Genomic DNA, 40,857 nt, shown 5'->3' on the forward strand with positions numbered 1-40,857 from the left:
CTCTGCCTGGCCTCACACGTTTTGTCAGCGTTGTGTCGGTCAGTGGTGGCGCATTATAGGGAGTTCTTCGGCGCTGGCAAGCGTTTAATTACAAAAAGAATCCGATCGCTCACCAATTAAGCTAAAACAGTGCTGAATTGCGATTCCTTGCACAAAATGGCAAAAAAAGAGGCAGTTTCCTACCTCTTTATTATCTTCAGTTAATATCAAAGTTATTGTTTTGCCACTATATGGCTATTTTCCACATCCAGAGTAACTGGTTTTCCTGGTAATAACTGACCAGAAAGTATCTTTTGAGCTAATGGGTTTTCGATTTCCTGCTGGATAGCGCGTTTCAATGGTCGTGCGCCATACACAGGATCGAACCCAGCCTCTCCTAGCATTTCCAACGCCTGCTGAGTAATAGTAACCTGATAGCCACGCTCTTCCAGACGTTTGTACAAACGTTGCAATTGAATATCTGCAATTGCTGACAAATGCCGACGTCCTAATGGATGGAACACAACAACCTCATCAATACGGTTAATAAACTCTGGTCTGAAATGATAGCTAACAGTTTCCATCACCATATCTTTCATTTCGCCATAATTTAGGTTACCAAAACGCTCTTGAATCATGTCTGAACCCAGGTTAGAAGTCATTATCACAACCGTGTTACGGAAATCGACAGTACGACCTTGCCCATCAGTCAATCGACCATCATCCAGCACCTGTAACAAAATGTTAAAAACATCCGAATGCGCTTTTTCCACCTCATCAAGCAAAATAACAGAGTAAGGCCGACGACGAACAGCCTCTGTCAAATAACCGCCTTCTTCGTAACCGACATATCCTGGAGGCGCTCCCACCAGCCGTGATACTGCATGCTTTTCCATAAATTCAGACATATCGATACGCACCATTGCATCATCCCTGTCAAACAGGAAATTAGCCAAAGCTTTGCATAACTCAGTTTTACCCACTCCGGTTGGGCCAAGGAACAAGAATGAACCAATCGGACGATTTGGATCAGATAATCCAGCCCGATTGCGGCGAATCGCATTGGATACCGCATCTACCGCTTCATCCTGACCAATAACTCGTTTGTGCAATTCTTGTTCCATACGCAGCAGCTTGTCTTTTTCACTCTCAAGCATTCTGGAAACCGGAATACCTGTCCAACGAGCAAGAATTTCAGCAATTTCCGCATCGGTCACTTTGTTACGGAGCAGTTTCATAGGCTTACCTTCAGCTTGTGTGGCTGCGGCAAGCTGTTTCTCCAGCCCAGGTATTTTCCCATACTGAATTTCAGACATCTTCGCTAAATCACCACTACGGCGAGCTTGTTCCAGACTGATACGGGCATTTTCCAGTTCTGCTTTTATATTCTGAGTACCAGTAAGTTCAGCTTTCTCAGCTTTCCATTCTTCTTCTAGTTCAGAATATTCACGTTCTTTCTCAATCAGCTCTTCATTGAGCATTTCAAGCCGTTTTTTACTGGCATCATCAGATTCTTTTCTCAGTGCCTGCTGTTCCAGCTTTAATTGAATAACCCGACGTTCCAAACGGTCCAGCGTTTCAGGTTTTGAGTCCATTTGCATACGTAGACTGGCACCAGCTTCATCAATCAGGTCGATAGCTTTGTCCGGCAACATACGATCTGAGATATAACGATGAGATAAAGTTGCTGCCGCGACAATCGCAGGGTCTGTAATCTGTACATGATGATGTAGTTCATAACGTTCTTTCAGACCACGCAAAATAGCGATGGTATCTTCTACTGAAGGTTCTGCAACGTAGACTTTTTGGAAACGACGTTCCAGTGCCGCATCTTTTTCAATATATTGGCGATATTCATCCAATGTAGTTGCGCCTACACAATGAAGTTCACCGCGGGCCAGAGCAGGTTTCAGCATGTTACCGGCATCCATTGCCCCCTCAGCTTTACCTGCACCAACCATAGTGTGCAATTCGTCAATAAACAGAATGATACTGCCTTCCTGTTTAGAAAGATCATTCAGCACACCTTTCAATCGCTCTTCGAATTCACCACGATATTTAGCTCCTGCTAGCAATGCCCCCATATCCAGAGAAAGAACCCGCTTATTTTTCAGTCCTTCAGGAACTTCTCCATTAATAATTCGTTGAGCAAGCCCTTCGACAATGGCCGTTTTACCGACCCCAGGTTCACCAATCAAGACAGGATTATTTTTGGTACGGCGTTGCAATACTTGAATAGTGCGGCGAATTTCTTCATCACGGCCAATCACCGGATCAAGTTTGCCTTGTTCAGCACGTTCAGTCAGATCAATGGTATATTTCTTAAGAGCTTGACGTTGATCTTCCGCGCCCTGGTCATTAATTTTCTCACCACCACGCATTTGTTCTATTGCCTTAGTGACTTTTTCTTTTGTTGCTCCGACAGTTTTCAATATGTCACTCAATGTGCCACGCTCTTCCAGCGCTGCCAGAACAAATAATTCTGAGGAAATAAAATTATCCCCCGCTTTTTGTGCTAGTTTGTCGCACAAATTTAAATGACGAATTAAGTCATTAGATGGTTGCACATCACCACCAACACCCTGTACCCGCGGCAAACGTTCTAAAGCCTGCTCAATCTGGTTACTGAAACGACCGGCATCGATTCCAACTAATGTTAATAACGGACGAACAGAGCCACCTTCTTGTTTTAACAGTGAGCTCATCAAATGAATTGGTTCGATGAATTGATTATCATGTCCCAGCGCAAAGGACTGGGCATCAGCGAGAGCAAGCTGGAATTTATTAGTAAGACGATCCAGACGCATAACACCTCCAATACTGATTTCAGAATTTTGCTACTGGAGATTAAATGAGGCCATTCCTCAAATATTCAAGGTGATTCTGAAAAGCAAATTGTGAGGCATTCTCTTATGCGCCAGTGGATCGCCCTATGGGATAGGTTATATCAGCCAGATTAAAGTTGCCATACGTCCAGTGATCCCATCACGACGATAAGAGAAAAATTTCTCTTTATTACTGACAGTACACTCAATCCCGCCAAAAATCGCTTTTACACCAACAGATTGCAATTTTAATTTTGCCAGCAAATATATATCTGCTAAATATTTCTCACCAAAAGGCATAAAAGCTTTATTTAGATCAGAATCCTGTGCAATGAACGCTTCCATAACTTCACTGCCAACTTCAAATGCTTTCGCGCCAATTGCCGGTCCTAACCAAGCTTGAATCTGATCAGGCTTAGTTTTAAATTGAGCAACCGTATTCTCTAATACTCCAGCGCATAGACCACGCCAACCAGCATGAGCGGCTGCAACCTCATCACCAGCAGAACTACAAAACAGTACAGGCAGGCAATCTGCTGTCATCACAGCGCAAACCTGCTCGGGAATGTTGGTGTAAACAGCATCAGCTTTATTATCTTCCATTGGCTGACCATCAAGCCTTACAACACGAGTGCCATGAACCTGTTCTAACCAGGCCGGTTGTTGAGGCAATTCTGCCACTTTAGCCAGAATATGCCTGTTTTTTTCAACCACATCAGGCTCATCGCCAACATGCTTACCAAGATTCAGACTATCATAAGGTGACAAACTGATTCCCCCCAAACGGGTGGAACTACAGGCTTTTACTGTCGGCGGTTGTAGCCAGTTTGGAAAAATAAGCGGCGTCATTTACCAATCCATTTCGTCTTTAAATGCTTCTGCATCTGCTTTTAATGCATTAATCAGAATAACCATATCTTCAGGTAAGTTAGCATGCCATTCCATTTCAATTCCGGTAATCGGATGATAAAGACGTAGCATTGTGGCGTGCAATGCCTGACGATCAAAGTTACGCATCACATCGCGGAATTCATCGGAAGCGCCTTTCAAAGGACGAGGACGACCACCATACAGCGGATCTCCCACCAACGAGTGACTAATATGGGCCATGTGGACACGTATCTGATGCGTTCTACCTGTTTCCAACCGCAAACGCAAACGGGTATGCGCCCTGAAATGCTCCATCACCCGATAGCGGGTAATCGCAGGTTTTCCCATCGGATGTACTGCCATATGTGTGCGTTTTGTCGGGTGACGCGAAATAGGCTCTTCAACTATTCCACCAGCAGTCATACGGCCTGTCGCTACAGCTTCATACTCGCGGGTAATTTCGCGCAGTTGGAGTGATTCCACTAAACGGGTTTGAGCAGGAACAGTTTTAGCAATGACCATAAGCCCTGTCGTATCTTTATCAAGGCGGTGAACAATGCCCGCCCGGGGAACATCGGCTATTTCAGGGTAACGATATAACAGAGCATTTAATACCGTACCGTCTGGATTTCCCGCACCTGGATGAACAACCAAATTACGTGGCTTATTTATTACCAGAATATCATCATCTTCATAGACAATATCTAACGGAATATTCTGAGGTTCCCAACGTGCATCTTCCTCAATGATGGCATCAATTGAGATTTCTTCACCTCCAAGCATTTTTTCTTTTGGCTTATTGATTAATTTGCCATTAACCTGAACTCTGTCATCCAAGATCCAATCTTTTATGCGTGATCTTGAATAATCAGGGAACAATTCGGCCAAAGCCTGATCTAAACGTTGACCGAGCTGAGAATCGGCGACTGTTGTATTAAGTCGTATTTGTTGTGCCATATATTGTTTCTACACTTACGTTGAGTTTTGACGGCAGAGCCGTTTAATTTAATATAGTGTGCTATTGTAACTCGATCTTTTGCCGGGAGCTTCATGGATAGTCTCCCAGAAAAACACTCAGAGGATAATCAACACGTGATGATACGCATAAAACATCTGGTGGCAGCAGCCACATTGAGCCTGGTACTTGCCGGGTGCTCTGGTAGTAAAAATGCTGTCCCAGACAGCCCACCTTCAGAAATTTACTCCGCTAGTCAGAAAAAGCTGCAAAACGGTGACTATAAACCTGCGATCTCGCAATTGGAAACCCTCGATAACCGCTATCCATTTGGCCCTTATTCACAGCAAGTACAACTTGATCTGATTTATGCTTATTATAAATCCTCTGACTTGGCAATGGCATTAGCTTCCATTGACCGCTTCATGCGCCTAAACCCAACTCACCCCAACATCGATTATGTTCTGTATATGCGTGGATTAACCTCACAAACATTGGATAACAGCGCACTGCAAAGTTTCTTCGGCATTGACCGCTCAGATCGTGACCCTGAACATGCCAGGGCATCATTCAGGGATTTTAGCCAATTAGTACGTTATTATCCTAACAGCCTATATGCTGCCGATGCCAGTAAACGTTTAGTGTCCATCAAAGAGCGCCTAGCGAAATATGAACTTTCTGTTGTGGAATATTATAACAAACGCGGCGCTTATGTTGCGGTGGTAAATCGAACGGAACAAATGCTGCAAGATTATCCTGACACACAGTCAACCCTGAAAGCACTACCTTATATGGAAAAGGCTTATGCTCGTTTGGGTGTAACGGCACAGGCAGATAAAGTAGCAAAACTTATTGCTGCTAATCCAGCATAAAGAAACAGACAAAATAAAGCAGCAGTTCCGGCTGCTGTTTTATTTTTTACTTAAGAGAACACAAAAAAGGGCTGTTTATCAAGAGGGTTAATAAAGACTCAACTTATCAATAATGTCTCATAAACTTTCATTCCGCAATAGATATTCTTCGTATTTTTATCGCTAATCACAATTACTTCAACTACTTGCCACACATCCGACTAAAGGTGATTTAGATCACGTTTTCTATGAAAAAGAAATGTATGCTGAAATTATTGAAGGTGGATAATCAATAATGAGAGGTAACTATATGATAGTGAACATTACCAGCAAACAAATGGAGATTACCCCGGCAATTCGCAACCACGTAGAAAACCGTCTGAGTAAACTGAATAAATGGCAAGTAAACCTGATAAATCCTCATATTATTCTATCAAAAGGCCCTCAGGTTTTTATGGCTGATGCAACCATCAGTATACCAAATGGTACGCTAGTTGCGGGTGCAAAGCATGAAGATATGTATGTTGCCATCAATGAATTGTTAGCAAAATTGGAACGTCAGTTGAATAAAGTACAACATAAAGGAGAAGCACGCCGTACTTATAACAGTGTTAAAGAATCAAACCTTGATCCAGAAACACAACAATAAAATAACTATGGCTTGTCTCTAACGCGTCCGATTTGGGCGCGTTTTTTTATTGACAGAAACAACAACATAAGGTTAATTAGGGTACATTGTCTATACGGGCTGTGAATATGATGAATACAAACCTGTTTTTCTTCTCCTTCTTTTTTACCTTCCCCTAAGGGGAGGCTTTCGTCCTTGAAGAAAGAACCAGAAGACGAACAGCAAGCCTCCCAATTGGGAGGCTTTTTTCTGTCCACTACAAACATATTATTGTCAGAATATGAATAACCAATTAGGAACTCATTATGGATCAAAACAATTTGCTGAAAATACGGAAAAAAGTCAGCGAACTTGATTTAAAGTTACTGATTTTACTGGCAGAACGACGCCAATTAGCCTCTGATATCGCACAAACTAAATTACAGAATAATCGTCCCATCAGAGACAAAGATCGTGAACGGGAACTATTGGATGTTCTAATTAAAAAAGGGAAAGGCCACGGGCTTGATGGCTTCTATATCACCCGTCTGTTTCAAACGATCATCGAAGATTCAGTCCTCACTCAGCAAGCATTATTACAGCAACACCTCAATCAAACACCCTACGATTCAGCTCGTATTGCGTTCCTTGGTCCTCGTGGTTCCTATTCTCATATCGCAGCCCGCCAATATGCAGCACGTCATTTTGATCAATTGATTGAATGCAGTTGCCATAAGTTCCAGGATATCTTCCCCTTGGTTGAAACGGGACAAGCTGATTACGGAATATTACCAATTGAGAACACCAGTTCTGGCTCTATCAATGATGTTTATGACTTATTGCAACATACCAGTTTGTCAATTGTAGGAGAAATAACAATTCCCATTAACCATTGCCTGCTAGTTGCAAGAAATACAGAATTATCACAGATCAAAACGGTTTACAGTCACCCACAACCATTCCAACAATGCAATCAATATATTAATCAATTCCCGCATTGGAAAATTAAATATTGCGAAAGCACCGCCGCAGCTATGCAAAAAGTCGCTGAACAGAACTCACCAGAAATTGCAGCTTTAGGCAGTGAAGCCGGTGGTGCGCTTTATCAGTTACAAGTCCTGGAACAAAATCTGGCAAATCAATCACATAATATTACCCGTTTTATTATCGTTGCCCGTCAGCCTATCGAGGTTTCAGAACAGGTACCATCCAAAACGACATTTATTATGGCTACTGGGCAACAAGCGGGAGCGTTAGTAGATGCACTTATGGTGCTAAAAGAACGTAATATCATTATGAGTAAACTGGAATCTCGCCCGATTAGTGGAAATCCGTGGGAAGAGATGTTTTATATTGATGTCCAAGCTAATATTCGTTCAATCAATATGCAACATGCCCTGAAAGCATTAGCGGAAATTACTCATTCATTAAAAGTATTGGGATGTTACCCAACAGAAAGTGTAGTTCCAGTCAGTCCATCCTGATTAAAAAGAACCGGATATTTCGATATCCGGTTCTTTTTAATTATTGACGACTATCATTCGCTTGTTGAAGCAATACTCTGCTCTCTTTCATAAAGTGAAGCGCATAATCACCAAACCATTCACTAACATCTTTAAAACTGCTGATAAAAGCCTGTTTATCCTGGTTTTCCAGTAACTCAAGTGCTTGCCCAAAACTTTGGTGATAACGACGTATAAGATCAATATTCTCTGGCGATGACATAATAATATCAGCGTAAAGCTGAGGATCTTGCGCAAACAATCGCCCTACCATAATCAGTTCCAAGCGGTAAATTGGTGAGGATATTGATAATAATTGTTGTAAATCAGTATCTTCCTGTGCGAGATATTGCCCATAAGCGAACGTCGTGAAGTGGCGTAACGCCTGGATAAAACTCATATTTTTATCATGCTGTTCAGCATCCATCTGATGCAGGCAAGCCCCCCAAATCAGCAGCTGTTCCAAAAACCACTGATAAGCTTCCTCCTGGCGTCCGTCACAGTAAACAACAACCTGTTTTGCCAAGCTGCCTACATCCGGCCCAAACATAGGATGTAGCCCCAGTACTGGTCCTTTGTGCACATCAAGCATAGCCTGTAATGGTTTCTGTTTGATAGATGCCAAATCCACCAAAATACAATGATCAGGTAATGGTGGTAAACGGCAAATAACCTCTTCTGTCAGATGAATAGGTACACTGATAATGACCATACCCGCACCAGTCAAAATCTGCTCTGCATCAGGCCAATCTTGTGATTCCAGATTTTTAACTTCATAACCAGACAAAGTTAGCAGGCGACCAAACAGTCTCCCCATTTTACCCAAGCCACCAACAATGACTATTGAGCCCAATTGAGGGCAAAGAGTTTTAAACCCTTTGTCATTTTCGCTGGTATAAGACTCCCGCATAATGCGACGCAGAATATCTTCAATTAAATCCGGTGGAACACCAAAATCTTCAGCTTCCTGCCGACGTGAAGCAAGCATCGCCGTTTCTCTGTCAGGCGCATAAATTGGCAACCCATTTTGGCTTTTTACCTCTCCGACCTCTGCAACTAATTCCAATCGCTTTGCCAGTAAATCCAGCAAAGCTTTATCCACTTCATCAATCTTGTCCCGCAATTGAGATAATTCAGTTACCATACTTATTATCCTGCTTTTTTCAATATCGTAATTCTTTGCGACAATTGCGGACTGATTTGCTGATGCAATTTTCTCAGAACCGCTTCTGTAGTCTGCCAACTAATACAAGCGTCGGTCACTGAAACACCATATTTCATTTCACTACGAGGTTGCTCAGAAGATTGGTTACCTTCATTAATATGGCTCTCCAACATAATCCCAGTGATAGATTGGTTACCCGAAATAATCTGCTCTGCTACAGAATCTACAACCTCGCTTTGGCGACGAAAGTCTTTATTAGAGTTACCATGGCTGCAATCAATCATCAAGGAAGGCAATAATCCAGACTTCATCATCTGCTGTTCACATTCCATTACATGTTCGGCGCTGTAATTAGGTGTTTTACCCCCACGTAAAATAATGTGTCCATTCGGATTCCCTTGTGTTTGTAACAAACATACCTGCCCTGACTGATTTATTCCCATAAAACGATGAGGCATAGCGGCTGCACGCATCGCATTAATTGCCGTACTCAAGCTACCATCAGTCCCATTTTTGAAACCAACCGGCATAGACAGACCTGAAGCCATTTCCCGGTGCGTCTGAGATTCTGTCGTTCTGGCGCCAATTGCCGACCAACTAAACAAATCGCCTAAATACTGTGGACTATTCGGATCTAAAGCCTCTGTTGCAAGAGGTAATCCCATTTTAACCAAGCTAATTAGTAAACGACGGGCAATATGCAAACCCGCTTCCACATCAAATGAGCCATCCATGAACGGATCGTTAATAAGACCTTTCCAACCCACTGTTGTACGAGGTTTTTCAAAATAGACACGCATTACGATGTACAGACTGTCACTTAATTCAGAAGAAAGTACCGCCAAACGATGAGCATAATCCAGAGCTGCATCCACGTCATGAATAGAGCAAGGGCCACATACGACCAGCAAACGGGGATCACGACGCTGAATAATATCAGCAATTATTTTACGTGCATTTGCAATAGCATGCAGATCATTACCACTGAGTGGATATTGTTGTTTTAGTTCTGCCGGAGTTATAAGAATTTGTTCACCACTGATGTGAACGTTATTAAGTACATCTTTTTGCATGAACATTTCGGCTTTCTCCTCAAATCGTCATTCTGTGTTAATTTATTTTTATGTATTTGACCAATAACATATCATGCATCGTAAAGAATACAATCCAAATGTGTAAATAAAATATAAATAATGTAAATATTTATTTACATATATGAAGTTTTAATCCAAATTATAAATATATCCAGATAGTTACTAATGATATTAAAATTATCCCAAACAAAAACACATTAGAAATAATTATTGTTTTTAAATAAAGATTAATATTAAAACACAAGAATTAATATTTTATTATTATTGATTTTGTATATTTACATTTAAAATCATTAAGTAAAAACAAAATATTCATCCCGTTTTTATTATTGAAAACAAATAACATTAACAATCGTATTTTATATTTCAGTTAAATTATCTCAATTTATTTATATGAAATTAATGAATCATGCTAATAAAATATTAAGTTATTTCAAACTCACTACTTCCACTAAATTATTAAAGAAATTTATGATAATACTATAGCCAGCGATATTAAAGTGACTATATAAGGTCATACCATCTGACATATCTAATTTTTCCAACAAATGAATTCTATCTTCACGTCCAAAAATCATTCGCCCTAACGGAACGATACTATTACATAATACTTCCACAGGAATTGTTAAAAATATAAAAAAGAGGCCAGCAATTGCTGGCCTCTTCAACGATAACTTTCGGATGTAACGAAAGCGTATTATTTGCTGTTCAAACGCTCTTTAATACGAGCAGCTTTACCAGAACGCTCACGCAGATAGTACAATTTAGCTCTACGAACAGCACCACGACGTTTAACGCTAATGCTGTCTACGACTGGGGAGTGAGTTTGGAATACACGCTCAACACCTTCGCCGTTAGAAATCTTGCGAACAGTGAATGCAGAGTGCAGACCGCGGTTACGAATAGCGATAACCACGCCCTCGAATGCCTGCAGACGTTTCTTCGAACCTTCTACGACCCATACCTTAACTTCCACGGTGTCACCCGGACGGAATGAAGGTACGTCTTGCTTCATCTGCTCTTGTTCAAGTTGTTTAATAATGTTGCTCATAATAATTCTCTTACCCTAGGTAAACTGATATATCAAAGACATTCATTCCCTTCAGGGAATATGTCTGGATTAATTCGTTGCTTCAGTTAGATGTTCCCGTTGGAACTCTGTCAGCAATATCCTTTGCTCGTCAGTCAGAGCTAGGTTTTCCAGAAGTTCAGGTCTTCTAAGCCAGGTCCGGCCAAGCGATTGTTTCATACGCCAGCGATTAATTTCAGCATGATTCCCCGATAACAGAACGGGTGGAACTTCCATGCCATCTAATACCTCCGGGCGGGTATAGTGCGGACAATCCAGCAATCCATCAGCAAAAGAGTCTTCTTCAGCCGATGCCTGATGCCCCAGAACTCCCGGAATAAACCGGGAAACAGAGTCAATCATGGTCATTGCAGGAATTTCACCACCACTGAGCACGTAATCACCGATAGACCATTCTTCGTCAATCTCAGTTTGAATAACCCGCTCATCTATCCCTTCATAGCGGCCACAAATCAGAATCAGTTTCTCATTTGTTGCCAGCTCACAAACTCCTTGTTGATTGAGTTTGCGCCCCTGAGGTGAAAGATAAATCACCTTTGCATCTTCGCCTGCCGCAGTTTTTGCTGCATGAATAGCTTCCCGTAAAGGCTGAACCATCATCAACATGCCTGGACCACCGCCGTAAGGCCGATCGTCAACAGTACGATGCCGGTCGTAGGTAAAATCCCGTGGATTCCAGCATTCAATACTTAACAGGCCATTTTTTACTGCCCGGCCAGTTACCCCATAATCGGTTATTGCGCGGAACATTTCAGGAAACAGGCTAATAACCCCAATCCACATTACAGCGTCCCACTCATTTAAACCGTTTATAACCGGAGTTTAAAAACCAGGATCCCAATCTACTTCAATAGTTTTAGTAGCGAGATCGACTTTCTTGATAACCTGCCCATCAAGAAACGGAATCAGCCGTTCCTTGACACCGAATGCATCTTTCAGGTTTGCTTTAACTACCATTACATCATTAGAACCGGTTTCCATCATGTCATTGACAGTACCCAGGCTATAACCTGTTGTGCTTACTACCTGACAACCCATCAGGTCTCTCCAGTAGTAATCACCGGCATCCAGCTCCGGCAGTTGCGCTGAATCTACGGTAATTTCGCAATTAATCAGTAAACTCGCAGCATCCCGATCATCAATACCCTTAATCTTGACGATCATATCCTGATTGTGGTGTTTCCAGGCTTCCAGTTCGATGTGTTGCCACTGACCTGCCCGTTGGATAAACCACGGTTGATACTCAAAAATGTCTTCGGCATGTTCGGTGGAAGAAAAAACTCTGAGCCAACCACGAATACCATAAGTTGAACCCAGCTTTCCCAATACAATTGGACTCACAGGAAGTTCAAGGCTGGTTTGCTTGCTCATAGTTACCACCGCGACAGATTAAGCTGCTTTTTTAGCGTCTTTGATCAGTGAAGAAACACGATCAGACACAGTTGCACCCAGACCCACCCAATGTTCAATGCGGTCCAGATCTAAACGCAGTACTTCTGCTTTCCCTGTTGCGATAGGGTTGAAGAAGCCAACGCGCTCAATAAAGCGACCATCACGCGGGTTGCGGCTATCGGTCACGACTACTTGATAAAACGGACGCTTTTTTGCGCCGCCACGAGCTAAACGAATTGTTACCATAACATCCTCATTAGTTAACAAAACAACCAGACTCCATCGAGGAATGAAGTCCGGCTGTCAGATAAAAAGCCCGAAAAGTTTACTCACTTTGGCGCAAAAAGCAATCCAAAGTGGATATTCTTCGAGACTTTATCAATTAACGGCCCATAAATCCGGGTGGCATCATGCCTTTCATGCCACGCATCATTTTCGCCAGACCGCCTTTCTTCATTTTCTTCATCATGCGCTGCATTTCATCGAATTGTTTAAGCAGGCGGTTAACATCCTGAACCTGGGTACCGGAACCACTGGCAATACGGCGTTTACGGGAGCCTTTGATAATTTCTGGTTTTTCCCGCTCCTTACGCGTCATGGAATTTATAATAGCTTCCATTTTCACCAGCACTTTATCATCCATCTGGGATTTTACCGCATCAGGCACCTGAGACATCCCCGGCATTTTGCTTAACATACTCGCCATACCGCCCATATTGCGCATCTGCTTAAGCTGGTCCAGAAAGTCATTTAAATCAAAGCCGTCACCTTTTTTCAGTTTAGAAGCCAGCTTTTCTGCCTGGGTACGATCGACTTTACTTTCAAGCTCTTCAATCAGGGAAAGAACATCTCCCATCCCAAGAATTCGAGAGGCGATACGATCTGGGTGGAAAGGCTCCAGTGCATCAGTTTTTTCACCAACACCCAGGAATTTGATTGGCTTACCGGTGATATGGCGAATAGACAGAGCCGCACCGCCACGAGCATCACCATCGACTTTAGTCAACACCACACCCGTCAATGGCAATGCTTCATTGAAAGCTTTTGCTGTATTCGCAGCATCCTGCCCCGTCATAGCATCAACAACAAACAGGGTTTCCACTGGATTAATAGCTTCATGAACCTGTTTGATTTCATCCATCATGGCTTCGTCAACATGCAGACGACCAGCAGTATCCACCAACAGCACATCATAGAATTTCAACTTGGCGTGCTGTACAGCTTTAGTCACGATATCGACCGGTTTTTCCTGAGCATCAGAAGGGTAGAAATCAATACCGACTGCCTGCGCCAACGTTTCAAGCTGTTTGATCGCAGCTGGACGATAGACGTCAGCAGATACCACTAAAACTTTTTTCTTTTGTTTTCCTTTCAGAAAATTACCCAGTTTAGCAACGCTGGTCGTTTTACCTGCACCTTGCAAACCTGCCATCAATACGACAGCCGGAGGCTGAGTAGAGAGATTCAGTTCACTGTTAACCTCTCCCATCGCCTTAACCAGTTCATTCTGAACAATTTTGACAAATTCCTGTCCTGGGGTAAGGCTTTTGTTAACTTCGTGACCTACCGCGCTCTCTTTCACGCACGAAATAAAGTCACGCACTACAGGCAATGCGACGTCAGCCTCAAGTAAAGCCATGCGAACTTCGCGCAGTGTCTCTTTAATATTGTCTTCGGTCAGTCGCCCACGGCCACTGATATTGCGCAATGTGCGCGATAGTCTGTCGGTTAAATTATCAAACATTATCTCTGCTCAATTTTTAAAAATGGGCTACCTGTAAGCGTATTATGAAAATTATAACACGATGATAAAGGGATCTCTGCACAGAGATTCGCACGGATGATTAACAACGGTTGGAGGCTACCCTTGCTGGCGCTATACTTAAGCTTTAATTCACCTGAAATTATTGCTAAAACGACTAACGCTATGCCAGTATTCTCTATAATTGCTTTATTCGCTTATTTACTCAGCCTGGTACTGATTATTCCCGGCTTACTGCGAAAACCGAACGGATACCGCAGACTGGCATTGCTTTCAGCGATTGTCGCTTTAATTTGTCATGCCATTGCGCTTAAATACCAGATCTTTCACGTCAGCAGTGGGCAAAATCTCACACTCTTGAACCTGGGTTCTATTGTCAGCTTACTTATCTGTATCATAATGACAATTGTCGCTTCCCATGGCCGTGCCTGGTTCCTACTGCCGATTGTCTATAGTTTTGCCATGATAAATCTGGCATTAGCCAGCCTTATGCCCGGTGAATTCATTACTCATCTGGAAGCCAGCCTTGAATTATCTATTCATATTGGCTTGGCTCTGCTTGGCTATGCGACTTTGCTTATCGCTGCACTGTATGCTTTACAGCTTGGCTGGCTGGATCATCAGCTCAAAAATAAAAAACTGACTTTTACTCCGAATATGCCCCCACTGATGTTCACCGAACGCAAAATGTTTCATATCACTCAGGTTGGCGTAATATTACTGACTCTGACACTCTGCACCGGCATCCTCTATATGGATAATATTTTCAGTAAGGAGAATATCCATAAAGCAGTTCTTTCTATCATCGCATGGTTTGTCTACATTGTTTTATTATGGGGACACTACCATGATGGATGGCGTGGTAAACGAGTTATCTGGTTTAATCTGATTGGTGCATTTACCCTGACGCTTGCCTATTTTGGCAATCGATTATTGCAAGAAATCATGATTTATTAAAAACATGATGTCCAATCAGCATCAATATATGGAAGGAATTTTGCTTTGGAGCATGTCTCAACAAGCACATTAATTATTATTTTAATCATTATGCTTCTCGTTTCAGCGTACTTCTCCGCGTCTGAGACAGGTATGATGACACTGAACCGCTACCGCTTACGCCATCTGGCAAAGCAAGGAAGCCGCTCTGCACGCAGAGTTGAAGTATTGCTTCGTCATCCTGACCGGCTTATAAGCCTGATTCTTATCGGCAACAATTTGGTTAATATTCTAGCCTCAGCACTCGCTACCATCATTGGTATGCGCCTTTATGGTAATGCCGGGGTCGCTATCGCAACAGGTGTTCTAACTTTTATCGTGCTGATATTTTCTGAAGTTATGCCGAAGACTATAGCCGCTCTCTATCCTGAAAGAATCGCTTTTCCGAGCAGTTTCCTGCTGCGTCCATTACAAAAAATCATGATGCCGTTAGTTTGGCTGCTAAATAGAATTACCTTATTGTTAATGCGTTGCCTTGGCATCAAATACATTACTGGTCACAGTCATGCAATTAGTAAAGATGAACTACGCACTATTGTGAATGAATCAGATGCCAAGCTATCACGGCAAAATCAGGATATGCTGATTTCAATTTTAGACCTGGAAAAAGTCACCATCGGCGACATTATGGTCCCCCGTAATGAAATTGTTGGCATTGATATTAATGATGACTGGAAATCCATCATACGTCAGTTAACTCATTCACCTCATGGCCGGATCGTGCTTTATCGTGATTCACTTGATGATGCTATTGGTATGCTCCGTGTACGTGAAGCTTACCGATTGATGACGGAAAAAAAAGAGTTCACCAAAAGAAACCTGATTAAAGCAGCGGATAAAATTTACTATATCCCGATCAGCGCTCCACTTAATGTTCAATTAGTAAACTTCCAACGTAATAAGGAAAAAGCCGGGCTTATCGTTGATGAATACGGTGATATTCAAGGGCTGGTAGCTGTTGAAGATATCCTTGAAGAGATTGTCGGTGATTTTACAACATCAATGTCTCCATCTCTGGCTGAAGAAGTTTCCCCCCAAAGTGACGGTACTATTTTAGTTGACGGGACAGCCAACATCCGCGAATTAAATAAAGCTTTTGACTGGGCATTGCCTGTTGATGGACCACGAACGGTTAATGGTATGGTGCTTGAAGAGTTAGGAGAAATACCAGCACTGAACGTGCAAGTGCAAATTGGCAAATATAATTTTGAAGTGCTTTCTGTGAACGATAATGTTATCAAACAAGTTCGGGTCACGCCCATCAACCAACTTTCTGGACAAAAAGCACAAACAGCTTAAATGATCACTTAAGATCCATACCGTTGGAGGTATGTGCTACGCCCCAACGGTATATTCCTGCTAACATCTCATCGAAAAAATCCGAAATATCATCGCTGTTATAAACTATACATGCAATTCTGTTAGCTTTTCTTCTGGCAATGCCAGTTCATCATTCTTATTAACACGAACATCTGAATCAAGAATATGGCGGGCAATATCCTGAGCCTCTGTCAGTGAATGCATGTGATAAGTACCGCACTGATAAATATTTAGCTCTGGGATCTGACTCTGATCTTTCACTTTCAATACATCGGCCATTGCTGCTTTCCACGCGTCAGCTACACGTATTTCTGCTGGCGCACCAATCAGGCTCATATAAAAACCCGTTCGGCATCCCATTGGCGATATATCAACAATTTCAACACCATCACCATTGAGATGGTTACGCATAAAACCAGCAAACAAATGCTCTAGTGTATGAATACCCTTCTCAGGCATAACCTCTTTATTTGGCACACAGAAGCGTAAATCAAAAACTGTGATGGTGTCACCATGAGGCGTTTTCATGGTCTTAGCAACTCTTACAGCTGGTGCAGCCATACGGGTATGGTCAACAGTAAAACTATCTAGTAAAGGCATTTCTTCATCTCCACAAAAAATTCAGATTTTTTTACAAGCAAATGAAACCTTTTCATCTACTACCGGTCGTAAAGAATGAAAGACGCGCAATTATTATCATTCCTATTTTTCCAGAAGTTTTTATTTGGCCACTATTATTAGTGGCCATTTTCTTCTCTAGCATCCTGCCTGTTGTTTCAGATATTCATCAAAACTGATAGTATCTTCATATTCCAACGCGTCTTGTCGCTCCACTGAGGCCCTGCGTTCTATAGCGAACTGTTCATCGCTAATAACCTCATATTTTTCATTGACTAATTGCTGATGATATTTATCTGCCAATTCCAGCCCAAAGCCACCAATGCCCTGAGTCTTCATTTTTTCCAGCACACGAGCCGATAAAGTCAGTGATGAATCATCAAACATAGCAATCAATTCTTCGCAAACTTTCCGATATTGCGTACCAGAACAACTATCCAGTATTTCAGCAACCCGTTTCAAGTCATTGAATAATTCTTTGCCAACTTTAGCTAATGGTTCCTCCACACTGCCACAACCAAGGCCAATCACTTGCCCTGGTTTACGCCCTTCAAGGATCACTCTATTCCAGTTTTTGCGGCAACACTCCAACTCATCACTACTCATTTCCGGCGCTTCGGCAAGCACACACCATATTAAGAATAGGTCAAGAAAGCGAATTTGTGTTTCATTGACCCCAATCGCGGCAAATGGATTAATATCTAATGAACGAACTTCGATATATTCCACCCCTCCACGCAGTAAAGCATCAGAAGGCGATTCATTCCCTTTTGCAACACGTTTAGGCCGGATTGGCGCATACAGCTCATTTTCAATCTGTAAGACGTTTGTATTGAGCTGAATATATTTGTCACCCTGCTTAATACCCAACTTAGCAAACTCGTCAGACGGCTTGTGAATCGCTTTTTTCAGCCCTTCAACATAGGTACGAAGGTTATTAAACGTAATATTCAGATCACGCTGTGATTTATTGGTGTATCCCAGATCACTCATTCTTAATGAAGTAGCATAAGGCAGATAGCAAGCTCCATTTTCTATGCGCTCAAAAGGCAAAGAAGTCTCTCTGCCACGCAAGAATGAAGAACAAATCGCTGGAGAAGCGCCAAACAAGTAGGGAATCACCCATCCAAAACGATAGTAGTTGCGGATCAAACGGAAATAACCATCTGAGATCTGCTCTTTACCACTCTCTGCATCTTCAACGCCAGCCCATGCCTGCCAAAACTCAATCGGCAATGAAAAATTATAATGAACCCCAGATATGGTCTGCATCAAAGCACCATAACGGTTTTTCAGCCCTTCACGATATAACGTCTTATAGCGACCAATATTCGATGTACCATACTGAGCCAGAGTAATGTTCTCTGCCGCATCAATAAAGCATGGCATACTCAAAGGCCACATTTTTTCTTTGTCCAGCACACGCGCTGTATGACGATGAATATCGCTAAGAAATGAAATTGTATATTTTATGTCATCATCGACTGGTGTTATGAATTCTAACAATGACTCTGCAAAGTCAGTTGTAATCCATTTGTGCGTAAGCGCTACACCAAGTGCTTTAGGGTGCTCCGTCGCTACCAAATCACCATCTGAAGTAACACGCAATGTTTCACGCTCAACACCGCGACGAATTCCCTTTAAAATTGTCGGATGCGCCTCTAGCCATGATAGAGCCTTTGATACGTCCGGGATCAATTCGACCTCCCGTAGTGTTTTAGAAGAATTTTTATAAGGGTTTACTTTATCTTAAACAAGCCAAATTGTCGCTGATTAGATATATAAGCAAAAGTATTTCAGTGCTATACAGGGGATAGGTTGATTTACAGCAATACAGATAAAGAAAAAGCCCCGCTTTTTAGACGGGGCTCTTAATATGGTGCATCCAGGAGGATTCGAACCTCCGACCGCTCGGTTCGTAGCCGAGTACTCTATCCAGCTGAGCTATGGATGCATGGTCAGTTTGTTACTCTGGTAAAAGGCAGTAGTTGCTTTGATTACCTGAATGGTACCTTAGATGATTTCATCTCAAGGTTAAATATGGTGCACCCAGGAGGATTCGAACCTCCGACCGCTCGGTTCGTAGCCGAGTACTCTATCCAGCTGAGCTATGGATGCATGGTCTTAAATGGCGGTGAGAGAGGGATTCGAACCCTCGATGCAGCTTTTGACCGCATACTCCCTTAGCAGGGGAGCGCCTTCAGCCTCTCGGCCATCTCACCGTACGCTTTCTTTCGAGCTGTTTTTCGAACTGTGGCTCAGAACTTTTGTTTAAGCTCCTCGTCACTGCGTGGCGCACATATTACTTTCCCAGACTTATAAGTCAAACAATTTTTCTAAACCTGTGTTTGTTTGGATGCTTCACGCACAAAATGGATGGTTTGACGACAAAAAGTGTATTTTGTCAGCAGTAAATTATCCTGCCTTCAATTGAAGTATATGCAAACCATTATTTCCCACAATAGCATCATGGACCTTGCCTTTTCTTATGATAGAAAAACAAAAAAGATGGGAAGATAGGTAAGAATTCAAGAATAAAGGGAATAAACTACTAACAGAGATGAGATGCCTCAAAAATGGCGCCCGGTTCTGACATAGGACGCCAACTTAGAGTTAATAAGTTGTTGGCTGAGATTTTTCGGCCTGAATCCGCTGATAAATTTCTTCACGGTGAACAGAAACTTCTTTAGGGGCATTTACACCAATACGAACTTGGTTACCTTTAACCCCCAGTACTGTAACTGTTACCTCATCGCCTATCATGAGCGTTTCACCAACTCGACGAGTCAGAATAAGCATTCTTTGCTCCTTGAAAATTTAAAAGAGTCGGGTCTTTAGGTTTCCCCGCTATTATCCATCCAAACACCGTGAAAACGTAAAACAATGTTATATGCTTAAAGTATAAGCAATTTTGAGCGCATTTCCTACATATATAGTTTAGCCAAAATAAATAAATGTGCGCTCAACCTTTTAACAATTTCACAACAAGACTTCAAGGCACCATAAAAACAACTATCATGGTGCCCTCTAAACTCAGGTAAGCCGCGATGCTACCCACTCTTCCACGCTATCCAAAGCAGAAGGCAACGCTTGAACATCAGAACCACCTGCTTGGGCCATATCAGGGCGACCACCACCTTTACCACCGATTTGTTGAGCTACAGAAGAAATTAACTCACCTGCTTTTATTCTAGCAGTCAGATCCTTTGTGACACCAACAATTAGGCTGACTTTATCATCACTTATAGTAGAAAGCACAATAATTGCTGAACCCAGTTGATTTTTCAGATCATCAACCATAGTTCTCAGCATTTTAGGCTCTGTATTACTTAACTGGCTAACCAGCAACTTCACACCGTTAACGTCTTTCGCTTTACTTGCCAAAGAAGAGCTTTCCTGTGTAGCCTGTTGATCTTTAAGCTGTTGAAGTTCTTTTTCCAGTACTTTGGTTTTATCCAGTGTTACCCGTACTTTTTCACTCAGGTTATTGATATCACTTTTCACCAATTGAGCAATATCCTGAAGCAAATTAGCTTGTTGGTGCACAGATTCCAACGCTTTTTTACCTGTAATTGCTTCAATCCTACGGATACCCGCAGCAGTTCCAGATTCAGCCGTAATACGGAACAAACCAATATCACCAGTACGACTTGCGTGAGTCCCGCCACATAATTCAGTGGAAAAATTCCCCATTGACAGTACACGAACTTGCTCTTCGTATTTTTCACCAAACAGTGCCATAGCACCTTTGGTTTTTGCTGCTTCCAGATCCATCAATTCAGTCATGATCGGTGAATTCTTACGAACTTCAGCATTAACCAAATCCTCAACCTGACGGATCTGCTCCGGTTTCATTGCTTCAAAATGAGAAAAATCAAAGCGGAGATATTTATCGTTAACCAAAGAGCCTTTCTGAGATACATGTTCGCCCAAAATCTGACGTAATGCAGCATGTAACAGATGGGTTGCTGAATGATTCAAACGGATTGCATCACGACGTTCTATATCAATAACAGCATTGACCTTATGGTTTACACTTAAGCTACCCTTCGCAAGCTTACCGATGTGGCCGATAGCCTGACTGTATTTTTGTGTATCAGTAACATCAAAAGCACAATCGTTATTGCTCAGAATACCCCGGTCACCAACTTGCCCACCGGACTCAGCGTAAAACGTGGTGTTATCCAGTATAATAATCGCTTCTTCACCAGCTTGAATTTGATTGACTGATTCGCCATTACGGAAGATAGCTGTAACTGCTGCCTGCTGTTCGTTATGATCGTAACCAGAAAAATCACTGCGTTCATCAACTTTGATCAATTCATTATAATCAGTACCGAAACCACTTGATTCACGAGCCCGACGACGCTGACTTTCCATTGCAGCGGCAAAACCGTCTTCATCAACCTTAATATTGCGCTCACGGCAAACATCAGCGGTTAAATCCACAGGAAAACCATAGGTATCGTACAGACGGAAAGCGGTTTCACCATCCAGAATATCACCGGACAGTCTTGATAGTTCATCGTCCAGCAATTGCAAACCGCGTTCCAGAGTACGGGCAAATTGCTCTTCCTCTGTTCTCAATACCTGCTCAACAATGGTTTGCTGGCGCTTAAGTTCTTCTCCCGCAGCGCCCATTACTTCTATCAATGGAGCAACCAATTTATAGAAGAAGGTATCTTTAGCACCCAACATATTACCGTAACGAATAGCCCGACGGATAATACGGCGCAGAACATAACCACGGTTTTCATTGGAAGGAATAACGCCATCACAAATCAGGAACGCACATGAACGGATGTGGTCGGCAATAACCCGCAGAGATTTATTACTCAGATCATCTGTAGCACCAGTGACACCAGCCACAGCGGCAATCAGATCTCGGAACAGATCAATCTCATAGTTAGCATTAACATGCTGCAATACAGCAGCGATACGTTCCAGCCCCATACCGGTATCTACGGATGGTTTTGGCAGCGGCTCCATCGTGCCATCAGCATGACGATTGAACTGCATAAAGACGATGTTCCAGATTTCAATATATCTATCACCATCTTCCTCTGGACTTCCTGGCGGACCACCCCAGATATGATCGCCGTGATCATAAAAAATTTCAGTGCAAGGGCCACAAGGACCGGTATCACCCATCTGCCAGAAGTTATCTGATGCATAAGGAGCACCTTTATTATCACCAATGCGGATAATTCTTTCTGCTGGTATTCCAACTTCGTTTTGCCAGATATCATAGGCTTCATTATCAGTCTGATAGACAGTCACCCATAATTTTTCTTTAGGCAAATTGAACCAATCCTTGCCGGTCAGAAGTTCCCAAGCATAGCTAATAGCATCATGCTTGAAATAGTCACCAAAACTAAAATTACCCAGCATTTCAAAGAAAGTATGATGACGTGCGGTATAACCGACGTTTTCTAAATCATTATGTTTACCACCAGCACGAACACAGCGTTGAGCAGTTGTTGCTCGGGAATAAGATCTTTTGTCCTGCCCAAGAAATACATCCTTAAACTGGTTCATCCCTGCGTTGGTAAACAGCAGTGTTGGGTCATTATTTGGCACCAAAGAACTGCTTGGTACTACCTGATGCCCTTTAGTATGAAAAAAGTCGAGAAACGCTTGACGGATCTCAGCGGTGCTTTTGCTCATAATTGTCCCGAAATCAAGCTGGAAAAAACAGATTTATGAATTGGTTAGGTGGAATATTTCATCACCTATTTTCAACTCACGAATAAACAAAGTGGGGATAAGATAAAATTTCTTCCATTAGAAGTAAAATCCCAGATACATCCATTCGCTGGCAGCATTGTAAATCGTCTGGGTATTTTCTGAAAGCATGATCGCATAATATGGATAATACTTGCTTTCTGAGAGAAGAAACCGCGTCATTATTAACGCGGTTATAAGTTTGAAGACAAAACTTTTACAGCTTTAATACAAGAATACAGACTGTCGATATAATTAGATTAGAATTCTTCGTTATTGATCTCTTCGTTTTCGTTGCCTTCATAATCAGAAGCAGCACTGCTGAATTCTCCAGCATTGTTTAGCAACATCTCGCGTAATTTTTTATCCAACTCAGTAGCAGCTTCAGGATGCTCTTTCAGGTAGATGGTAGCATTCGCTTTACCCTGGCCAATTTTATCGCCATTGTAGCTGTACCATGCACCTGCTTTTTCCACCAGTTTATGCTTCACACCCAGGTCGATTAATTCACCATAAGTATTGATGCCTTCACCGTACATAATCTGGAATTCTGCTTGCTTAAATGGCGCTGCCACCTTGTTTTTGACAACCTTAACACGGGTTTCGCTACCAACGACCTCTTCGCCATTTTTCACTGAACCAATACGGCGAATATCCAGACGGACAGAAGCATAGAATTTCAGCGCATTACCACCGGTTGTGGTTTCGGGGTTACCGAACATAACCCCAATTTTCATCCGGATCTGGTTGATAAAGATCAGAAGAGTATTGGAACTTTTCAGGTTACCCGCCAGTTTGCGCATTGCCTGACTCATCATACGAGCAGCTAACCCCATATGAGAATCACCAATTTCGCCTTCGATTTCAGCTTTTGGTGTTAAAGCCGCAACGGAGTCGACAATAATGACATCAACCGCGCCGGAACGAGTCAACGCATCACAAATCTCAAGAGCTTGTTCTCCGGTGTCTGGCTGAGAACACAACAGGTTATCAATATCAACACCCAGTTTCTTCGCATAAACAGGATCAAGGGCGTGTTCAGCATCAATAAACGCACAGGTTTTACCTTCACGTTGTGCGGAGGCAATAACCTGTAATGTCAGCGTTGTCTTACCAGAAGATTCCGGGCCATAGATTTCGACAATGCGTCCCATCGGCAAGCCACCAGCACCTAATGCAATATCCAGTGACAGTGAGCCAGTGGAGATAGTTTCAACGTCCATTGAACGGTCTTCGCCCAGACGCATGATGGAACCTTTACCAAACTGTTTTTCAATTTGGCCCAGTGCCGCTGCCAGTGCTTTTTGTTTATTTTCATCAATAGCCATTTTTACTCCCTCGTAAGCAATGAAAGGGTTACCTCACTGCCGATGAATAATTTTTAATACCAAAATGTTGCCTGCAATTATACTGTATGATCATACAGTATCAAGCTAATTTTTTATAATCTCTGATAACAATGTTTTCAGAGAATAAATTGCGGATTGAAGGCGTATTTCATTTCGATCACCGTTAAAACAACAATGACGGGATACAACTTCTATCCCATTTACCGTGCGGTATGCAAACCCAAACCACACGGTGCCAACAGGCTTTTCTTCGCTTCCACCATCAGGCCCGGCAATACCACTAACAGAAACCGCCAGATCCGCGTGCGCGGCTTGCAATGCCCCTGCCGCCATCTCTCTCACCACCGGTTCACTGACAGCGCTATATTGCTGTAAAGTGGTTTCTGATACACCAAGCATCTGATGTTTGGCTTTATTACTGTATGTCACAAAGCTCCGATCAAAATAAGCAGAACTACCGGCAATATCTGAAATCGCTTTCGCCAGCCAGCCACCTGTGCAAGATTCAGCACAGGTCACCCACAATTTCTGTTGTCTCAGTTTCGTTCCCAGTTCAATACTAAGCTGAGTCAGAATTTTTTCATCCATAAACACACCTTTTATCCGGTAAAAGATCAATTTTTCTGAAACTGGTTCCAAATCCATAAACCGGTGATTGTCAAAGTAAACAGCACACCAAAACCTACTCCTGCTATGACAACCGGGACACCTATTTTAATGACCAGTGAATATAAGCCAAGCATCAGTAACATGGCGGTATTCTCACCCAAATTCTGTACTGCGATTGCATTACCGGCCCCAACCGTTTGCCTGCCGCTTTCCTGCAATAACGCATTCAGCGGAACAATAAATAGGCCGCCAAAAGTGCCAAGAATAATGAGTATCACGTGAGAAGCCCAGAGACTCTGCTGAACAGCAAAAACCACCACCATCACACCAATTAAAATACCAGCAGGCATACAACGGCGGACGGTTTTCAGTGTGATAAAACGGGCAGCACCCCCTGCGCCGATAATAATCCCAATAGCAACCATCACATTAAGTACTGTCGGCGTGCTGTTATCAACAATTCCCAAAACAACAGGTACCCATAAAACCAACAGAAATCTCAGTGTGATCCCCGCGCCCCAGAACAGACTGGTTCCAACCAAAGAAAATCGTGCTTCTTTGTTATGCCAAAGAATACAACAGGCTGAAATAAAATCTGTCAGCATCTTTTTCAGGCTCCAGCCCTTACCCTGGCAGGCTGGCGATAATTGCGGGATAAAGAAATTAACAATGACAGCAATGCCATATACCAGCGCACAAGTAAATAATGCAGCGGTCAGGCTCCAATCAGACAAAAGACCACCCGCCACAGAACCAGTGAGAATGGCAGCTATAGTTGAAGCCTCCATCAAACCATTAGCTTTTACCAAGCGATCGCCATCTGTCAATTCAACCAAAATTCCGTATTTGGCCGGTGAATATGCTGCTGCACCAATCCCAACCAAAGCATAGCCAAAAAAGGGATCATAACCCAGGCAAATACTCAACGCGCCTAATAGCTTGAAGCTATTGGCAAACAGCATCACACGACCTTTTGGAAAACGATCTGCTATTCGCCCGACAAAAGGCGCCAACAGGATATACGCGAGGACAAACACTATCTGCAATATCGGCTGGCTCCAGTCAGGATAAAACTGGGCTTTCAACTGTGCCAGAATCGCAAACAACAGAGCATTATCCGCAAAAGCCGAAAAAAACTGTGATGCCAATACGGCTTTCATACCACGGGTTAATAACGGCTGAGCAACAACAGAGGATACATTCACGATTATTATTCCTGAGCAGTCTGAAGCATTAATGAGTATTCAAGTTCCAAATCAGTAGTGAACAGCACCAATATTTCTCCTTTGCTATGATCACTCTTAACTGTAGCAACATGTCTGGTATCAGGAGAGACTTGCAATGCAAGTTTCTCCACTGTTCTGTGACACTATTTCATCTGACCGTTCAGCAAAACGTTTCACCCGATCAAGAACAGTACAGAATCCTTGTTCATCAATTAAAACAATATCTCCAGTATCGAACCAGCCACACTGAATATTCCCATGCTCATCTTCTGCCGATGGACGTGCCAAATGATTTGGATCGTCCCCCCGTAGATACCCTTTCATAACATTCGGGCCACGCAGTTGCAAACGCCCCCCTTCCCTAATACCTGCCACCGGAATCAAGCGGAATTCCATTGCCGGTAAAATTCGCCCAACAGTCCCGGCTTTAGCCATCATTGGCACATTCAATGCAACGACAGGCGCACATTCTGTCATTCCATACCCTTCCAGAATGCGGAGCCCGAATTTATCTTGCCAAACACGTTTAGTGTTCTCAGCGAGCTTTTCAACACCCGCCATTACACAACGAAGACGTGCGAAATCATAGGGATGGGCAAAACAGGCATAACTCTCCAGGAAAGTAGATGTGCCCAATAATACAGTGCTGTTACATTCATATACCAATTCCGGCACCACCCGATAGTGCAGTGGATTTGGGTAAAGGAATACCCGGCTACCCATCAACAACGGGGTAAATAGGCCAACAGTCAGTCCAAATGCATGAAACAGTGGTACAGAAGACATAAAACGATCAAGTGGATTGAAATCAGTAATAGTTTTTATCTGCTCCACATTTGCCAACAAACTAGAGTGACTATGAACCACACCTTTTGGCACACCGTCTGAACCGGACGTAAACAACACCAATGCATCATCATCCGGTTTTTGCACCACCATCGCTTGTTTCGGGAAAAAGAGATGCCACAAGATCCATAATTTATCCAGAAAAGTCACTGTACCTTTCAAATCCTCAAGATAAACCCAATTAACCTCAGTAACCTGTTCAGATAAATGCGTTAACTGCTCCTTTTCCAGAAACTGTCGGGAAGTCACAACCGTTTTGATATTGGCGGTTGTTATGGCATTTTTCAGCCCGTAGCTGTCTGCGGTATAGTTTAACAGGGCGGGAATTCTGCCTCTCAAAGATGCGCCAAATATAGCCGCTGCCATAATAGTGGTATTTGGTAAAAGAAAACCAATCCGTTCATTCCGACAGGTAAAACGTTGCAAAATACGGCTAATACCCAGCGTTTTTTTAAGTAAACTGTTATAGCTATCTTCTTTAAAAGAAGCATCTTCAATACAGGGCTTAAAGCGGCCAAATCGCTTTTGTGCAACCAGTAAAGATTCAAATATTGTTTCTTGCGGACAAGTCGCCATTCGTGCACTCATCATGATTTCATGCAAGCGTTCTCCCGCCAAACGGCGTCTCTGGTCCGCGCTAGGTGCATCCGGCATTGGCAATTGTGTGGCAGGCAGAATTTTTATTGTCACCTTCGGAAAAAGATGAAGCTTGAAGATACCTTTTAATCGGCTGAATATCGTTTGCTCCAACCCCTCAATGCGGACAGGCACCACCATTGCTCCCGATACAGCGGCAATAAAAGCCGCCCCATCGTAGATTTTCATTAAAGAACCAGTAACCGTAATTCGTCCCTCAGGGAAGACAACTATCGGTCTTCCTTTACCTATTTCTTTGACCAATCCCCTGACCGCCATTGGATTTATGGGATCCAAAGGCACTATTTCAACATAGCGCCTTACCCATTTCATAAAACCCCGGTTTGCAATGTTGGAGTAAACAGCAAATACCGGCTTAACAGGTAAGAAAAGTGTTAACAAAACACCATCAAGAAAAGAGACATGATTAGGTGTGATAAGGCATTTTGGGTAGGTAAATTGTTTAATATCTCCTTCTATCGTTAAACGGAACATCAAACGAAAAACAAGTTTTAGAAAAAAAAACAACATATTCGTATCTCAACCCATTTGAAAAATAAATAGAAGATATTATTTATCATCTGATACTATAATATTTTTATTTTTAAATAAAAAAGTGTCAGGATATTCTTCTGGGAAGAATAATTTCTTTCACACAAGCTATAATTCTTTCCGGTGAAAGTTGCGCATTAATAATATGATCTGCACACTCACAATAGAGATTCTCCCTTGCAGTGAGGACTTCTTCCATTTCTTCAACAATAGATTTTCCAGTTAAACTGGGACGTTGAGTACTTTCCGGCTGCTGCATTAATCGCTCAGCCAATATGTCAGCGGAAGCCTGAAGATAAATCACCGTACCATTTTGTCGCATATATTGGCGATTTTCAGCAGAAAGAATAATCCCACCACCGGTGGAAATAACCCGATTACTTTGACTAACTTGTTGTAAAACCTTAGTTTCCAATTGCCGAAATTGTTGCCACCCTTGCTGGTTAACAATATCCGCAATGGTCATATTACTGACTTGTTGGATATGATGATCGGTGTCAATAAATGTGTACGATAATTCATTGGCTAATCGCTTTCCAACCGTCGTTTTTCCTGCCCCACGCGCACCTACAATAAACAATATTGGGTTCATTGCCTGATATCCTTGGTAAATTTCATCGTTAAAAATATATTAACAGCTATAGTAACCAGAACTTTACATCAACGTAAAATCAAAAGTGAATCTATATGGAAAAAGCTACCCCAAAACATGATCCTACCGATATATCAATTAATCAGACACACTTTTGGGGTAACAATAAACAGATTACTTACGGATTAAATTATCGCCATAACCAACCCACTTATACGTAGTCAGCGCATCTAATCCCATTGGACCACGGGAATGCAGTTTCTGAGTACTGACGGCAACCTCCGCCCCCAAACCAAACTGTCCACCATCAGTAAAACGAGTGCTGGCATTCACATAAACCGCCGCAGAATCTACCTGACGAACAAAATAGTCGGCATTGTGCAAAGATTGAGTCAGAATCGCATCAGAATGGGACGTGCCGTATGTACGGATATGGCTAATTGCCCGATCAATATCACTGACAATTTCCACATTCATATCCAAAGATAACCATTCATCACTGTAATCTGCTTCTGCCACATCCACGACTTTTGCAGGGCCTTCCCGCAAAAATTCCATTGCTGATTTACTCGCGTGAAGGGTAACACCTTGTGCTGCCATATTCCTGCTCAATACCGGCAGAAAATCTGCCGCGATCCTATGATGTACCAATAATGTTTCCAAAGCATTACAGGCGCTTGGTCGTTGAACCTTAGCGTTAGTGATGACAGTCAATGCCTTATCGAAATCAGCACTTTCATCGACAAAAGTGTGACAGACGCCGATACCACCGGTAATAACCGGAATGGTTGACTGCTCACGGCACAGCTTATGCAACCCAGCGCCACCGCGTGGAATCAGCATATCCACATAACGGTCCATTTTCAGCAGCTGAGTAACTAATTCACGATCCGGTTTATCTATCGCCTGCACTGCTGCGGCAGGTAACCCACTCTGCTCAAGTGCCTGCTGAATGACTTTCACTGTTGCCTGATTAGTGTTATGAGTTTCTTTACCACCACGCAAAATAACGGCATTACCTGTTTTCAAACACAGAGATGCAACATCAATAGTGACATTAGGACGGGCTTCATAAATCACCCCAATCACACCAAGCGGTACACGGCGACGTTCTAACTTCAAACCACTATCAAGCAAGCTACCATCAATAACTTGCCCTACCGGGTCAGATAAACGACACACCTGGCGAACATCATTAGCTATCGCTGCCAAACGTTCTTGTGTCAGTAACAGACGATCCAGCAACGCTTCACTCATTCCCTGTTCACGAGCCTGAGCCATATCAAGCTGATTAGCTTCGAGAATGATTGTACTTTTCTGCTCCAGCAAATCTGCAATGTGGATTAATACCTGATTTTTCTGTTTCGTACTTAGCTGTGCCAGTTGCCATGAGGCTTCTCTGGCAGCCTTTCCCACTTGCTCTAACATTATGAACCCCTAACTCACAATCATGTCGTCACGATGAACCGCAACAGCGCCATATTCATAACCAAGAATTTGGTTTATCTGCTGTGAATGATGGCCTGCAATCAAACGCAAAGCATCACTGTTATAGCGGCAAACGCCGTGCGCCAAATCCTTACCAGACAGACTACGAATACAGATAACTTCTCCACGGGAGAAATCACCTTTAATATTTTTAATTCCCTTCGGCAACAAAGAGCTGCCTTTTTCACAGATTGCGGTTTCAGCACCGTGATCAACAATAATTTCACCCGCAGGCGGGGCGCCAAAAATCCAACGCTTGCGATTTTCCATCGGGCTTTCCAACCCATGAAAGCGAGTCCCCACCGGATTACCTTCAATGACATCCACGATAACATCCGGTTTATTACCGGCAGCAATAATGACATCAATACCGGCCCGGCCTGCAATACCCGCCGCCTGAAGCTTAGTCGCCATTCCACCCGTCCCTAAACCGGAAACGCTATCACCGGCAACCATACGTAATTCGTCGCTGATATCATAAACTTCCGGAATAAGTTCTGCATTGGTATTACTGCGCGGATCAGCGGTATATAGCCCTTCAATATCAGTCAATAATAACAGTTTATCTGCTCCACCCAGAATTGCTGCCAGTGCAGATAAATTATCATTATCGCCAACTTTAATTTCCGCAGTTGCAACCGCATCATTCTCATTGATTATAGGAACAATGCGATTATCAAGCAGGGCATTTAAGGTATCTCTGGCGTTTAAAAAACGCTCCCGATCTTCTAAATCCGCACGGGTCAGTAACATTTGACCAACATGAATACCGTAAATAGAAAAAAACTGTTCCCACAGCTGAATCAACCGGCTCTGGCCTACTGCCGCCAACAATTGCTTAGAAGCAATAGTTGCAGGTAAATCCGGATATCCCAGATGCTCCCGGCCAGCCGCAATAGCCCCGGAAGTTACAATAATAATACGGTGGCCTTTTTCATGTTGTTGAGCACATTGGCGTACCAGCTCTACAATACGAGCCCGGTTCAGACGACGAGAGCCGCCGGTCAATACACTTGTCCCCAGCTTCACAACCAATGTTTGGCTACCATTCATCATATTTTTGCCGTTATATTTAATTTGAAAAAACAGCGTTCAGTTTTAGCAGGAGAGAAGCGTTATGCCAACAGGCATAACGCTAAATTGAAAAAATCTAACCCATTTTATTTTTCAACCACTGACTGGTTTCCTGTAATGCCTTATTGAAGCTGCTGTAAACAGGCGTTATCGGAATAGTCAATAATTTACCGTCCATTGATGACATTGCTATCAGCTTTGATTCTTCCTTCGGGCTGAAAATATCATTCTGCCAGTAACCGGCTAGCATAGGAACAGAACAACGTCGGCCCAATAGACCTTGTTTTTTAAGGGAATAACAACCAAGTTCGAGGCGAAACGCATTTTCATCCACATTATAAATACCCATCCGGCTGGCAAACATATCGAGATACATCACAGGGGCATTTTGCTGGCGTTCCGCGCTATTGAGCCACTCATGGACAATAGCGCCAAAAGTCGCAATACATTTGATACGTTTAGATTCCAAATATGCCAGGCGGACCGCAATATTAGCACCAAAACGGAAACCCAAAACGCCAACCCGTGTATGGTCAATCCAAGGGATGTTATCCAGTTGATGGATTATTTGTTGATGCAGAGTACAAGTATCCTGTGTCAATCGCAGACGTGAGCAGTAACCCACTGAAGGCATATCCACCGTTAGCATGGCGAATCCCAAAGGCGCCAGATAATCACGGAATAACTGATAATAATCACTTTGCAAATTATCTAAGCTGCCACACACCAGAATAGTTGGAGAAGGCCCTTGTGGTCGTTGAGGCAAATGCAGAAAGCCAGTGACACAACCGCCCTCTTTCAGTTTGAACTCTATCTTCCTCAACTGATAATCAGAACAACGGGCCGCATTTTCATAGGCTTTATTTGCCAAAACAACAGCCTGCTGAGACAGATCGTCACCTTTGAGATGAGGATAACCGGCGATGCTATACAAATTGGCCGCTTTCAACCAGCAATTGCCCGCTTCGGCGGCCTGTTCTGTCTGTAACGCTCTCTGTTGCCACAGCATCGCCTGATGTGACCACTCAAAAATCCAATTACCTTTGCGATACCCAACCACGGTATCCAGTAAATTATCATCACTGCGTTGAGCGTTTGCCATGGCAATCCGGCACAAGACTTCTTCTATCTCAAAAGGATCAATTCCCCGCCAAATCCACATCAGCCGGTTAATCATGCGATACCAGCTCCCATGACTATTACCATCCAACGTATTGTAATTACCGGCAATCAGCCGGGGATGGCGATGCTTTACCAGCGTGGAAGTTTCCTGATGCTTTTGTCTTGGCTTAAAAAGTGATTCTGAAAGATTTTGATTTGCCATAAAAAATGCTGATTTTATTTACTTTCACAAATTGGCGGGACGAATACTACGCTCATATCCCAAGGTTGCTCGATCCAAGTATCTTGCGGAATATCAACAACATAATCATCAACAAGAGGACGACCTGCCGGTTTGGCGAAAATAGTCACAAAATGCGCTTTTGGATACATATCACGAATAACCTGAGCGGTGCCCCCAGTATCAACCAAATCATCTACAACGATGAAACCTTCACCATCACCTTCTGCTTTTTTCAGCACTTGCAGATCACGTTGATTATTATGGTCATAGCTGGAAATACAGACAGTATCTACATGACGGATACCTAATTCACGCGCCAGAAGCGCCCCAGGGACAAGACCGCCCCGACTCACAGCAATGATACCTTTCCACTGTTCGACAGGGAGTAAACGTTGTGCCAATTTACGGGCATGTATTTGCAACATATCCCAGGTTACGACATATTTTTCGCTCATAAGAATGGATCCCGGCAACTTAAGAATATTTCAGAAAAGAGTTTTCGCAGAAAAAGTTGCGCGAGATTATATTGATTTAGGTCAGTAAAAACCAGCGGAAACAGGGAATCGATGAATCACATTATCCTTACCAAAAGAAAGTGGTATTCTGAGCTCAATAGCATCAAAGCGTTAATCGCTCGTAATAATAAAACCTATGTCTCTGGTAGAGAGTAGTATTTCCATCTTATTGAGATGCAGTCACAGGAGATTCGTCGTGTCAGAACTATCACAATTATCCCCTCAGCCTCTGTGGGACATCTTTGCCAAAATCTGTTCTATCCCTCACCCTTCTTATCATGAAGAAGCGCTGGCAACCCACATTGTTCAGTGGGCGCAGGAAAAAGGCTTGCACGTTGAACGCGATCAGGTTGGCAATATTCTGCTCAGAAAGCCAGCCAGTAAAGGGCTGGAAAATCGTAAAGCGGTTGTTCTGCAAGCTCACCTTGATATGGTGCCACAGAAAAACAACGATACAGAACATGACTTCACTAAAGATCCTATCCGTCCTTATATTGATGATGAATGGGTTACTGCACAAGGTACAACATTGGGTGCAGATAATGGTATTGGCCTTGCGTCAGCATTAGCCGTGCTGGCTGATGACAACGTAAAACATGGCCCTCTGGAAGTTTTACTGACCATGACGGAAGAAACCGGAATGGATGGTGCTTTTGGCCTGCAACCGGGTTGGCTGCAAGCTGATATTTTAATCAATACCGATTCAGAAGAAGAAGGCGAAATCTACATGGGTTGTGCCGGAGGTATCGATTTCACCACCACGTTAGCACTTACCCGAGAAACGGTTCCGGCTCACTACAAAACACTAAAACTCACCATCAAAGGTCTGAAAGGCGGGCATTCCGGTTGTGATATTCATTTAGGGTTGGGTAATGCCAACAAACTACTGGCACGATTCCTTGCTGCCCATACTGAGGAACTGGAGCTAAAACTGCTTGAGTTCCAGGGCGGTACGCTGCGTAATGCCATTCCACGAGAAGGTCATGTTATTGTTGCCGTCCCCGCAGATAAAACAGCGCGGCTGACCCAACTGAAAGATAAATACCTAGGGATCCTGCAAAATGAATATGCCATCGTCGAGAAAAATCTGACGGTATTGCTGGAAGAGGTTGAAACCGATATTCAGGCACTGACTGATGATTGCCAGAACCGTTTTATCTCATTGTTGAACAGTACACCAAACGGTGTTATCCGTATGAGTGATATCATCAAAGGCGTAGTAGAAACTTCTCTCAACGTGGGCGTTGTCACTATGGAACAGGATAAGGTCAATATTATTTGTCTGATCCGTTCGCTTATCGACAGCGGCAAATCCTACATTATAGGTATGCTCGGTTCCCTGGCAAAACTGTCAAACGCTGAAATTACCTCCAAAGGCGGTTATCCAGGCTGGCAGCCGGATGCAAATTCTCCGGTGATGCACCTGGTACGTGAAACCTATCAACAGCTGTTCGATAAAACCCCCAATATTATGGTGATTCACGCAGGGCTGGAATGTGGTCTGTTTAAGAAACCTTATCCTGATATGGATATGGTCTCTATCGGGCCAACCATCACAGGCGCTCACTCCCCTGATGAACAAGTTCACATCAAAAGTGTTGGACAATATTGGCAACTGCTGACCGCAGTCCTGAAAGCTATTCCTGAAAAATCTTAATCAAATCCCCCCTGCTCCGATGTAGCAGCAGGGGAACTACCATTCAAGCAACAGTTGCCGATCAATTTGTGGGTCCAGCAAAGTCACATGCAGACCCACTAAGCGAACTCCGCGCCCTTCCCGTCGGGATACCCATCATTAAAATCAATCAGAAAAAAAAGTTAATCCCGTTATTAACTTTTTTCTGCCCGATTTCCTTCGTCGAGTGACCTGTTTAAATTAAGTTCTTTTACTTGGCTACATTCCAAAGGTATTTATGACAATGAAAAATCGCGGGAAACAACAAAAAACATCCGTATCAGGAACAACACAGCAAATTAATCGCACTGTTCGTTATGCTTTATCAGGCATGATTGTGCTTAGTGCGGGTCTGCCCAGTTATCTGACAGCACAGGAGAATGAAACACAAAAAGTCGCAGAAAAGTTAGAAAAGTCAGAGAAAGTGATTGCCTTTCCCGCGCTTTCCGTTATTGGCGAGTTAAACAATAGCGTCAGCGCAGGAAGTTCTGTATTAAGAAAATCAGATATTGAGCGTACCCAGGCAGACAATATCGCCGAGTTACTCAATCAACTCCCTGGCGTTTCGATGTCAGGCTCGCCCCGCCCAGGAGGTCAAACCCTGAACATCTGGGGAATGGGTGATACAGAAGACATCAAAATCACACTGGATGATGCACCAAAAGGCTTCGAAAAATATCGTCAGGGATCGATCTTTATTGAGCCGGAATTAATCAAACAGGTCGATGTCGATAAAGGCCCGCATAACCTGCTTGACGGTAATGGTGGATTTGGCGGAACAGTTAAAATTGTCACTAAAGATGCAAGTGATCTATTACAGCCAGGAGAAGATTTTGGTGGATTACTGAAATACGGTTATCACACCAATGACCGCCAAAATATTTATAGCAGCGCAATCTATGGCCGGACAATAGAAGGCTTTGCCGACGGCTTGTTATATATGAATAAACGGGATGGCGGCAATATCAAACGACCGGATGGCACCCGTTTTGCTTTCTCTAAAAGCGATCAGGCATCCTATTTACTGAAAACTAATTTTTACCTGAATGATACTCACACATTAACACTTTCCGCTATGCGTTCTGATTCTGCGGGCTGGCAGCCATGGGCAGCAAAACGCGATGAAATAGTCGTTCCGTCAGAATCTGAGGTTGAAAAATATGGTTGGAATGAAGCCTGGCGCCGTAAATTAATTTATCGTGATCAAACGGATCAAAACTACACCGCCAAGTGGAATATCGCACCGGAAGACAATCCGTTACTTAACCTAACAGCAACCTATGCCTATTCGAAAACAGAACAGCATGATAAACGCTCTGAAAAAGCCCACAGCGGTTTTATTGGTTCATTGGGAAATGAAAGCTGGATCGACTATGTGGATAACTTAGCAGATATAAACAACAAAAGTGCATTTATAACCGGGCGCATAGAACACACATTACTCGTTGGAGCTCGTTGGCATAAAAATCAACGTAATACCCTTATGCATGATAAAAGCAAAGACAAAAGACCTGAATATAATTATGGCTATTTTCAGCCAACCTACATGCCTTCAGGAGAACAAAAAACGAATAGTTTCTATTTGCAGGATGAAATGGTTATCGGCAGCGTTACTGTGACGCCCGGTGTTCGCTATGACCATATCACCAATACCGGCAAACCCAATATCGCGGCAATCTACAATGATAATTCCCCAAATGTAGGCCATGATTACAGCAGCGTCACCTATACTGGCTGGTCTCCACATTTAGGTATCATGTGGAAAGCAATGCAAAACCTGTCACTATTTTCGGATGTCAGCCGGACATGGCGTGCGCCACTCGTGGATGAACAGTATGAAATGCAATATGCACAAGCGAGTGTCACGGCCACCAGCCGTAATTTAGATGTAGAAAGAATGACTGGTTTACGCTTCGGTGCGATTCTGAATTTCAATGACCTGCTGGCAGACCAAGATAGTTTACAAATCCGTACGACTTTATTCCGTAACAGAGGCAAGGATGAAATATTTGTCCGTCGTGGAGTCGTGTGTAAATCACCGGATTGCGGAAAACCTTTATCCAACTACCGTAATTTACCGGGATACACCATTCAGGGGCTGGAAATCGAAACTTTCTACGACAGCAATCACTTGTTTGGAAAACTTTCTTATTCAACTATCCGTGGTCAAAGAGATGCTTCACCACGCGATCCTTGGGGTAACAAAACCTGGATTGCAGAAATTCCACCCACCTCAGCCCGTTCCATGTTAGGCGTAAAAATCCCTCAATGGCAGATGACAATGGGCTGGACCGGCGATTTTATCCGTAAGCAAGATCGATCGCCTAAAGATGGCGATCCCATGGCGGTACTCTGGTCAATACCCAAAAGCCAAGGTTACGTCCTGCACGGTTTGTTCGCCAGTTGGCAACCTGATTTCCAACAAGGCCTTGAAGCCCGTGTAACGGTAAATAACCTGTTTAATCATGATTATTACCCATATCTCAGTGAATCTGTTTCTGGGGTTGGACGTAACATTAAATTCAGTATCTCCCAGAAGTTCTGATTTCTCACCTGTAGTTCCCTCTTTTTGGGGGAACTCAGACTGCTAATTAACCTAATTTGAAATTTCGTTTTATCGGAAACTTTAGATAGCGTGTTATCGGCTGATTCGTTTTCTCTAGTGCTTTAATAATGCTTTATTGCATCAACGATGGTAAAAGTCTGGCAGATTAATCAGCCAGAAAGGTTATAATGGATAAACAGATATTTAAACGTTAAAATAACGATTAAATATTTTATAAAGCAACGACATGAATTGATTTTAGCATGAAAACATTAAAGATATAAAAAGAGGAATGGTTTAAATCAAACCGTAAAAAACAATGCTATTGGAATGATTAAAGCCGTGTAAAGAAAATTTAAACCGGCATATTTAACGTTTTGGTTTTGCATAATAAATACAACATAATAACGCTGAAAGTAATCCGGTCCATATTCGTTTAAATCATTTATTTACGAATTTTATTACTCCGATTTTTCATGATTAATGATTTAATCGGTTTATGGAAAAGTTTATTCCAGGTTGAAAACGTTATTAAAGCCGGTTTCTTGAAACTCTTTAGCTATGGAGGCCACAAATATATTGCTAATCAGCTAAAGATAAGCCGATCAACTGTCTACAAGGTACTGGTTTCAGATCAAATATAGAGCTATACTTAGCTCTATATTTGATCTATTGTATAATTTTTCCGAGCGGAGGTTTTCCATGTTGCAGAAAGTCATGTGTGGCTACACAACAGCTATCAGTAAGTTTAAATCCAATCCCAGTGCAGCATTGGCAGAAGCCCAGGGAGATGCTATTGCTGTTTCATCTAACAATCAGATCCAGTTCTACGCGGTTCCTGCTGCGCTTTTTGAGGAAATGAGCGCGTTTTGTGAATATGCGCAACGGGGAAGTACGGAGTTGAAAAACATCCCGGCCAATTTCACCGGAGAAGGGCTAAATATGAATAAAATAGCTACTAAGATGGCTGCAAAAATCAAAGAGGGGATGTCCGGGGACTACGAAGAATGGTCGTAAGATATGGACATATCTCTCCGAAGAAAGGATACGACCATTCTTTAGTGATCTACTGGTGATAAACAACACCTTAAATCACCAGCAGATCATTTTCACCTACTCGTTTAAATCATTTACGGGTTTTGTTACTCCGATTTTTCATGATTGATGATTTAATTGGTTTATGAAAAAGTTTATTCACTGATTGAAAATGTTATTTAAACCAGTTAATTTTTTAAATATATTATCTGATTAACCTATTCTATGTTCTTATTTATCCTTTTTCACTGATATTTTTATGATGAGCAGCTTTTAAATTGTTATTAAAAGCCATTTTTTAACCTCTATTTTTAATTGGTATAATAAGGTTTTAATCGTTGTTTTTACTACTCTTACTGCCTGATTTATATTAAGTTTAATCATCATGGTATATTGTGTTTTACGTTTAATCAACGTTGATAATACTCACTTTTTATCTTTATTGACGTTGTTTTACTGGCAATCCCGAGCAGTTTTCATAAATCACCCTCCTTTACTTTATCCTGATAAATCAACCCGTAAATAGACTGAGAGTATAAAAATACCCTTTTATGTTTTTTCGGATAATATTCTTTTTCTCGCTGATTTTTTTCAACTCTCTGTTAATGGGATTCGATTAGATTCAATTAACATCCTTTTAAAAATTTAACTTATAGTTAAATCTGCTCTTTATATAAAAGCTTTAATATCTCTGTTTTCTTAATTTCAAATAGTCATAGCAAGCCAAGTAAATGTAAAATAATAACGTTGTAAGTAGCCTGGGATTTTATTCAGTTAAATCATTTACTTTTGGGTTTTGTTATTCCGATTTTTCATGATTGATGATTTAATTGGTTTATGAAAAAGTTTATTCACTGATTGAAAATGCCATTTAAACCAGTTAATTTTAAATATATTATCTGATTAACCTATTCTATGTTCTTATTTATCCTTTTTCATTGATGTTTTTATGATGAGCAGCTTTTAAATTGTTATTAAAAGCCATTTTTTTAACCTCTGTTTTTAATTGGTATAATAAGGTTTTAATCGTTGTTTTTACTACTCTTAATACCTGTTTTATATTAAGTTTAATCATTATGGTATATTGTGTTTCACGTTTAATCAACGTTAATTATACTTGCTTTTTATCTTTGCCAATGCTGTTTTACTGGCAATTTTGAACAGTTTTCATAAGTTACTCTCCTTTCTTTGTATCTTCATAAATCAACCAGTAAATAGCTTGACGGTATAAAGATGCCCCTTTATGTTTTTTCGGATAATATTATTTTTTTCGCTGATTTCTTTTTAATTTTCTGTTAATGGTTAATGGATTTCGATTAAATTTTATTAACGTGTTTTTAAATAGCTGCACTTATAGTTAAATCCGTCTTTTATATAAAATCTTTAATATCTCTGCTTTTTTGTTTCTAAATATCATGGCAGGTTAGGTAAATGTAAAATAAGTGGAGGATAGCATTGCCGATAAAAAAATTAAATATGGATGTGAATAGGCCGTTAAAGGGAAATGCAGATAAAAAGATAAAAAGATAAAAAGATAAAAAGATAAAAAGATAAAAAGATAAAAAGATAAAAAGATAAAAAGAACCATTTTAAAATGGTGATATCGAGTAAAGCGTTTTTTGTTCCGATAGTTTTCTTATTTTTTAATTAAAAATTTATTTAATGAATGGTTTCCATTGAGATATTTTTGTAAATCTAATAGTTTTTCCGTTTCCCGCCTTGTATTTAAATTTTCCCATTTTCATTAAATTGACACTCGAATTTTATCGCTTTTCCTTTTTCCTGTATTTGATTTTTAGGTTCAAAACCAAAAGGGATAATAGATATACTAATGGTATTAAAATCAAAGTCCATTTCTTTAATCATTTTTAATACTGATAAACGCTATTGTTATTTTTTCGCTATGCGGTTAACTCTGTTAAATGTTTTAATATAATCTCATATTTTTGTTACTTCAATTAACCCACATTGAAGCGTTGGCCTTAGCTCAGTTGGTTAAGCGGTTAAACTGGGAGGAGATACTCGCCAGTGCGGTGAATGACAAGGAAACATACCAGATCTATCTATAAGCTCCAATCAGCGCTGGCTTACCGTAGCTATGCACCCCGGTAGATCACTCATCAGGCCGGAAGATCTCGGAGATCTTCCGGCCTTCATTTAACAATGATACGTATATAACGGGAGAGCAGCGCCGTGCCTTGCAGCAGGTTACCGCCCAGCGTCGCGGGCTGTTCTTCCAATAACTGCCAGTCGCACAGACCGTTTTTCAGCAGACCTTTCTGGCGAGTGAGGTAACTGGGGAGATCTTCGCCTTCGATTAACTGATCGCGCGAGATATTCAGCGCGGGGGCATCGGGAGCGATGATGATGTTTACGGTCTGTTCCTGATAGCCTTCCGGTAACGTAATGCTGCCTTCCGTGAACCGACAACGTGGGAGATTGTCTATCTTTCTTTAGTCTTATTTAATCATTAAGTGATGTTATTAATACATTAAGCATGTTCGTCAAAATTGATAATCATTACTGAACAGAATTGGGAGGTATCACCTTCTCAGTCATCAATAAAGATACATAATCAATAATGTTATCCGCTTAATATTCAGGCAAAAGAATATAACAA

Annotated in this window: 32 protein-coding genes, 3 tRNA genes, 1 pseudogene and 1 other annotated feature; of the genes and pseudogenes, 9 read left to right on the forward strand and 27 right to left on the reverse strand. The window is 42.1% G+C overall.

Annotated elements, in window-relative coordinates; all coding sequences use genetic code 11:
• Positions 1–212: 212 nt before the first annotated feature.
• The 3 genes from clpB to rluD all read right to left on the reverse strand — a co-directional run bounded on the left by clpB (position 213) and on the right by rluD (position 4,631).
• Entirely contained in the window at positions 213–2,786 is a 2,574-nt protein-coding gene (gene clpB, locus LGZ99_RS16410; protein ID WP_021325991.1) for an ATP-dependent chaperone ClpB, read from the reverse strand.
• Between the two features lie 135 nt (positions 2,787–2,921).
• On the reverse strand, positions 2,922–3,653 hold the full coding sequence (yfiH, locus tag LGZ99_RS16415; protein WP_262979352.1) for a purine nucleoside phosphorylase YfiH: 732 nt from the start codon (positions 3,651–3,653) through the stop codon (positions 2,922–2,924).
• Positions 3,654–4,631 carry a 23S rRNA pseudouridine(1911/1915/1917) synthase RluD gene (gene rluD, locus LGZ99_RS16420; RefSeq protein ID WP_021325989.1) on the reverse strand — a complete coding sequence of 326 codons (978 nt, stop codon included), beginning with the start codon at positions 4,629–4,631 and terminating at the stop codon, positions 3,654–3,656.
• 138 nt (positions 4,632–4,769) lie between these two features.
• Between rluD and bamD the strand changes: the two genes are divergently transcribed.
• From bamD to pheA, 3 genes are all read left to right on the forward strand, one after another.
• Positions 4,770–5,501: an outer membrane protein assembly factor BamD gene (bamD, locus tag LGZ99_RS16425; protein ID WP_262979357.1), complete on the forward strand. Its 732-nt coding sequence runs from the start codon at positions 4,770–4,772 to the stop codon at positions 5,499–5,501.
• A gap of 289 nt (positions 5,502–5,790) precedes the next feature.
• Positions 5,791–6,129, forward strand: coding sequence for a ribosome-associated translation inhibitor RaiA (gene raiA, locus LGZ99_RS16430; RefSeq protein ID WP_031281420.1), 339 nt, complete (start codon positions 5,791–5,793; stop codon positions 6,127–6,129).
• A 109-nt stretch (positions 6,130–6,238) separates the two neighbouring features.
• Positions 6,239–6,359: a sequence feature (Phe leader region), on the forward strand.
• 54 nt (positions 6,360–6,413) lie between these two features.
• Entirely contained in the window at positions 6,414–7,571 is a 1,158-nt protein-coding gene (gene pheA, locus LGZ99_RS16435) for a bifunctional chorismate mutase/prephenate dehydratase (protein ID WP_021325985.1), read from the forward strand.
• Positions 7,572–7,611: 40 nt separating this feature from the next.
• Here pheA and tyrA read toward each other — a convergent pair whose 3' ends face one another.
• From tyrA to ffh, 7 genes are all read right to left on the reverse strand, one after another.
• Positions 7,612–8,733, reverse strand: coding sequence for a bifunctional chorismate mutase/prephenate dehydrogenase (gene tyrA / locus LGZ99_RS16440; RefSeq protein ID WP_021325984.1), 1,122 nt, complete (start codon positions 8,731–8,733; stop codon positions 7,612–7,614).
• Positions 8,734–8,738: 5 nt separating this feature from the next.
• Entirely contained in the window at positions 8,739–9,833 is a 1,095-nt protein-coding gene (locus tag LGZ99_RS16445; protein ID WP_023045934.1) for a 3-deoxy-7-phosphoheptulonate synthase, read from the reverse strand.
• Positions 9,834–10,545: 712 nt separating this feature from the next.
• Positions 10,546–10,899, reverse strand: a complete 354-nt coding sequence (gene rplS, locus LGZ99_RS16450) for a 50S ribosomal protein L19 (protein ID WP_021325982.1) — start codon at positions 10,897–10,899, stop codon at positions 10,546–10,548.
• A gap of 69 nt (positions 10,900–10,968) precedes the next feature.
• Positions 10,969–11,721: a tRNA (guanosine(37)-N1)-methyltransferase TrmD gene (gene trmD, locus LGZ99_RS16455; protein WP_023044599.1), complete on the reverse strand. Its 753-nt coding sequence runs from the start codon at positions 11,719–11,721 to the stop codon at positions 10,969–10,971.
• A 39-nt stretch (positions 11,722–11,760) separates the two neighbouring features.
• On the reverse strand, positions 11,761–12,309 hold the full coding sequence (gene rimM, locus LGZ99_RS16460; protein WP_021325980.1) for a ribosome maturation factor RimM: 549 nt from the start codon (positions 12,307–12,309) through the stop codon (positions 11,761–11,763).
• Positions 12,310–12,327: 18 nt separating this feature from the next.
• Positions 12,328–12,576, reverse strand: coding sequence for a 30S ribosomal protein S16 (gene rpsP / locus LGZ99_RS16465; protein ID WP_021325979.1), 249 nt, complete (start codon positions 12,574–12,576; stop codon positions 12,328–12,330).
• A 136-nt stretch (positions 12,577–12,712) separates the two neighbouring features.
• Positions 12,713–14,074, reverse strand: coding sequence for a signal recognition particle protein (gene ffh, locus LGZ99_RS16470; RefSeq protein ID WP_036840666.1), 1,362 nt, complete (start codon positions 14,072–14,074; stop codon positions 12,713–12,715).
• Positions 14,075–14,257: 183 nt separating this feature from the next.
• Between ffh and LGZ99_RS16475 the strand changes: the two genes are divergently transcribed.
• Positions 14,258–15,049, forward strand: coding sequence for a cytochrome C assembly family protein (locus tag LGZ99_RS16475; protein ID WP_036840671.1), 792 nt, complete (start codon positions 14,258–14,260; stop codon positions 15,047–15,049).
• A gap of 45 nt (positions 15,050–15,094) precedes the next feature.
• On the forward strand, positions 15,095–16,387 hold the full coding sequence (locus LGZ99_RS16480; RefSeq protein WP_036840669.1) for an HlyC/CorC family transporter: 1,293 nt from the start codon (positions 15,095–15,097) through the stop codon (positions 16,385–16,387).
• Between the two features lie 105 nt (positions 16,388–16,492).
• Here LGZ99_RS16480 and luxS read toward each other — a convergent pair whose 3' ends face one another.
• The 16 genes and pseudogenes from luxS to gpt form a co-directional block, all read right to left on the reverse strand.
• Positions 16,493–17,008 (reverse strand): S-ribosylhomocysteine lyase, encoded by a 516-nt coding sequence (gene luxS, locus LGZ99_RS16485; RefSeq protein ID WP_021325977.1) that lies wholly within the window; start codon positions 17,006–17,008, stop codon positions 16,493–16,495.
• 156 nt (positions 17,009–17,164) lie between these two features.
• Entirely contained in the window at positions 17,165–18,724 is a 1,560-nt protein-coding gene (gshA, locus tag LGZ99_RS16490; RefSeq protein ID WP_023044603.1) for a glutamate--cysteine ligase, read from the reverse strand.
• A gap of 179 nt (positions 18,725–18,903) precedes the next feature.
• A tRNA-Arg gene (locus tag LGZ99_RS16495) sits at positions 18,904–18,980 on the reverse strand.
• A gap of 87 nt (positions 18,981–19,067) precedes the next feature.
• Positions 19,068–19,144, reverse strand: a tRNA-Arg gene (locus tag LGZ99_RS16500).
• 11 nt (positions 19,145–19,155) lie between these two features.
• Positions 19,156–19,248 (reverse strand) — tRNA-Ser (locus LGZ99_RS16505).
• Positions 19,249–19,639: 391 nt separating this feature from the next.
• Positions 19,640–19,825 carry a carbon storage regulator CsrA gene (gene csrA, locus LGZ99_RS16510; protein WP_002209449.1) on the reverse strand — a complete coding sequence of 62 codons (186 nt, stop codon included), beginning with the start codon at positions 19,823–19,825 and terminating at the stop codon, positions 19,640–19,642.
• A 234-nt stretch (positions 19,826–20,059) separates the two neighbouring features.
• Positions 20,060–22,693, reverse strand: a complete 2,634-nt coding sequence (alaS, locus tag LGZ99_RS16515) for an alanine--tRNA ligase (RefSeq protein WP_262979353.1) — start codon at positions 22,691–22,693, stop codon at positions 20,060–20,062.
• Positions 22,694–23,010: 317 nt separating this feature from the next.
• The gene (recA, locus tag LGZ99_RS16520; protein ID WP_021325975.1) at positions 23,011–24,078 is read right to left on the reverse strand and encodes a recombinase RecA; all 1,068 of its coding nucleotides are present in this window, start codon (positions 24,076–24,078) and stop codon (positions 23,011–23,013) included.
• Positions 24,079–24,183: 105 nt separating this feature from the next.
• Complete coding sequence (pncC, locus tag LGZ99_RS16525; protein ID WP_262979354.1) at positions 24,184–24,687, reverse strand: nicotinamide-nucleotide amidase; 504 nt, start codon at positions 24,685–24,687, stop codon at positions 24,184–24,186.
• A 26-nt stretch (positions 24,688–24,713) separates the two neighbouring features.
• Positions 24,714–25,868 carry a lysophospholipid transporter LplT gene (gene lplT, locus LGZ99_RS16530; RefSeq protein WP_390894033.1) on the reverse strand — a complete coding sequence of 385 codons (1,155 nt, stop codon included), beginning with the start codon at positions 25,866–25,868 and terminating at the stop codon, positions 24,714–24,716.
• Positions 25,869–25,921: 53 nt separating this feature from the next.
• Positions 25,922–27,947 (reverse strand): annotated as a pseudogene (gene aas, locus LGZ99_RS16535) (bifunctional acyl-ACP--phospholipid O-acyltransferase/long-chain-fatty-acid--ACP ligase); the annotation flags it as partial.
• A gap of 88 nt (positions 27,948–28,035) precedes the next feature.
• Positions 28,036–28,560, reverse strand: a complete 525-nt coding sequence (gene aroL / locus LGZ99_RS16540; protein ID WP_021325970.1) for a shikimate kinase AroL — start codon at positions 28,558–28,560, stop codon at positions 28,036–28,038.
• Between the two features lie 174 nt (positions 28,561–28,734).
• Positions 28,735–29,988 (reverse strand): glutamate-5-semialdehyde dehydrogenase, encoded by a 1,254-nt coding sequence (gene proA, locus LGZ99_RS16545; RefSeq protein WP_036840680.1) that lies wholly within the window; start codon positions 29,986–29,988, stop codon positions 28,735–28,737.
• A gap of 9 nt (positions 29,989–29,997) precedes the next feature.
• Entirely contained in the window at positions 29,998–31,101 is a 1,104-nt protein-coding gene (proB, locus tag LGZ99_RS16550; protein WP_031280759.1) for a glutamate 5-kinase, read from the reverse strand.
• A gap of 97 nt (positions 31,102–31,198) precedes the next feature.
• The gene (gene frsA / locus LGZ99_RS16555; protein WP_036840683.1) at positions 31,199–32,446 is read right to left on the reverse strand and encodes an esterase FrsA; all 1,248 of its coding nucleotides are present in this window, start codon (positions 32,444–32,446) and stop codon (positions 31,199–31,201) included.
• 14 nt (positions 32,447–32,460) lie between these two features.
• Complete coding sequence (gene gpt, locus LGZ99_RS16560) at positions 32,461–32,922, reverse strand: xanthine phosphoribosyltransferase (RefSeq protein ID WP_021325967.1); 462 nt, start codon at positions 32,920–32,922, stop codon at positions 32,461–32,463.
• 256 nt (positions 32,923–33,178) lie between these two features.
• Here gpt and pepD point away from each other — a divergent pair, with 256 nt between their 5' ends.
• The 4 genes from pepD (at position 33,179) to LGZ99_RS25030 (ending at position 40,306) form a co-directional block, all read left to right on the forward strand.
• Positions 33,179–34,639 carry a beta-Ala-His dipeptidase gene (pepD, locus tag LGZ99_RS16565; RefSeq protein WP_021325966.1) on the forward strand — a complete coding sequence of 487 codons (1,461 nt, stop codon included), beginning with the start codon at positions 33,179–33,181 and terminating at the stop codon, positions 34,637–34,639.
• Between the two features lie 262 nt (positions 34,640–34,901).
• Complete coding sequence (locus tag LGZ99_RS16570) at positions 34,902–37,202, forward strand: TonB-dependent hemoglobin/transferrin/lactoferrin family receptor (RefSeq protein WP_262979356.1); 2,301 nt, start codon at positions 34,902–34,904, stop codon at positions 37,200–37,202.
• Positions 37,203–37,904: 702 nt separating this feature from the next.
• Positions 37,905–38,219 carry an antitoxin gene (locus LGZ99_RS16575; RefSeq protein WP_023044611.1) on the forward strand — a complete coding sequence of 105 codons (315 nt, stop codon included), beginning with the start codon at positions 37,905–37,907 and terminating at the stop codon, positions 38,217–38,219.
• Positions 38,220–40,228: 2,009 nt separating this feature from the next.
• Positions 40,229–40,306, forward strand: coding sequence for a hypothetical protein (locus tag LGZ99_RS25030; protein ID WP_422630679.1), 78 nt, complete (start codon positions 40,229–40,231; stop codon positions 40,304–40,306).
• Positions 40,307–40,390: 84 nt separating this feature from the next.
• Here LGZ99_RS25030 and LGZ99_RS16580 read toward each other — a convergent pair whose 3' ends face one another.
• Entirely contained in the window at positions 40,391–40,684 is a 294-nt protein-coding gene (locus LGZ99_RS16580) for a DcrB-related protein (protein WP_315903507.1), read from the reverse strand.
• Positions 40,685–40,857 lie beyond the last annotated feature (173 nt).

The sequence above is a fragment of the Photorhabdus temperata genome, assembly GCF_025384845.1.
GTDB classification, from domain to species: Bacteria; Pseudomonadota; Gammaproteobacteria; order Enterobacterales; family Enterobacteriaceae; genus Photorhabdus; species Photorhabdus temperata.

What these genes read in the sequence shown, in the direction of transcription:
- bamD (WP_262979357.1), top strand. Translation starts at nt 4,770, where the DNA reads ATGATACGCATAAAACATCTGGTGGCAGCAGCCACATTGAGCCTGGTA.
- lplT (WP_390894033.1), bottom strand. Translation starts at nt 25,868, where the DNA reads ATGAAAGCCGTATTGGCATCACAGTTTTTTTCGGCTTTTGCGGATAAT.
- LGZ99_RS16475 (WP_036840671.1), top strand. Translation starts at nt 14,258, where the DNA reads ATGCCAGTATTCTCTATAATTGCTTTATTCGCTTATTTACTCAGCCTG.
- trmD (WP_023044599.1), bottom strand. Translation starts at nt 11,721, where the DNA reads ATGTGGATTGGGGTTATTAGCCTGTTTCCTGAAATGTTCCGCGCAATA.
- rluD (WP_021325989.1), bottom strand. Translation starts at nt 4,631, where the DNA reads ATGGCACAACAAATACGACTTAATACAACAGTCGCCGATTCTCAGCTC.
- recA (WP_021325975.1), bottom strand. Translation starts at nt 24,078, where the DNA reads ATGGCTATTGATGAAAATAAACAAAAAGCACTGGCAGCGGCACTGGGC.
- raiA (WP_031281420.1), top strand. Translation starts at nt 5,791, where the DNA reads ATGATAGTGAACATTACCAGCAAACAAATGGAGATTACCCCGGCAATT.
- pheA (WP_021325985.1), top strand. Translation starts at nt 6,414, where the DNA reads ATGGATCAAAACAATTTGCTGAAAATACGGAAAAAAGTCAGCGAACTT.
- rimM (WP_021325980.1), bottom strand. Translation starts at nt 12,309, where the DNA reads ATGAGCAAGCAAACCAGCCTTGAACTTCCTGTGAGTCCAATTGTATTG.
- csrA (WP_002209449.1), bottom strand. Translation starts at nt 19,825, where the DNA reads ATGCTTATTCTGACTCGTCGAGTTGGTGAAACGCTCATGATAGGCGAT.
- LGZ99_RS16575 (WP_023044611.1), top strand. Translation starts at nt 37,905, where the DNA reads ATGTTGCAGAAAGTCATGTGTGGCTACACAACAGCTATCAGTAAGTTT.
- rplS (WP_021325982.1), bottom strand. Translation starts at nt 10,899, where the DNA reads ATGAGCAACATTATTAAACAACTTGAACAAGAGCAGATGAAGCAAGAC.
- LGZ99_RS16570 (WP_262979356.1), top strand. Translation starts at nt 34,902, where the DNA reads ATGAAAAATCGCGGGAAACAACAAAAAACATCCGTATCAGGAACAACA.
- ffh (WP_036840666.1), bottom strand. Translation starts at nt 14,074, where the DNA reads ATGTTTGATAATTTAACCGACAGACTATCGCGCACATTGCGCAATATC.
- pncC (WP_262979354.1), bottom strand. Translation starts at nt 24,687, where the DNA reads ATGGATGAAAAAATTCTGACTCAGCTTAGTATTGAACTGGGAACGAAA.
- proB (WP_031280759.1), bottom strand. Translation starts at nt 31,101, where the DNA reads ATGAATGGTAGCCAAACATTGGTTGTGAAGCTGGGGACAAGTGTATTG.
- gpt (WP_021325967.1), bottom strand. Translation starts at nt 32,922, where the DNA reads ATGAGCGAAAAATATGTCGTAACCTGGGATATGTTGCAAATACATGCC.
- alaS (WP_262979353.1), bottom strand. Translation starts at nt 22,693, where the DNA reads ATGAGCAAAAGCACCGCTGAGATCCGTCAAGCGTTTCTCGACTTTTTT.
- rpsP (WP_021325979.1), bottom strand. Translation starts at nt 12,576, where the DNA reads ATGGTAACAATTCGTTTAGCTCGTGGCGGCGCAAAAAAGCGTCCGTTT.
- aroL (WP_021325970.1), bottom strand. Translation starts at nt 28,560, where the DNA reads ATGAACCCAATATTGTTTATTGTAGGTGCGCGTGGGGCAGGAAAAACG.
- frsA (WP_036840683.1), bottom strand. Translation starts at nt 32,446, where the DNA reads ATGGCAAATCAAAATCTTTCAGAATCACTTTTTAAGCCAAGACAAAAG.
- tyrA (WP_021325984.1), bottom strand. Translation starts at nt 8,733, where the DNA reads ATGGTAACTGAATTATCTCAATTGCGGGACAAGATTGATGAAGTGGAT.
- LGZ99_RS16445 (WP_023045934.1), bottom strand. Translation starts at nt 9,833, where the DNA reads ATGTTCATGCAAAAAGATGTACTTAATAACGTTCACATCAGTGGTGAA.
- proA (WP_036840680.1), bottom strand. Translation starts at nt 29,988, where the DNA reads ATGTTAGAGCAAGTGGGAAAGGCTGCCAGAGAAGCCTCATGGCAACTG.
- clpB (WP_021325991.1), bottom strand. Translation starts at nt 2,786, where the DNA reads ATGCGTCTGGATCGTCTTACTAATAAATTCCAGCTTGCTCTCGCTGAT.
- luxS (WP_021325977.1), bottom strand. Translation starts at nt 17,008, where the DNA reads ATGCCTTTACTAGATAGTTTTACTGTTGACCATACCCGTATGGCTGCA.
- yfiH (WP_262979352.1), bottom strand. Translation starts at nt 3,653, where the DNA reads ATGACGCCGCTTATTTTTCCAAACTGGCTACAACCGCCGACAGTAAAA.